The organism is Sulfurimonas sp. HSL-1716 (assembly GCF_039645975.1).
GTDB classification, from domain to species: domain Bacteria; phylum Campylobacterota; class Campylobacteria; order Campylobacterales; family Sulfurimonadaceae; genus Hydrocurvibacter; species Hydrocurvibacter sulfurireducens.
In genome coordinates this window covers 1,209,543-1,267,213 of the sequence record NZ_CP147918.1, presented here as the reverse complement: position 1 = coordinate 1,267,213, position 57,671 = coordinate 1,209,543, and the positions used below count along the sequence as shown (strand labels likewise).

Genomic DNA, 57,671 nt, shown 5'->3' with positions numbered 1-57,671 from the left:
GATAGTGGGGACTCTGCTCTCTACCTTGATCGCTATGGTCTTTGCTTTGCCCATCGCTATGGGAATTGCGGTTTTTTTGGCAGAAATTGCTCCAAAAAACCTTTCATATGTAGTCGGAATCGCCATTGAACTTCTTGCTGCCATTCCTAGTATCATATTCGGGATGTGGGGACTTTTTTATTTTGCTCCCATCATACAAAAAGTAGTAGGGGGATATCAGGTTTCCCTTTTAACGGCGGGGCTCGTACTTGGCGTTATGATACTTCCGTTTATGGCAGCCATCACCAGAGACAGTATGAGAACGACGCCGGACGTACTCAAAGAATCGGCCTACGCTCTAGGTGCCACGAAATTCGAAGTTATCAAAGACGTGATCTTTCCATACTCCAAAAAAGGTATCATCGGTTCCATAATTTTGGCTTTAGGACGTGCTTTGGGCGAGACGATGGCCGTGGCGTTTTTGATCGGTTCTGTATTTATGATGCCCAAAAAACTTAGCGACCCGACAATATCGATTCCTGTCGCTATGGCAAATAACTTCGGCGAAGCAACGGGTCTTACGCTTTCATCGCTTTTTTATCTTGCATTTTTACTTTTTATCATAAGTTTTGTGGTTATATCGGTTGCAAAATTTTACTTTTTAAGAAAGGCTGATTGATGCGTTTGACAATAAATAAGATCGTTTTGTTATTATCCACGATTTCTGCATTAATCGGTCTGGCGTTTTTAGGATGGATTCTTATAACGCTGATTATGAAAGGACTTTCCTCTTTTCATCTTTCACTGTTTTTTAAAGATTTGATAGACAAAGGACTGAGAAATCTGATCATCGGACAGTTTATCATAGCGGGGCTGGCTTCACTCATAGGTATCCCTATCGGAATGCTTGCAGGTATATATATTCAAGAGTACGGACGAGGCAAATTTGTCAGACTTATACGGGATCTCAGCGATATCATGATGAGTGCTCCCTCCATCGTTATCGGTGCTTTCGTATATGCCGTAGTAGTTGCTCCAACAGGCGGAACAAGCGGCTTTGCCGGAAGTATCGCTCTTGCGATCATGATGATTCCCATAGTCATCAACACGACGGACAATATGCTTTCTCTCGTTCCCAGAGAACTGCGTGAAGCAGGGATAGCCTTGGGTGCCAGCAAATACCGCGTGATCCTGGATATCATCATAAAAGCCGCAAAAGTAGGGATCATGACAGGTCTGCTTCTTGCTTTTGCGAGAATCATCGGTGAGACCGCGCCGCTTCTTTTTACAAGCGAAACAAGTAACTATTTCAGCCTGGATCTTACGGAATCTTATCCATCGCTTACGGTAAGTATTTATAATCTAGCAAACGATCCGACGCAGGCTAGCCGTGATCTGGCTTGGGCTGCATCATTCATACTTACGATGTTAGTTTTATTTATAAACCTTATCGGAAGATATATTACAAGACACAAAGGATAATATTTATGCCAATAATGAGTATAGAAGATTTTAGTTTTACATACGCTTCGGCGCAGACAAGATCACTAAACGGTATCAATCTTCCGATAATGAAAAACTCTATAACCGCGCTGATCGGTCCAAGCGGATGCGGAAAATCCACGCTGTTAAGATCTTTAAACAGAATCCATGACCTTTATCCCGGTAACGATTACGAGGGCAGGCTTATGCTGCTAAACGAAGCAACGGGTGAGATGGAAAATATTCTTAACATTAAAAAAGAGAACGAATTCATCGCTTTGCGCCAGCGTGTCGGGATGATCTTTCAAAAACCGACGCCGTTTCCTATGAGCATATTCGACAACGTCGCCTACGGTCTGCGTATCGCGGGGATCAAAAATAAAACTGAACTTGCCGACAGAGTAGAGGCAGCTTTAAAAGGCAGTGCGCTTTTCGGCGAGGTGAGCGACCGTCTGAACAAAAGCGCAATGGGACTTTCCGGCGGTCAGCAGCAGCGTCTGTGTATAGCAAGAGCGGTCGCGCTCAAACCCGAACTTCTGCTGTTTGACGAGCCGACGTCCGCGCTTGACCCCATCTCTACAGCAGCTATCGAAGAGCTGATCGTAGAACTTAAAAAAGATGTCAGCATTGCCATAGTCACGCATAATATGCAGCAGGCAAGCCGCATAAGCGACTATACCGCATTCATGTATCTCGGCGACCTGATAGAATACGGCGAGACGGAGAAAATATTTTTAAATCCTAAAGAGAAAAAAACAGAAGATTATATTACGGGGAGATTCGGATAATGTTAAAGACTTACAGCAACCAGTTAGATGATATAAACGAAAAGATCGCTACAATTGCCGAAAACATCTTGGAAGCCAACATGGCGATTCTTACGGGATTGCAGGAGTGCGATAAAGATATCTTGAGTAAAGCCAAGGAGAGCTTAAAAAACATGAGCTCAAAAACGATTGAGCTGGACAACACCATTGTCAAGATACTGGCGTTATACTCTCCAGAAGCAAGAGATCTGCGTCTCATCGTCTCGTTTTTTAAGATCACGAATGAACTTCTGCGTGCTTCTTCAAATACGAGAAGCTTTATATCGGGACTTAGCAATTACTGCAAAGAGCTTGACGAGACTACGGTAAAAGAGTTCGCGGTGCCTATGCAAAAATCGACCGTAGAGTGTCTGACGGCGGTAGTGAACATGATAAAAACCACATGTACCGACGAAACGCAGGAGCTTTTCAATAAAGTTCTTATCTCCGAAAGCAAGACGGACGATCTGTACGAACTTCTGCAGGACAACATCTTCAAACAGGCTCCAAATATCGAGGATTTCGGTAAATTTACCAAGATACTCAGCGCTTTGAGAAAAAGTGAAAAGATAGCCGACCGCGCTTTAGATGTAGGAAGCCTGCTTCTTTTTGCAAGGATCGGCGGTGAACTGGGGTTCGTCGAGTAAAAGATAGTTATATTTCCTTCTTTAATCTGTTTTTCACGGCACTTTATATATAATCTGCGATTATTATAAAATTGGGGCAGAGAAAAAATGGATATTAAAACTATCAGAAGTATGGAAAAGGTCACTGTTCAGACACAACCGAGCGGTTATGCAAGACTCGCACTTGCATTTTTATTTATAGCGTTAGTGTTTTTTTGGACAACTTTTTCACACAGCGGGAATCATGATAATCCATTTTTAGTTATCGGTGCGGTATTTGGCGCATATATGGCTATGAACATCGGTGCTAATGACGTTGCAAACAACGTGGGACCTGCGGTAGGCTCAAAAGCGCTCACGATGATGGGCGCCATTGTCATTGCGGCTATCTTTGAAGCGAGCGGTTCTTTTATAGCGGGCGGCGACGTTGTAAAAACGATACAAAAAGGGATAATCGATCCCGATCTGATCGCTAATCCGGATATCTTTATTTGGGCGATGAGCGCAGCGCTTTTAAGCGGTGCTTTGTGGCTGAACCTTGCGACGTATCTGGGTGCACCGGTCTCTACGACCCACTCGATAGTCGGCGGTGTTATGGGTGCGGGGATAGCTGCTGCGGGATTTAAGATAGTCTCATGGGGTACGATGGGAAGTATCGTCGCCAGTTGGATAATATCTCCTATTTTGGGAGGGATCATCGCCGCTCTGTTCCTGTTTTATATAAAGAAAAATATCGTTTATAAAGAAGATATGATACAAAGCGCAAAAAAGGTGGTGCCTCTTCTTATCTCAGTCATGGCGATGGCCTTTGTCACTTACTTGATGCTAAAAGGCGTCAAACATCTTATAAAAGTGAACTTTATTACTGCACTTGGTATAGGCGTCGTATCTTCGATCATAATGTTTTTTGTTGTCAAACCGCTTATCGTCAAAGCCGCGGACAAAGTGGAAAAAAACAGAACGGGCGTAAACACGCTCTTTACAATCCCTCTCATCTTTGCGGCGGCTCTTCTTAGTTTTGCACACGGCGCGAACGACGTGGCAAACGCCATCGGACCTTTGGCGGCGATCAACGATGCCGTCATGGGAGGCGCGATCAAAAAAGCCGTGGGTATTCCGTTTTGGGTTATGAGCGTGGGTGCTATCGGTATAGTCATAGGTCTTGCGCTTTACGGGCCAAAGCTTATCAAAACCGTCGGACATGAGATAACAGAGCTTGACCAGATGAGAGCATTCAGTATCGCTATGGCGGCTGCACTGACAGTGATCGTCGCTTCTCAGCTGGGTCTTCCCGTTTCATCCACGCATATAGCCGTCGGCGGTGTTTTTGGTGTCGGGTTCTTAAGAGAATATCTCGACCGCGGCGAATCCAAATTTTTAGAGAGCGTCAGAGAAAAGTTCAAATCCGATAAAAAAGCGCTTGATGAGATGCGCGAAGAGCTGAAAAAGCTTGACAAACTCCAAAATAAAAACCAGCAGGACTATGAAAGAATCGTAGAACTCTTCAAAAGCATCGACGAAAAAGAGGAGCAGGTTAAAATGGAGAAAAAAGAGTACAAAGGTGCTAAAAAGATCAAGTACGTAAAAAGAGATGCGGTTAAAAAAATCATTGCCGCCTGGATCATCACGGTTCCTGCAGCAGCAGTACTGAGTGCCGCCGTCTTCTTTATGATAAAAGGTATAATGAGCTAGATAAAACGGCTCGTTTGCTTTTAACTTTCTGTCTTCTTGTCTATAATATTCATCTATTGAAAAATAATGCAAAAATTGTTCCATATTTTACATCTGTTTTAGGTTCTTTTGTCTAAAATAGAGAAAATCAAGTCCGGAACAATATATATATGAGAATCGATAAATTTTTAAACAGCGTAAATATAACAAAACGCCGCTCCGTCGCTCAGGATATGATAGCAAACGGCGTCGTAAGCATCAACGGCAAAGTAGTGAAACCAAGCAAAGACGTATCTGTAGGCGATGTGATCGGTATAGCTTACTTAAACGGAGAAAAAAAATACAGCGTCGTGGGCATCCCAAGCGTCAAATCGACTCCCAAATCCGAACAAGACAAATACGTGAAGGAGATAGAGTGACCTATCAGGAATCGTTGAAGAAATTCGAGCTTCTTTTTGACCATAAGATGAATGATGAACAGATGCGTGATTTTTTGATAGGTCTGCGTCTGAATGAATCCACGAACGTAGATACGATAGCTGCTGCTGCGCATGTGATGAAAGCGCACTCTTTATGTCTGCCGGTACAAGAAGAATTAAAAGAGAAGATCATAGATATAGTGGGAACGGGAGGAGATAAGATAGGAAGTTTCAATATCTCTTCGACGGTCGCTTTGCTTGTCGCTTCTGCGGGTGCTTATGTCGCAAAACACGGCAGCCGTTCGGTTACTTCAAAATCGGGAAGTGCGGATATGTTCGAAAAATTGGGAGTCAGGCTCGATCTCAGCATAGACAACAGCGCAAGACTTCTGGAAGAGACTGGATTTACGTTTATGTTTGCACAGAACTATCATCCTGCCATGAAATTTATTATGCCCATTAGAAAAAGTATCCCCGACAAAACGATCTTCAATATTTTAGGACCTCTTACAAACCCTGCAGGCGTAAAAAAGACGCTGCTGGGCGTTTTTGACAAATCGTTTGTGAAAAAACTTGCCGACGCTTTAAAAATGAACGGATCGAGTGATGCGATGGTCGTATCTTCAAAAGAGAGAATGGATGAAATAAGCATCTCCGATATTACGTATGCGGCAAGATTGAAAAACGGCAGTATAGAAGAGTTTGTCATCGATCCTTTGACATACGGCATCAAAAGAGTGCCTTTAAGTGCGATTATGGGCGGTGACGGAGAGGAAAATGCAAAGATACTTACAAATATATTTGACAACCGTGCGACCGATGCACAAAGAGATATAGTGCTCATAAACGCAGCAGCCGCATTTGTCGTGGAGGGTATGGCAAGAGATCTTCAAGACGGTATCGATATAGCAAAAGAGGCTTTGCTCTCAGACCGTGCCAAAGTAAAATTACAACAGATTATAGAGGTATCGTCAAAGCTGTGAAAGAGTTTATATTAGAAAAAGAGAACCTATCAGAACTTACCAAAGAGGTGATGTCGCTTCTTCCCGGAGGAGGCGTCATTATTTTGCGCGGTGCGCTGGCAGCAGGAAAGACGACTTTTGTTTCTGCATTTGCTAAAGAGTTCGGCATAGAAGAGGCGGTCACCTCTCCTACGTTTTCTCTTCAGCAGTGTTACGGAGAGAATATTTTCCATTACGATATCTATAACCACGGTATAGAGCACTTCATGGCTTTGGGAATGCTTGAAGAACTGGAGCGAGAGGGGTATCATTTTGTAGAGTGGGGCGACAATACGCTCATAGAGATACTTCGTAGCGCCGAGATACCGTTTGTGGTGATAAGTATAGAAAAACTTGACGATAAAAGATTATATAGGGTAGACGATGCACACGTTAAGAGCTGAAAAACTGATAAAAAAGATAAAATCGCTGGAGATCGTAAAAGGTATCTCTTTAGAGGTAAAAAGCGGCGAAGTCGTCGGACTTTTAGGGCCTAACGGTGCAGGGAAGACCACGACGTTTTATATGATATGCGGACTTATTGAAAGTACCAGCGGCGATGTGTTCTTTGATGGAGAGAACCTTTCAAAACTTCCTCTTCATAAGCGGGCGGTAAAAGGGATAGGGTATCTTCCGCAGGAAGCTTCTATCTTTAAAGACTTAAGTGTCGAGGATAACCTTCTTGTTGCCGCACAGGCTTCCAACATGAGCAAAGAGGAGCAGGAAAGCCGTTTACTGGAACTTTTGGATATGTTCAATATCGAGCCTATCCGATACAGAAAAGGGATTAGCCTGAGCGGCGGAGAACGGCGCCGGGTGGAGATAGCCAGAGCCTTGGTGAACAAACCGAAATTTCTGCTTCTGGATGAACCTTTTGCGGGGGTCGATCCCATTGCGGTACTTGATATTCAAAACGTCATAAAACAGCTTGTCGAATACGGCATAGGCGTACTGATAACCGATCATAACGTCCGTGAGACGCTCGCGGTCTGCGACAGAGCGTATGTCATCAAATCAGGTACCCTGCTGGCAAGCGGTACCAGCGATGAGATAGGCAGGAATGCCGATGTAAGGACGCATTACCTAGGGGAGGATTTCAAGTTTTAGAACTTGAAATGAATGGCGGTATATGGCAACTTTAAGAGTCAGTCAAAGTGTCGAGACCAAGAATAAGCTCTCAAACACTCTGCGTAACTGGCTGCCGATACTGCACTCGAGTCTGAGCGAACTCGGTGAAGCCATGTCTCCCTTTGTCGAATCAAATCCCGTTGTCGAAGTAAGTTCGGGATTTGAGGAGAGTTTTGAAAGCAAGATACCAAAAAGAATAATATCGGGAAGCGTCACAAACTCAAGAACAGAGCAGATTGAGGCTCTGACGGTACAAACGAAATCTCTTTACGACGTGCTTGACGAACAGCTTGAAGCTCCGCTTTTTCCGACACCGATCTCTCAACGTATTGCGCAGTTCGTAGCTTCAAATCTCGATGAAAACGGATACTATGAGGGAGAAAGCGAAGAGTTCTGCAAAGAAAACGATATTTCGATAGATGAATTTGAACGCGTCAGAAGAAGATTTATCCATGTAGAACCGCTCGGTATAGGTGCAAAAAACCTTTCGGAGTCGTTTTTGTTTCAGCTGGAGAACTCCGAGATCAGCGACGAAGGGTATGAACTTGCCGTCAAGCTGATAGAGGATCTTCAAGAGATGCATACATATAGCGAAAATGAGCATTTCGAAGAGGCGATGAAGGTGATTGGAAGCTTTAAGAACCCTCCAGCCATCGAGTATCTTGAAGATTCGGCGCAAGTCATTCCCGATCTGATGATATTTTTTGATGAAGAGAGCGGTATCGAAGTAAAGCTCAACGATGCGTATTATCCGACCATTAACATCAATACCGAGTACGCCGTCGAACATGAGTTCATTTCCCAAAAGATAAAAGAGGCCAAAAGCCTCGTGGACGCCCTTGACATGAGAAAAGCTACGCTTTATAAAGTAGGGCTGATGATAGTGGAGTATCAGTACGAATTCTTTACGGGCGGAAACATCATGCCACTTACCCTAAAGACCCTGGCCGATGAGTTCGGGCACAATCCCTCGACCATTTCGCGTGCCATAGCTAACAAATACATAGCCTGCGACCGGGGGATCTTTGCTATGAAAGAGTTCTTTACCACTGCGATCGACGAGGATGTTTCAAACTCCGCTATCAAAGACTTTCTGCTTCAGATAGTCAAAGACGAGCCGCCGCAGAAACCTCTGAGCGATATGAAACTTCTTGAGATGATCCAAGAGAAATTCAAAGTCACGATGGTTCGCCGTACCATCGCAAAGTATAGAAAACAGCTTAATATCGCGGGTTCAAGTGAAAGAAAAAAACTTTACCATCTCAATGTCTGATGTAAAGCGGCTGCTAGATGCCGAAGTCTTAAAAAGAGATTCTCAAACAGAGATCTGTGCTGAGAGACTGGACCCGGTCATGGTCGCACGCCGCCATAATGACGAGATCGTCTCTCTCATCTGTGCGCTGTTTGCGTACGGAGGAGTAAAACAGATAGTCTCGTTCTTGGATTCGCTTGATTTTTCGCTGCTGGATGCGGATGTAGACGAGATAAAAGAGGCTCTAAAAAGCCATTATTATAGATTTCAAAAAAGCGAAGATGTCGCTGCACTTTTTATCGCCCTCAAACGACTAAAAGAGCAGAGCACTCTTGAAGATGTATTCGTGCGTGGATACGGCAGACAAAACAGTGTTATAGAGGGGATAGATGAAATTGTCAAAAAGATAAATTCGTTTTATCCTCATAGTTCCAAAGGATACGAATTTTTACTTTCCAGAGTAACGGCAAAAACAAAAGGCGCGGGAGCGTTAAAACGCTGGATGCTGTATCTCAGATGGATGGTGAGAGATGACAACATCGATATAGGACTTTGGAACAGGGTAGATAAAAAAGATCTGATAATCCCGCTTGACACGCATACTTTCAACGTATCGCGCAGGCTGGGACTCCTCAAGCGCAAAACATACGATCTGCAAGCGGCAATAGAGCTGACATGCAGGCTGCGGGAATTCGATGAAAGCGATCCTCTCAAGTATGATTTTGCCTTTTACCGCATAGGACAGGAAAAACTCTTAGAGGATGTTGGCATGGCTAAACTACAACCGTACTTAAGCGGAGAGTTAAACATCCATGATGTATAATCCAAAAATAAAGAGGAGGTCTATTATGAAATATCTAGTGTACGTCATTGCCATTGCACTGTTCTTGGGCGGTTGTTCATACAAAAACGGAGCCGTTTCTCTCAAATCATATGAATCCGATTATACGGGAACGGTTCAAAAAAACAAAAGAGGAATCTATATAGAAGCGCTAAAGGATATAAGAGCGGATAAACGTGATATCGGTTATGCCGAAGTAAAAGGTAAAAAAGACGTGACGTTTCGCAGCGACGTGGATTTTGTGCAAAAATACAGATACGGATTGGGGCGTGCGCTTGCAATGGCAGGATTTAACACGGATGTCTCTGGTAAAGATGCATCTTTAACAATAGAAGTCTATATAAAAAACATCAAGATAGTCTATGAAGACAAAACTTTTGATGAAAATCTCAAAGGCGAGATAGATTTGCAGGTCATCGTAAAAAAAGATGCAAAAACAACGACTTTGGACTTTAAAGAGAGAAAGGGAAAATGGATCGCACCGTCGTATGATTCAAGAGATATCGAGCCGTTTTTATACACTATGTTCGCACAGAGCATAAACGATATCGTCTCAAGACTGGCTGATTATTAGGAAATAATGGAAAATTTTATTCTTATCATACTCTGCATAGTTTTGGGCTATGCTATTCAAAAATCCAAGGTGTTTTCTGATAATGCCGCCATCACTTTAAACCAGTTTGTCATCTATATTTCGCTTCCGGCGATGGTGCTTTTGCAGGTTCCAAAACTCACTTTTTCGGTCGAGCTTGTTATCCCCGTAGTCATCGCATGGGCGGTTATGGGAACAACGGCTCTGCTGACTTTGTATGTAAGCAGATGGCTCGCTTTTAGCAAAGAGGTCACGGGTGCTTTGATGCTTGTCACAGTCCTTACGAACTCTTCATTTTTAGGTATTCCGCTCATAAGTGCATATATGGGGCAGGAGGCTCTGCCTTATGTCATGGTCTACGATCAGCTCGGGAGTTTTATCGCTCTTTCTGTCTACGGGACGTTCATAGCCTCATACTATTCGCATAAAAGCGAAGTAAGTTTCAAGATCATTGCCGCAAAGGTTTTTACTTTTCCGCCTTTTCTTGTTTTAATCATTGCGTTTTTACTGATGGGAACGAAATTTGACGCAAACATAACAAAGGTACTTTCCTCTTTGGCTAACACCATTGTCCCTGTTGCGCTTGTGGCCGTAGGACTGCAATTGAAACTACGCCTGACGCGCGATGAGTTAATACCTTTTAGCATATCGTTGATGATAAAATTGATCTTGGCTCCGCTTATCGCCATTTTAGTGGCAAAATCTTTTGGCTGGGACAATCAAGCCTCGCAGGTCGCTATCATGGAAGCGGGAATGGCACCGATGATAACGGCGGGAGCGATAGCATCCATGACCGGACTCGCACCGAAACTAAGCTCGGCAATAGTCGGGTACGGAATATTGTTCTCCTTCGTGACGGTGCATATCCTTTACGGGATCATCGGCTGAAGATAAACAATCCTCAGACGTGCTCTTGGCATTCACGGATGGTCATATCGGAGATATCGATGCATCCTTTTGTTTGAAGAACGTTTAGCATCTTTAGCGTCTCATCGTAGACCTTTTGGAAAATATTATTGTTCTTGAAGTACTTTCGTTTCTCTTTTTGGGCATAACGCCATGCGATGAAGATCGAAAGGGCAAATACCCCGTAGATCTCCAACTGCCACTCTTTAAGATTGAGCAGCACGATGAAATACTGAACCGAAAAGAGTACAAAGAACTCCACCGAGAAGATGATGATCAATGTCGAACTCTGCTCGAAATCCAGTGTGTATTTTTCCAGTTTTCGCAGCGTGTTCAGATTTTTGTTGATCGCTTGAGCCTCTTTGAGGAACGATTCGTCCATCTCACCCGGTAAAATATCTCGCAGATGGATATTTGAGAGATTGTATTCGACATTGATCTGCTTATATTCCTCCAGGATCGCAGGATTTTCTTCTATGATACGCAACACCTCCGATTCGCTGAGATCCTGTTTGCCAGCGATCTTTTGTACATCCTGAAAAATAAGATCATACAGACCGACGGTCTGTATCTCCGCAGCGGCTCGGCTCATACAGATCATCTCTATGCCTTTAGAGTCTCTGGCACCGCTTCGGGTTCAACACCGAAACTCGCAGTTTTATCTGCTGATGGCAAGAAGATCCCGATGAGACCTTTGAGTCCGACGGACATGATGATGTTAAAGAGAAAGAGCACCCATGCCAATAGCAGCATCGCTCCGCATATTCCGGCTAAGATCATGTAGGTGTTGTACTCTCCGTGAAAATACATATGGCGTCTGAGCATACCGTCAAGTCCCGCCATTCCCATGAATGCGCCCATACCGATACCGCCGATGAGATGCAGCCAGAAATGTGCGTTTGCCAGCTTCATACTCCACAGTTTTGCATTGTTCGTCACAAGCGGCCAAAGCACGTAGACCGCACTGTAAAGCGTCATATAAAGCCCCACGATGACTGCGACATGCACATGTGCGCCGATGATCCACTGCGTATTGTGAAGGACTCTGTTCATCGCCATGTCCGCTTGAATGATCCCTGCGGGAACGGCCAGACCGAATCCTACCAGACCGCCCAGCAGATATTTGAGCTCCATCGTCATTTTCAGCGGTCTTGCTTTCCACAGCGTAACAAGCGTAATAAAGAGTGCAAGTCCCTGCGTGAGCAGTTCAAACGCCGTGACCATCTCTCCCGAGACAAGTTTCATTATCTCCGGCTGCGCCTGATCTGCGAGCAGGTGATGAGACCAGACCATCCATGAGACGAGCAGTTCGAGCATAAGCGCGGCACGGGCGACGTTTTCCATAAAGAGTTTTTTCCCCGTGATAAGCGTAGCCAGCAGATACCAAGAGCCCGCTACATAGATGAGTACCAATCCGTCTGCTACGAGATCCAGACCCCACCAAAACCAGTTTTTGTAAAGAAGGGCATCCACCGATGCGACGTTGAGGCTGATCCCGTCCGCGTTTGCGATGAGATACACCAGTACGAGGATACCGGCACTCAGGATCACAAGCGCGTCAAGAAAAGTATCGACGGTTCCTCGAAAGATAGCAACGACGGGAAGCGAGAGCGCAGGCTCTTTGGTATAAGGCGGTTTACCCGTCAGTTTATGTACAAGGTTAAGCATACCGTCGATACCGAATCCGGAGATCAGAAGTTCTTTGGTCGTTTTGTTCTTGTGGATACCGACACGTGCGAAAATCGTTGCATAGATATTGTAAATAAATCCGAGTGTCCCTACCATGATGATAGCTACACCCGCGATAAAAGTGATGCCGCCTATGATCTTGAATTGTGTCGTGTCTGCGGGAAGCGGCCAATAAAGCGTATATAACGGCGCATAATGCCAGATGAACGCGGCGATCCATGCAAGTGCCGTACCCAGTGTGATAAGAACCCAGACCGCGTTTGCAAGCTTAACGCTGTAAAGCGGTTTTTTTGTCAGATAGGGTACCAGAAACATAAAAGCCGCAAAGACCAGCTGATAAGTAGAACCGAAGATGCCGACGATCGGATGAGCCGTCATGATGGCAAAATAGTGGTCGACAGAACCGTATACGGGAGGAATGTCGGGGATGACCGCGGCGGTGCGCATGATCATTCCCTCCAGTGCCGCAAGACCGTAAAATAAAAACGCTACCACTACCGCGCGAAGCGTCACTTTTTGCAGAGCATTAAGACTGTTTACGTCAAACCTGTTGTCCGCGCCGTTGATTAGATCATTCATGAAACTCATACTTTACCTCCGTCGACCATTGCGATTTTTTGCGTACACTGTACTTTTAAGACATCGGGAACGAACATGCCGTTACCCTTTGGACCAGAATACTCCGTAGACATAAGATCAAAAACACCCGATTCGTTGAACGTCCAGAGGATATCGTTTTTCGTTCCGGGATTGACCTGCATCTGTGTAACCATGGAGTGATCTTTTCTAAAAAGACCAAAACCGTAGACAAGATCTTTGCTTTTTACGTCAAAAAGTACTTTTTCGCCGCAGTTGACGACCATCTTCTCTTTTGGAAGGATGAAATGGTGATCTTTAACGGTGATGTGATAGCTCTTATCGGGCACGGTCTCGTTACGCGTGATATCTTCAGATACCCATGGTACGACATTGTAGGTGAAGATATGATGGCCCACACCTGCTGCGACTAAAAACGCTATATACGTATAAAACGATACGCGTATTAATGAATTGGCTTTATGCTTTCGCGTAAGGTTGTAGCCAAACCACGCTATGACCGAAATGATCAAGAGCGAATAGGCGGTATAAGCCACCTTGTGAAAAGCCAGTAACTCCATTGAATTGGCAAATGACATGTTTTTTCCTTTTAAAAAGTTTACGGACTAATTGTAATATTTGTTAAAGTGAAGCTGTATTGATATATATCAATGAATTGTATTTATTTTGACATAAAATTGATTAAAAAAAATACAATCAAATGATGCAAATTGGTTCTTTTGTAGAATAAATAGGCACTAAACAAAAGAATAATATCTTTTTGTCTTAATTTTTATTATATTTTTAGATTTAAAAAACAGCCTTTGCAAAGTATAAAAAATATACAGTTTTTAGCGTGAGGATTACGATTGTAGGTTTACTAAGAGTAAAATGGTTTTATAACTTTAAAACCGGACGGAGCGGGTATTAAAAAGTATTTATTAGGATAAAAGAGAACCCGCCAGATATCCGCTTGAAAAAGACCACTGCAGATTATATCCTCCGCATGGACCGTCTATGTCTATCACCTCTCCGCAGAAATACAGGCCTTTTACGAGTCTGCTTTGCATAGTGCGGGGATCTATCTCTTTGAGAGAGATTCCGCCTCTTGTGATCATTGCCGTTTTAAATCCCTCATGCCCGTTTACGGTCAGCGGTGTAGCAGCGAGTATCTTTATGAGTCGTGCGCGGTTTTTTCCTTCTGTTTTGTTAAATCTCATAGAAGGGTCTACATCTGCCAAGCGGCAGAGTTCATGGATGACCGAACTCGGCAGGATCGACAGAAGGTTTTGTTCTATGGTTGAATCAGGATCTTTTACGCTCTCATTTTTAAAATGACGGAGGATCTCATCCTCATTCATCCCTTTTGTAAAATTTGCGACGATAGGAACTTCGCCGAGTTTGCTCAAGATAGGCGTGATCTCGCGTGCAAAGTCAAGAACTACGGGTCCACGTATGCCGTTTTTTGTGAAGATAAGATCGCCTAGGGCTTTGAGGTTCTTATATTTTTTGAGATCGACGCGGAGTTCGACTTTTGCCAGAGTATCGGCTCTGCAGTTATTCGTCCATTTCTCTTTAGTGGTAAGTGGCATCATCGCGGGATAGAGCTCGGTCGTTTTATGTCCGAGCGACGAAGCAAGAGCGTAGCCGTCGCCCTCGGCTCCAAGTACGGGATATCCGAGTCCTCCCGTCGCGATTATGACGTTTGGCGAAAAGTATATATCGCTCCGGCTCTTTACACCTTTTATTTGTAAGTCTTCGCTGAGTATCTCGATAACTTTTTGCGAAGTTCTTACTTCTACATGCAGATGTTCTAGTTCATTTTGCAAAGCAAAAAGCACGGTCTGGGAATCATGTCCGACGGGAAAGACCCGAAATCCGTCAGGTGCATGGGTTTTGACACCGATATCGTTAAAAAACTCTATGAGCTCTTTGTGGCCGAAAAGATTGAGTGCATCTTGCATAAAACGTCCGTTGCGTCCGAACTTCGCCATAAAATCTTCGTTGCCGAGAGTATTGGTGAGATTGCATCTTCCTCCGCCGGTAGCTTTGAGCTTGCTTCCGAGTTTTGAGAGCTTTTCTAAGAGAAGAACCCTTTTTTTCTCTCTTGCAGCTTTTATGGCGGCTATCATTCCGGCAGCTCCCGAACCGATCACGATCACATCATATCTCTTCATTTACAACCTTTGCAAAATTGTATCCAATTTTATATTTCACGGCTCGAAAAAAATTTTGAAATTCTTTATTTTTTTAATATACAATTCAAAGCAGTTTGTATATAATCTGTACATCCTTACAAAAAATTGTCGATATTGTCTTTAGAAGTGCGAAGGAAGATATCAAAAGTATTTGTGCGGATTTCCTATTCAATTTTAGTTCATGGACTTGATGAAATCCATGTGCGAAAGTTGAATAAAAATATTTTATATTAAAGAATTATTTTGAAAAAGCATATTACAGAACAGACCGTCATCTTTTTTAGCGTTTTCAAATGGTTGATACTCTCTTCTGTAACAGGTGTTATGATCGGCTATTTGATGTCAATTTTCTTAAAAACCCTGCTGATAGCCGAACATACGCAGGGTACACTCCCTTTTCCCTACTATTTTACTCTTCCCGTAGGTCTTATGCTTACTATTTGGATCATCAGGACGTTTGATAAGAACGCTACGGGGCATGGAACCGAAAAGGTTATAGAGGCCGTGCATAAAGAGGACGGTTATATCAATGCCAAGGTTATTCCCGTCAAGCTGGTCGCCACGGTGCTCACCATCTTTTCAGGCGGTTCAGTCGGTAAAGAGGGGCCGGGTGCTCAAATTGGGGGCGGCGCTGCATCTTTTGTTGCGACCCTGCTTAAATTTTCTAAAAAAGACAGAAAAAAGATCGTTATCTGCGGGATCAGTGCCGGATTCGCCTCTGTTTTCGGTACGCCTATCGCTGGGGCTATCTTCGGTATAGAGGTGCTCATTGTCGGTGTAATCATGTATGATGTTCTTCTGCCCTCTTTTATCGCCGGATTCGCAGCGTTTACGACCGCACAGTTCTTCGGAGTCAAATATCCTTATTATGATATAAACTTCTACCGCTCTATCAATCTGGATCTGACTCTCATCGGTCAGGTTGTGATCGCGGGTATATTTTTCGGGATCGTCTCGGATACTTTTATTACCACGGTAAACAAAACGGAAGCTTTTATAGAAAAAATACCTTATAACCGTTATTTAAAAGCATTAGTGGCAGGTCTTGCCATGGTATTGATATCTTTTTTGATATCCGACAGATATCTCGGACTGGGCTTAAATATAATAAACAATGCTCTTGACCCTCATCTAATGGTATCAGGCGGTATCCACTGGTACGACTTTATCTTAAAGACATTCTTCACTGCCGTGACGCTCGGCGTCGGAGGAAGCGGAGGAATCATTACGCCTATCTTTTACGTAGGTGCTACAAGCGGTGTCGCATTCGGACATGTCATGGGGGACAACGTTGCTCTTTTTGCGGCGCTTGGGTTTGTCAGTGTACTTGCAGGAACGACGAACACACCTATAGCTTCCATCATCATGGCGGTCGAGCTTTTTGGTACGAACATGGCAAACTACGCGGCGCTCAGCGTGGTCATAGCCTTTTTGATCACGGGACACAGAAGTGTGTTCCAGTCTCAAAAACTTGCATTTAAAAAGGCCGATAACATAAACATAGAAGAGGGCGAGGATATAGAACACACCTCCATCAGTATCAATATGAAAGATATTGACAAGATAAAACATATCCGAAGCAGACTGCGCTACAAGCCTTTTGAGTGGAAAGTAAAATCAGATCCCAAAGATGAAGATAAAAACGAAGAATCGTGATATAAAAGAGTTTTTTCCTAAAGCCGCGGACGGACTTTCGTGATGCCGTCGTTTATGATAAACGAAGCGGTTCCGTTTGCGACTTTTGTATGTTTTAGCCTGATAGTACCCCAAACGGTAATATTCTCATAAGCATCTTCCATAAGGACTCCTTTGTCTTTTTTCGTCGTCACAAAGATAGTCTGGTTTGCAGGAGATGCAGGGACATGTATGCATGCCGCCTGATTGGGAAAGAACAGAAACTTGTTCACCGTTTCGCCGTCTATGTCGATGGGAACGATGTAGCCGGAGAGTTTTACCGTCTTGCCGTCTACGGCCTTGTTATTCCCGGCTTGTTTAAGCGCTTTTTGCATTTGTGCGTAAATAGCCTTTTCCTCTTTGCTTCCCTCTTTTACTTTTGAGACCTTCTGTTTATAAAAACTGACGATCTTAGCCTGATCAAAATTGGGATCGATAAGTTTTGACCAGTCGCTTAGTTCATATCCTGGCTCACTCGAACATGCACTAAGGATGACGATCAAAGAGGCAAGCAGGAATTTTTTTATCATATCTTCACCATCAGCCCGTCTTGAAGCGAGTTTTTGTAAGATCTAACGGCGGGGACCACACTGACGGCAACGGCGGAGACTATCATGACAAACAGCAAAGAGATCTCGTACATATCGGGCAGATAAGCGATCTGCAGGATTTCGTTCAAGAAGGAGTTGTTTATAAGTATCAGTGCCGCTAGAAGCATATTGCCGGCGATTATTCCGCTTGTGACGATGATAAAGGCTTCCATGGCAAAAAGAGAGAAGATCGCTTTGATGTTGGCTCCAAGACTTCTTAGTATCGCTATTTCGCGTCTTCTGTCGTTGAGTGTCGCGAGCATCGTGGATATCATCCCAAAAATCGCGGCTAAAAACACCATGCCCGATATCACACTTAGCATCTCCTGTATGTTCTTCATCAGTCTGTAAAGCTTAGAAAGCGCTTTTGCCGGGATGGCTGCTTTTAGATTTTCTCCCTTATAGTGTTCTATTTTGTCCGCCGTGTTTAAGATGTCGGTGCGGTTTTTTAAGCCTATGAGTATCCCGCTGATATGTTTGGGCTGTATGTGCATATTTTCAAGCTCTTTTGAAGAGATGTGCATATCTACGAAATGCCCGCTCTGCCACTCTATATGGATCGCTTCATCCGCTTTTAACTGAAAGAACACGCTTTGATCGTTAGGTGTGCCTGTGGGTTTTAGTATGCCGCATATATGAAAATCGCGGTTTTTATGCGCGTGTGCGTGTTTGCCGCTTGAGTGTGAGAGATGGATCGTCTCTCTTAGATGCAACCTTAACTCTTTTGCCACGTCACTGCCGACGACCACGTCGTAAAAATCTTTAAACTCGCCGCCTTTTGCAAATTCAAGCTCTTGTGACGAAGAGTATCTGTAGTATTTGAAGTAATCGTTCGTGGTGGATACGGCATCATAGCCTTTAAACGAGTCGCCGACAGAAAGAGGTACTGCCCATTTTACTTCGTCAAATTTCGAGATGGCCTGATACGAAGTGTAATCAACCTCTTTTAAAGGGTCTCCCAAGTGAAAGACAAGGTTTAATAGTATGTCCAAAGAGCCGTTGGGCGCGGCGACTATGAGATCGGTCTGGTTTATCGTGTTTAAAAAGTGTTCTTTTGAGGCTTTTGTCACCCTGTCTATACCCAAAAGAAGTACGACGCTAATAGCGATCGAGACGATGGAAAGAAAGACCGCCGTTTTTCTGTTGAGAATACTTTTAAAAGTGAGAAGCCATAATGTTTTCATTTTAGTGCCCTGTTGATATGGGAAAAATCATAGTGCGTTTTAAAGTAGGATGAAAGCGATCTGTCATGGCTTACAAAAAGAAGTGTAGAACCTTGTGCTTCCACCTGTGCAAAGAGCAGTTCCATAAACTTTTCTTTGCTGCTGCTATCAAGTGCGGAGGTAGGTTCGTCGGCAATGATGATCTTCGGGTTTCCGATAAGTGCGCGCGCGACGGCTACCCGCTGCTGTTCACCCACGCTCAGGTTCATAGCCGGGGTGTTGAGCAGTGCACTGGAGAGATTAAGCGCATCAAGCAGTCTTTTGATCTCGCCGTCGAGATCTTTTACATGCAGGTTTTTTTGTTTAGAAAATCCGCATGAGAGGGCGATGTTCTGCTTGACGTTCAGATAGGGCATAAGGTTGAATTGCTGAAAAACGGTTCCGTAGTTGTCGGCGCGAAATCTGTCTTTTTGCGATGCTTTTAGTTTTGAAAAATCGGTCTGAAGTATTTTTATATCACTGTGATCGGGTTCGATTATTCCGCACAAGACGTTTAAAAAAGTGGTTTTCCCGCTTCCGCTTTGTCCATGTATAAATATATGCTCGCCGCTCTTTATATGCAAGGGCATTATATCCAAGGTGTTTTTTTCATTTTGCGGATACTTAAATACACAAGATGCTATCTCTATAATATTGTTCAATCGCTTTTCTTCGTTTTGTGATACGCAAATTGTATCTAATTCGGGGTAAACACCGGTTTAGAAAAGTAATACCCTTGAAACATATCTATATCTGTGTTTTTGAGAATATCGTACACCTCTTTGCTGTGGACGAATTCTGCAACCACTTTGATGCCCATTTTATGGGAAAATGCGATTATTGCTTCTACCAGGGTAAGAGATTTGTTGTCGACATCCACTTTTTTAATCAGGCTCCCGTCTATCTTTATGATATCTGGCTGGCTTAAAAGGATCATCTCAAAATTCGAGAATCCGCTTCCAAAATCGTCAATGGCTATCTGTACGCCGTATTTTTTCACTTTATTGACAAACGAGAGCAGCAGCTGTGTATCTTCGACAAGCTCATTTTCCAAAATCTCGAACGTACACCGTTTTGCCACATCGGGATTATTTTGTAAAAACTTGTAAAGATCATGCATCAGCTCTTTATTTTTTATGTCATGGTATGCAAAGTTTATGGAAAACCGCTTTTGGCTGTTTTTTAACATCTCCAATGCTTTAAAGATGATGATCCTGGATAACTCATCATATCTTTTTGTCCGTACAGAGATATCTAGAAATTCCGTAGGTGATACGTAGATAAGATTTCCGTCTTTGTTTTGAACGAGACGCATCAAAACTTCATGTTTTATGATCTTTCCGCTCTTGTCGACGATAGGCTGAAAAAATGGGGTTATATTTTTGCTTTGGATCGCTTTTTTGATCTCATTGTTCCAGTAAATATAGCTTGAGAGGGTTTGGATGTTGTTTGTGATATTGGAGTAGGCGGAAAACTTGAGATAATTCTTTTTTGCGTATTGCAGAGCGCTGCCGGCTTGTTCAAGAAGCATATGGTCAGATGTTGCAAATCCGATGGTCACATGGATGTTTATAGTATCGTTTATGCTTTCCAGATAAAGATCATGATAGGCACAGTCGTCGATGATGGATTGTATATCGTCGTAGATATCCGTAATATCCATTTTGGCTTTATAGTCCAGCAGGGCGAACTCGTCGGATGTGACTCTGTACACCTCATAGCCTCTGGTTTTAGCGATCTTGCTTAAATACTCTGCCATTTCGATGAGTACTTTATCTCCGGATTTTATTCCGTACAAGTTATTGATCGAGTTAAAGTTGTCTATATCTATGAGGATCAGGTTCCCGATGCCCATATTTTTAATATTCTCCACTAAAGACGTTCTGTTGTTTAAATTGGTAAGAGAGTCTGTTTGCAAAGAAGAGATCTTTTTATCGTCCATATAACTTTTCCGGTTAAAAAATGGTTTACATGATAACAAAATTATTTGGTTATCCGGCTTTGCGCAAAGAGTACAAATAACGTAAATAAGAAAATAACCGAAAATAACGGGCAATTAAAGTTCTTTAAAGATAAATATTGCGATGATATATAAGGGTATGTTTACTCTATATCCCCGTTAATAGAGGAGTTGAAGATATTTATGAAAAAAAATTTAAAGATGTTTGATTTATGAGAAAAGATAGAAAAAGCCTGACGGTGAAATATATCCTTTTCGTTTTTTTAGCAAATCAGTTTTTGATAACCGATCTTTCAGCATTAACACTCGGAGTAGTGCCTCAGCAGAGCCCTTTTAAGCTCATGAAGGTATGGCTTCCCGTTGCCAGATATCTTGAGCAAAAAACGGGTGAAAAAGTCATCTTGAAGATCGAACGCTCGATACCTGTATTTGAAAAAGTTTTATATGAGGGCGGATACGATCTGGCGTATATGAGCCCGTATCATTACATTCAAGCCAATAAAAAACAGAGCTATAAAGCGGTAATAAGGGATTCAAAAGATATCGTCGGCATCTTGGTAGTTAATAAAAAGAGCAAGATAAAAGATGTTTGGATGGTAGATGAAAAAACGTTTCTCTTTCCGACTTCCGATGCTTTTGCTTCTACCTTGCTTACCAAATACGAGCTGCTCAAAAACTATAATATCGACGTAGACGCTCAAGGAAAATTCCGTTATGTTAATTCTCACGATTCCGTTTACAAAGGTGTGGCCCGCGGTGTCGGTGATGTCGGCGGCGGAATAGAGAGAACTTTTAACAATCTGGGCGATAAAGAGACCAAAAACTCTTTAAAGATATTGTATAGGACAAAGAAATATCCGAGCCATCCTTTTGCCTGCAAGCCTTCGATGTCCAAAAAAGTAAGAAAAAAGTTTGTATCGGCACTGCTTGGCATGCCCAAAAAGCTTCTGGATTCGCTTAGTATGAAAAAAATGATAAAAACGGATGATGCCGAGTATGACGTCGTAAGAGACGTGATCAAAAAATTAAGATTAGAGAAAAATTGATATGAAATTGTCTTTTAAATACAGGTTCATCCTCTCTTTTGTAACGATAGAAGCGATATTTATCTCATTGATCGTTTCTTTTAACTTTTCGACGTTGGATTATCTTTCGAAATCTTTGATCAAAGACAAGATAGAAGCTTCCAGCCGGCTCTTTACAGAACTGGTCAAAACACCGCTCGTAGTATATGATCTTGCGACCCTTGATAATGCGGTTGAAAGTTTTGCTGAAATTAAAGATATCGTTGCGGTCAAAATCTTTGATGGTCAAGGCAGACTCATCTCACATCTGCATGATGATATCCCGACGTATAAACATATTTTTAGAAACAATATCTCAAATATAGAAATAGACGACAGAACATTCAGACTTGATAACCTGCCGATCAAAATAAACGAGAAGAATATCGGCACCGCAAAGATCATATTTGAAGTCACGGACAGTATAGAAGCCATAGAAAACAACAGAAACCTAACCTTTTTTCTTGTTTTTATAGAGATATTGCTGAGCATGATCATCGCCTATGTGGTAGGGCACAGATTGACCCGCTCGTTAAATATATTGACCGCATCCGCAGAAAAGATAGCTCAGGACGATCAGATCATCATTCCCAACGTCGGAAGAAAAGGGGATGAGATATATATCCTCTCCAACACTCTGCATATCATGCAGCAACGCATAGCCGAGAGAAACGGCAATCTTAAGGAACTGCTAAACAAAGTGCAAGACTCCTCCGCATTGCTGCAAAAAGAGAGAGATTTTCATATGGCGCTGCTCGATCATGCCGGCAGTATAATCATCGTAATGAACACTAAGGGTGAGATAGTCCTCAGCAACAAAGCCGTACAGGATTTGACGGGATATACGCAAAAAGAGATTGAAGGAAAAGTAGCTTGGGAGATGTTCATACCACAAGATATCCGTCCGAAGGTCAAAGAGGTGTTCAATAACCTTGTCGCAGGTGATTTTCCCAACTCGCATGAGAACGTCTGGATCGTAAAAGACGGCGCACATGTACCTTTTGCATGGTCGAACTCCTGTCTTACGGATGAAAACGGAGATATAGAGTATATCATAGCCGTAGGTATAGATATGACCGAAAGAAATAAAAGAGAACAGACCATCAAAGCACTTTTGAACTCTCCTGTCGTTTCCATCATTCTTATAACCATTAACGAGACCATCGTGGAGATAAATGAAATAGCGGCTAAACGCCTAAAGAACACGGTGGAAAGCTTGAAAGGGAAAAAACTCTTTGATTATACTTCGGATAAGAGTTCGCTTATAAGAGGAGAATATATTAATAAACTTATTGTGACCAAAAAGCCTGTTATGTATGAGGAAAAATTAGAAGAAAATACTTTTAAAAACCATCTCTATCCGATATTTGACAATGACGGGAACCTAGAACAGATATCTATCTTCTCGCACGATGTTACGATAGTTAAAAAGGCGCAAAAAGAGCTGGACAAATATATCAAACTCGTCGATGAGAACGTTCTTATATCCCATACGGATGTAAAAGGGATCACCACAAGCGTAAGTAAAGCGTTTTGCAAGATAACAGGCTACTCGGCTAAAGAACTGATAGGAAAAGAGTACAACATCATAAGACATCCGGATATGCCCGCTTCCATATATGAAAATATGTGGAGCACCATTCAACAGGGCAAAGTCTGGCGCGGTGAGATAAAAAATAAAAGCAAAGACGGTATGGCTTACTGGGTCGAGACAAATATATATCCCGATTTTGACGAAGAGGGCGATATCATAGGGTATAACGCGATCCGTCAGGATATTACGAATAAAAAGCTGATAGAAGAGCTGTCTATTACGGACCCTTTGACAAAACTTTACAACAGACGCTATTTCGATGATATCTTCGATAAAGAGATAAAAAGGGTAAAAAGAGATAAAAAAATATTTTGTCTGCTCTTTTTGGATGTGGACAGCTTCAAGATGTATAACGATACGTACGGGCACCAAATGGGAGACGATGTGCTTATCAGCATCGGCAGGGTGTTAAAAGAGGATATGAGAAGGTCGGGCGATTATGCGTTTAGAATAGGCGGTGAAGAGTTTGGCGCGATATACAGCGTCGAGGACGAAAAGAGCGTATATGATATTGCCGAAAAGATACGCGGATCGATAGAGAGTGAAAACATCGAGCATAAGGCAAATACGGCTGCACCGCATGTGACCGTTTCAATAGGGGTCGTCTTTATAGATTTCGGTAAAAATAAAAACACCGTCAGTGACAAAACAGCCTTTTACAAGCATGTCGACGAGCTGCTTTACAGAGCGAAAGCAAAAGGAAAGAACAACGTAGTAATAGAGGAGATGATCTAATCTCCTTTTGTATTTTTTAACCCTAAAGAGTTTGAAAAATGCAGCAGAAACAGCCAGGCTCCGTTGCTCAAAAAAAGGAAAAGAGCAGCAAGAAGTATGGAGGCTTCGATCGGCGAAAAGCGCATGATCTCCCGGAGCGCCGGTATAAAGATGATGCTCGCGAGGATGAGTGCCACGCCACCGAACATAAAGATCATCCAAGGATTGTGCTCTCTTGCATACGATTTTACCGTATATGTCAGTGTACGGTTTGCCAATATCAAGAAAAAGAGCGTTAAGACAAAAGAGATGAAGATGCTCATGCGGATAGCCGCATCGTTCCACTGCATCTGCTGAAGCAAAGCATCTCCCGCCATCAGTATAAATGCGATACCGCCTCCCTGCATCAGAGCATGTTTTACGTTTTTTATTGAGAAAGGGCTTTCACCGATCCTTCGCGGAGGACGTTTCATGATATCGGCGGCGGCGGGTTCGGATTCAAAGACGATAGAGCAGGCGGGGTCGATGAGAAGCTGTAGCAATACGATATGTGCGGGCATCAAAAGGATGGGCCATTGAAGCAGTGCCGGCAAAAGAGTGAGCATGATGATAGGCAGGTGCACGGCAAACGCGAAGCGCGTGGCTTTTGTTATGTTGTCGTAGATGCGTCTTCCTTGTGCAACGGCGTCGGTAATGCTTGCAAAGCTGTCGTCGAGCAGGACAAGCGATGCCGATTCTCTGGCGACGTCCGTGCCTCTTTGTCCCATGGCGATGCCTACGTTTGAGGCTTTAAGTGCAGGTGCATCGTTGACGCCGTCACCCGTCATTGCGACTATTTCGCCAGAATCTTGGAGTACCTGCACAAGTCTGAGTTTATGTTCGGGCCGCATGCGTGCGCAGATCGCAGTTTCTTTCAAGCGCTCTTTTAAAGTATCGTCATCAAGAGTCTCTATCTCGTCGCCCAGAATGATCCCGCTATCTTTAGATAAACCGGCTTGCGCGGCTATTGCTCCTGCTGTCATGGGGTGATCGCCAGTGAGCATAAGTACTTTTATGCCGGCGTCTTGACATGTCTTAACGGCTTTTGGCACCTCTTCGCGTAACGGGTCGATAAAGCCGATGAGACCTAAAAAAGTGAAATCGAAATCATGCTGGCTTTTGGGCCAGTTTTGGTCTTGATCTTTTTTTCGCCACTCTCCGCGGGCCACTCCAAGCACACGAAGCCCGCGCTGCGCCATCGCTTCTACTCTTTGTTCGATATCTTCGAGCTCATCCTTTGGCAGGTGGCACAGATCAGCCACGGCTTCGGGTGCGCCTTTTGTCGCAAGCATATAAAGCGAAGGATCTGAAGTTGAGAGTACGCGTGTCATTGCAAGTATTTCGGCACAGAGCTCATACTCAAAATCGGGGATGCTGTTGTCATGGATATGTTCGGTGCCGCTTAGAAGTTCGCGTCCAAAAGAGTGGATAGCCTTTTCCATAGGATCAAAAGGATTGGCAGGAGTAGCGAGCATCGCGAATTCCACCAGAGAGTGAAACTTTTCTTCGAGCTTTTTTTGCGAAGAGGAGATGAAAGATGCATCGTCAACGGAGAGTTCCGCCACCTGCATAGAGTTTTGTGTCAATGTTCCCGTCTTATCCGCTGCAAGAACCGTGATGGTGCCTAAAGCTTCGACGGCGGCGATATCACGGGTAAGTACGTTTATCTTAGAGATGCGCCAAGCGCCAAGCGCCAGAAAGACCGTGAGTATGACGGTTATCTCTTCTGGAAGTATCGCCATCGCCAAAGTGATGCCCGAAAGGATGCTCTGTAAAAACGAATGCTGGTTTAAAAGCCAGTTGACAAGTACCAAAACAAATACCGTCGCAAAAGCGATCATTACGAGATTTTTAACGATGATACGCGAGGATATCTGTAGACCGGAAGCCGTATCGTATGTGGTTAAAAGAGATTTGCCTATCTGTCCTACGGCCGTATCGTTTCCCGTCAGTTCTGCGATCGCCGTTGCACAGCCTTTTGTTATGACGGTGCTTGCAAAGATCTTTGACGTTTTACTCTCACCGTCCGTATCCGCCGTTTTGCCAAGAGGTATGGACTCTCCGGTAAGAAGCGACTCATCTACAAAGATCTGTCCTTCAACAAGCCTGCCGTCAGCCGCAATGCGATCCCCTTCATGCAGTACGAGCAGGTCGCCGGGAACGACCTTCTGACCTGCAATGCGTATCTCTTTGCCGTCGCGTATCACTAACGCTCTGGGTGCCGAAAGATCTCGCAGAGACTCCAAAGCGCGTTCGGTCTTATGCGCTTGTATGAGGGTAATGCCTATAACCACGAACACAAAAACGAGTAAAAATAGAGCTTCGGCAAGATCGCCTAGAAGAAGATAGATGCCGCCCGCACTCAGCAGCATCAAGAACATAGGCTCGCCCAGTACGCCGATGATAATGGAGAGTAGACTTTTAGGACTGCTTTGGGCAGAAATATTGGGACCGTATTTTTTTAAGCGCAATTCGGCTTCGGCCGAACTAAGCCCGATATTTTTGACCTTTTCGCTCATACGTCCTTCCTTGTATGTCAAGAGTACAAGTGTAACTCTATTTTTCTTAAAGTTTATCGATTCCTTTGCCGTTTTTGGATACAATCCATTTTAAAATAAACTATATGACATATACAAGAAGGATGCGGTATGGAGTGTGAATTTCCGAGTATAAACTCAAGCCAAGAGGATATAAGAGAGATTTTTTCAAATGTAAAAAATATCGCCGTCATCGGTCTTTCACCCGATGCAGGTAAAGACAGCCACCGTGTCGCGGCATATCTGCAAAATTGCGGATACAAGATAATTCCCGTTTATCCAAAGGGCGAGACTATTCTCGGCGAAACGGTATACAGATCTTTAAAAGAGATACCTTTTGCAGTCGATATGGTCGATATTTTCCGTAAAGCCGATGCTCTTGGCGCCATAGCAGACGCCTGCATCGAGCGCGGCGACGTCAAGGTTTTCTGGTCGCAGATCGGTATAGTAAATAATGCCGCGGCTAAAAAAGCGCAGGATGCCGGTATGAAAGTAGTTCAAAATCAATGTGCGATGGTAGACCACCGCAATCTATAGGAAAAGAGTTTGTTAGATATAAATAAAATATACGAAGCAAGAGAACGTATAAGGGATGTCGTAGTAAATACGCCGTTCTCATATGCTCCGTACTTAAGTGAAGCATCGGGCTGTGAGGTCTACTTGAAAAAAGAAAATCTTCAAGTCACGGGCGCGTTTAAGATACGCGGTGCATACAACAAGATAGCCTCTTTGAGCGATGAACAAAGAGCAAGCGGGGTCGTGGCTTCGAGTGCGGGAAATCATGCTCAGGGCGTGGCGTTTTCGGCTCAAAAATTCGGTATCAAAGCGACTATCGTTATGCCGGATTCGACGCCTCTTACAAAAATAAACGGGGTCAAACATTACGGTGCGCAGGTCATTCTTGCGGGATCGAATTACGATGAAGCATATGCTTATGCTCTTAAATACGGAGCGGAGAACTCCTTAGTGTTCGTCCATCCTTTTGAAGACGATGAAGTGATGGCGGGACAGGGAACCGTCGCTTTGGAGATCCTGGAACAGGCAAAAGAGCTGGATGCCGTTTTGATTCCCGTCGGCGGCGGCGGGCTTATCTCGGGTATGGCAAAGGCTTTTAAAGCATTAAATCCGGATATTCAAGTCATCGGAGTAAGCGCAAAAGGCGCGCCCGCACTGAAAAACTCTTATGAGTTGGGGCGTCCGGTGGATTCTATTTCTGTAAGAACCATTGCCGATGGTATTGCAGTAAGGGATTGTTCTGCCGTTACCCTCGGATACATCATGGAGAGTGTGGACAAGTTTATAACCGTGGACGACGAAGAGATCGCAAGCGCGATTTTGTACCTTTTGGAACGTCAAAAACTGGTTGTCGAAGGTGCCGGAGCCGTTGGCGTGGCGGCACTTTTGCATAACGAGCTTCCCGAGTTGAAAGACAAAAAAGTAGCGGTCGTGTTAAGCGGCGGAAATATGGACGTCACGCTGCTTTCGGTCATCATCGAAAAGGGTCTCATAAAATCAAGCCGCAAGATGAAGCTGACGGTGACTCTTGTCGATAAACCGGGTTCACTGATGAGACTGACGGAGATACTCAAAGAGCTCAATGCCAATATCGTGCATATCTCTTATGACAGGACATCCATCTCACTTGATTACGGGGATGCAAACGTGACCATCCATCTTGAAACGAAGGGTGAAGAGCATCAAGAGCAGATCATATCCGTCTTGCAAAAAGAGGGATATCTGAGCAGATATATAAACTAAAACCCATATGATAGCCATAGATCTGGGTTCGAACACTCTTAGATGTATCACTTACGATTGTGATACAAAAGAGTGGGGCGAAGAGTATGAAGCCATTGTCAAAACTGCAGAAAACCTGCATGTAAACAAAACTATCAATGAAAATGCCCTAAAAAGGGTCATAGACGCCATTAAAAAGGCTCAAGACAAGCTTGATTTTGCATCTCATGAGGTATGCGCGGTAACGACCGAAGCGATGCGCCAGGCGCTCAATTCGGATGCCGTTTTAAAAGAGATATATGTTAAAACGGGATTGAAATTTGAGATCATAGACGGCGATAAAGAAGCAAGATATACGACAAAAGCCGTGAAAAACAGACTCGACATCCTGGCTTTGCCCTCGTCATCGTTTGCACTTGTAGATATAGGCGGCGGTTCGACGGAGATAATTTTTTACGACAACGGAATCATTACCTCCAAAAGCTTTAATATAGGGATAGTCACGCTTACGGATATCTCGGGGAACACACTGGAGATACAAAGCAATCTTGAAAAGCTTTTGATCCCCGTAAAAGAGTATATAAACTCTTATTATAAAATGCATAAAAAGCCCGATATTTTTGTTCAGACGGCGGGTACGCCGACCACCATCGCAGGGTACCTGCAAGGGATGAATTACAACTCTTACGATCCGACAAAAATAAACGGCTACAAGCTCGATGTACAGGGCTGTAAAAAGGTGATGAACGAACTTCTTGATATGGAGGATGCAAAAAGATCTTTTTACGTCGGAGTAGGACGAGAGGACCTCATAATCTCGGGGATAATCATAGTTGAAAAGCTCTACGAAGCTCTGGGGTATGAAAGCTCCGTCGTGATCGATGACGGGCTTAGAGAGGGGATAGCACTTTCCTCTTGCGAAAAAGTGTGATAAATAAACACTTAAAATAGATAAAATTAAGCAAATTTAACCTAATATATAGCTCTTTATCTATATAATTAGCGAATTTTTAAAAAGGAGACGATATGCAGATTAGTGGCGCACAGATGGTCATTGAAGCATTGATCGCTGAAGAAGTTGATACAATATTCGGTTATCCGGGTGGCGCGATCATGAACGTCTATGATGAGATATACAAACAAAACTCTTTTAAACATATTTTGACTCGTCATGAACAAGCTGCCGTCCATGCGGCAGAAGGTTATTCAAAGGCCAGCGGTAAAGTCGGTGTGGCGATGATCACAAGCGGACCTGGATTTACCAATGCCGTCACGGGTCTTGCGGATGCGTATATGGACTCCGTTCCTTTAGTCGTTATCAGCGGACAGGTTCCTATGAGCCTTATCGGTACGGATGCATTTCAAGAGATCGATGCGGTCGGGATCAGCCGTTCTTGTACAAAACACAACTATCTTGTTACCGATGCCGCTGATCTGCCTCGCGTCTTAAAAGAGGCTTTTTATATCGCACGTACAGGCCGTCCGGGTCCTGTTCATGTCGATATTCCAAAAGACGTAACCGCGCAGATAGCAAAGTTCGATTATTCAAAAGAGGTCGATATCGAGACCTATAAGCCGACAACCAAAGGCAATACCAGACAGATAAAAAAAGCTGTCGATGCGATAAAAAATGCGAAACGTCCGCTGTTTTATTTGGGCGGTGGTATCATAAATTCGAATGCTTCTGAAGAGGTTAGAAAGCTGGTTAAAAACACCGGAATTCCCGCTGTTGAGACATTTATGGCACGCGGTACGCTCAAGTACGACGATCCTCTTTTGATCTCGATGCTGGGTATGCACGGAAGCTATGCGGCAAATATGGCTATGAGCGAAACAGATCTGGTCATCGGTTTGGGGGCAAGATTTGACGACCGCGTTACGGGAAAACTGAGCGAGTTTGCAAAAGGTGCGAAGATCATCCATGTGGATATCGATCCTGCGAGTATATCCAAACTTGTCAATGCCGATTTTCCGATAGTAGGAGATATCAAGCATGTTGTTAAAAGTATGCTCGATATTGCCAAGACGACCATAGACAAAGAGCGTTATACTCCTTGGCTGGATACGATTGCGAACTTTAACAAGCTTCATCCTCTTTCGTTTAAAGAGGACAGCGAAGACTTGAAACCGCAATGGGTCATTAAAAGAGTAGGCGAGACGCTCGGTGATAACGCAAATATTTCGACGGATGTCGGGCAGCATCAGATGTGGACGGCTCAGTTTTATCCGTTTTCACGCCCGCGTCAGTTCATAAGCTCCGGCGGTCTTGGGACAATGGGATTCGGCTTTCCTGCGGCAGTAGGTGTTAAAGCTGCCGATCCGAAGCGGATAAGTGTCAATTTTACGGGTGACGGTTCGATACTTATGAACATTCAGGAACTGATGACTGCAGTTGAGCAGAAACTGCCGGTCATCAATATCATCCTCAATAACAACTATCTTGGGATGGTTCGCCAATGGCAGACGCTTTTTTACAATAAACGCCACTCCGAGACGGATCTCTCCATGCAGCCGGATTTCGTAAAGCTTGCGGAGGCTTTTGGCGGAGTAGGCTACAGAGTAAGTACGAAAGAGGAGTTCGATGCGGCACTCAAAGATGCGATTGAGAAGAACGTGGTCGCTTTTATCGACGTAAAAGTCCACAGATTGGAGAACGTTATGCCGATGGTCCCATCGGGCGGTTCACTGTTTAATATGATGTTAGAGTATAAGGAGAAGTAAATGGAAGCAGCAGAAAGACGTGTAATCTCGGTTATCGTGATAAACGAAGCCAGCGTGCTGTCTCGTATTACAGACCTTTTCTCGGGACGCGGTTATAACATTACGTCTCTCACAGTAGCGCCGATACCAGAGAGCAGATACTCCCGTCTTACGATAGTTACCTCGGGTTCGGTACGCGTGATAGAACAGATCACAAAACAGCTTCATAAGCTCATACCGGTTTTAAAGGTTATCGAACACGCCGATCTGGTAGAAAAAGAGATGGCGCTCGTTAAATTCCCGATCACGGAAAATCTGGCAGATATATCCGCTCTTTGTTCGGCCTATAACGGAAACATAGTCAACGTAAGCGAAGAGGTGATCATTACAATGGTCGCAGACGAGCCAAAAAGAGTCGATTACTTTTTGTCTGCCATCAAACGTTTTCATCCAAAAGAGATAGTCAGAAGCGGTGCAGTCGCACTAGAGCGTTGATATGTTGCTGTCTGACATAGCCGAGGCTCTTGCTTGCAAACACAGCGGAGAAGATGTCGAGATAACATCCATGAACAATCTTACGGATGCCATGATCGGTCAGCTAAGCTTCGCCGAACATAAAAAATACGCGACCGATCTAAAGAACTCCAATGCTTCGGCATTTTTGATACCTTCCTCTTTGATCGGGAGTCTGCCGCAAAACTCTTCATATATCGTTTGCGACAACGTTTCTCTTCAAATGGCGTACGCCACAAAACTTTTTGCTCCCAAAAAGATAGATTTCAACGCACCCGATCCTGTTTTCGGCGAAGGAAGCTATGTCGATAAGAGAGCCAATGTCGAAAACGGAGTGGTCATCGGCAAAAACTGCACGATAATGGCAGGCGTGTATCTCGGCTCTCATGTACAAGTGGGCGACAATACGACGCTTTATGCCAATACCACGGTATATCGCGACTGTCGTATAGGGAGTGACTGTATTATCCACAGCGGAGCTGTCGTAGGTGCGGACGGATTCGGGTTTTCACATACCGCCGCGGGCGAGCATGTCAAGATATACCAAAACGGAAACGTGATCATCGAAGACGATGTGGAGATCGGCGCAAACTGTGCCATAGACAGAGCGGTATTTGGTTCTACGCGTATAAAAAAAGGTGTAAAGCTGGATAATTTCATCCATATAGGGCATAACTGCGAGATCGGCGAATACAGCCTTTTTGTGGCGCAATCGGGTGTAGGCGGCTCCACAAAACTCGGACGCAATTGTGTTGTAAGCGGACAGAGCGCATTTACGGATCATCTGGATATCGCGCCTTTTTCTACTTTTACCGCAAGAAGCGGGATAACAAAATCGATAAAAGAGCCCAAAGGTGTCTGGAGCGGATATCCTCTTATGCCTCACAAGGAGTGGATGAAGCTTCAAAGCAAGATAGCAAAACTGATAAAAGAGTAACAAATGGATATAAAAGAGATAGCAAAACTTATAGGTATCGATTACAATGGAGCATCATTTGAAGTTACAGGTATAAATACTTTAAAAGATGCAACTTCTTCACAAATCTCATTTGTGACAAATTCAAAATATTTTAAAGATGTCGAAAATTCTCAAGCGGGAGCGATCATAGTCGATAAAGCGACTGTAGATAGCGTTCCGCGCCATGCCATCGCTTTGATAGTAGACGAACCCTATCTTATGATGGCAAAAATCACAAAATACTTCGCACCGGATATCGAAGATGAAGATGCACCAAAAGCAGTAATAGGCGAGGGCACGAAAGTTTCTCCCAAAGCCGAGATAGCAAACGGTGCCGTTGTGGGTAAAAACTGTACTATAATGGCAAACGTCTATATCGGAAGCGGCTGTATCGTCGGTGATAACACCATCTTGTACCCTGGTGTCGTCGTGTACCGCGATTGTAAAATAGGCAGCGACTGCATCATCCATGCCAATACGACTATCGGAAGCGACGGATTCGGTTTTGCGACGAACAAAAGAGGCGAGCACACAAAGATATACCAAAACGGTAATGTCGTGATAGAAAACGATGTGGAGATAGGTAGTTCTACTACCATAGACAGAGCGGCTTTTACTACGACGCTTATCAAAAAAGGGGTTCGTATAGACAATCTTGTCCAGATCGGACATAACAGTGAGATAGGCGAGTACAGCGTCCTTGTCTCGCAAACGGGAATAGCCGGATCTTCAAAACTCGGACGAAATGTGGTCATGGGCGGTCAGAGTGCAACTTCGGGGCATTTGGAGATAGCGCCTTTTACTACCCTTGCAGCAAGAAGCGGAGTGAGCAAATCCATAAAAGAGAGCGGAAAGACGTTTGCAGGCTTTCCTTTGATGGATCATAAAATGTGGTTGAAACTTCAAGGAAAATTGGCTAGACTTATAAAATAAAACTATAAAAAGGTGCTAATATGTCTCAAAACACGATAGAAACGACGATACACTTACACGGTACGAACAAAGGCGTAATATCCGTATCCAAGATAGAGGAACCTTACGGTGCAGGCAGCGGTACTGTTGCAAGCATAGGAATATCCTTGGCAGGCATAGCGAGCGAACCGGATTGGAAGGTTCATATCCCTTTAGAAAATTTAAATGAAGTTATAGAAGCACTTACGAAGTTAAAGTAGATGCGAAACTTCTTACACGCACATCTTTGCATGTAAGAAAAAAAAGATTATCGGAGAGTCTTTACGAACTCTTCGATGCGTTTGATACCCTCTCTTATACTCTCGATATCCGTGGCAAAACTAAATCTGAAATACCCCTCGCTGCCAAAGCCGACGCCCGGAACGACTGCAACACCTGTTTTTTCCAAAAGATCTTTTGAAAACTGCAGGGAATTATTGCTTACCTCTTTGATATTTACGAAAAGGTAAAAGGCACCTGCGGGTGATAATACCGAAAGTCCCTCGATTGCATTAAACAGTTTTACTGCTTCGTCACGGCGTTTTTTGAACTCGATTCTCATCATCTCTATATCTTTGTCCGCACTTCCGTCAAGACCGGTGATGGCGGCTTTTTGAGTGATTGAGTTGATATTTGACGTACTTTGGCTTTGAAGTGTTTTAGTCGCTTTTACGATATCTTCACGATATGCGGCCATATAACCAAAACGCCATCCCGTCATTGCAACGGATTTACTCAGACCGTTGATCGTTATCGTACGTTTGAACATATCTTCACTTACCGCCGCAGATGAAGTGAACTCTCCGTCGTAGATCAGTTTTTCATACATCTCGTCACTTGCTACGATGATATCGGTTCCTTCTAATATTTTGCCAAGAGCACTTAGTTCCTCTCTTGTGTAAACCGAACCTGTCGGGTTTGAAGGAGAGGTAATGACGATCATTTTTGTTTTTGGCGTGATAGCATCTTTAAGCTGCTGGGGAGTCATCTTAAAGCCCGAAGTATCGTCTGTCATGATCTCGATAGGAGTTCCCCCGCAGTACTTTACAAGTTCGGGATACGTAACCCAGTACGGAGCAGGAATGATCACTTCGTCTCCCTCTTCTACGATTGCGGAGAAAAGGTTAAAAAGAGAGTGTTTTGCACCGTTGTTTACAATCACTTGAGAGGGTTTGTATGTCAGAGAATTTTCTCTTTGAAGCTTGTCTATGATCGCTTGTTTGAGGGCAGGTATACCGTCGACTGCGGTATATTTGGTAAAACCGTCGTTTATAGCTTTTATAGCTGTGTTTTTTATGACCTGCGGAGTATCGAAGTCCGGTTCGCCGGCAGAAAAACTCAAAATATCTTTTCCCTGCGCTTTTAGCTCCTGTGCAAGGTTGGATACGGCGATAGTGATAGACTCAGATAGGGCATTTATACGTTTAGTAAGCATGGTTATACCTTAGGTGAAATAAATTGTGAAATTATACCAAAAATATTTAGTCTGTTGAGAGGAACTTTAATATAATCGTGAAAAGAAAAGAAAAGGATTTTATCTGCCTTACAGTTGTAAAATATCAATTTTTCATAGACTTGATAAATGCTTCGTATATCTTTTCCAGTTCTATATCTTTTTCCAGAAGGTTTTTGTCGTCTTCCATAATGATATGCTCGAGTATTGCAACACGTTTAAGCAGATACTCAAACATCTCTTTGTTGATATCGGGGAGCATATTGTGCATAAAAGGATCTTTACAGCGTCCCTTTTCTATGGTGTGGGCAGGAATACCTATGGCAGTAGAGCAGGCAGGCACGTTTCGTACCACAACGGAGTTTGCTCCTATCTTTGAATGCTCGCCTACGGTGATGTTTCCCAGTACTTTTGCCCCTGCACCAATAACGACATTGTTTTTTATCGTAGGGTGGCGCTTGCCGGGTTCCAGGCTGACTCCGCCTAGCGTGACGCCCTGATAGATGAGTACGTTGTCTTCGATGATCGTCGTTTCGCCGATGACGACACCGAATCCATGATCTATAAAGACATGTTTTCCGATGGTTGCGGCAGGATGGATGTCTATATTGGTGAGGATCTGGTTGATACCCATCAGCATACGGGCTATTTTCTTAAATCCTTTTTTATGAAGTCTGTTCGCCAGCCGATACCAGGCAATCGCCCAAACTCCGGGATAACTAAATAAAAAATTCACATATGACGTCAGTGCAGGATCGTTCTTATAAGCATTTACAAAATCTTCTCTTATTTCACTAAATAGTCCCAAGCAAATACCTCTACTTTGTTGTTCTTAGATAACCGTTTTGATACATATATATCTCTAATTTTTGAAGTGTATCATTTTTTTCTTCTTCTGTAATAAAGTTACTTTGTAACAGATTGGTTTTAAGTTTTATTAATAATTCACGGGCATTGTATCCCATATCGTCTAATATATCCATAACGCTGATCGAATCTTCGATATTATTGAGCGTAAAGCCCTCCTCGTTTATCTGTACGCTGCATTCGCTGGGATGAGAAAAAAGATTGTGGTTCATACCGAGTGTTTCCTGATAAGCCCCGACATTGAAGAATCCCAAAAAGTATTCTTCGGTGTCAAGATCCACATCATGCAGATAAAGCGGCTTTTTCGGATCGAAACCTATCTCTCCGTCGCTGTCGCAGGTGATATCCCAAAGCGAGGCCGGACGTATCGCTTTTTGATCGAGTCTGTCCAGCGGCATCACGGGAAAGCTCTGTCCCAGTCCCCAATAGTCGGGAAGACTTTGAAATATCGAACTGTTGATAAGATATCTCTCCTGCAGTCTTTCTTGCAATCTTTTTATCTCTTGATTAGGGCTTTCTTGAGAGATATAAAGCGCTTTTTTGATGATATTGTGTGCCAATATCTCTGCATTGGACCTGTCTTGCAGGTCTATATATCCGAGATCAAAAAGAGTCAAAAGAGATTCGATATGATCAAGCGCATCATGGATATATTCCATAGCATTTTTCGGATTTAAAAGATCGTACAGTTCTCTCAGTTCTTCGATCAGCGGAGGATTTTTCTCTTTAATCTTGACATGTTTCATCTGGTAGTCTTGTGTAAAAAGTTCAAGGACTGGAGTGACCAGCACGGCATGAGAAGCTACTATGAAACGGCCCGATTCTGTGTATATATTGGGATGTTCGACGGATTTGGAGTTGCTTACTTCGCGAAGCAGGAACACAACGTCGTTTGCAAACTCTTCGATCGAGTAGTTTTTTGCAGATTCACTCTTGTGCTGAGAATACTCTACGGCAAGACCTCCCCCGATATTGATGCTGTCAAGCTCATCCGCTCCCATTTTTTTAAGTTCGGCGTAGATGTTTCCGGCTTCTCTGAGCGCTCTTTTTAAAGGAGAGATATCAGACATCTGCGAACCGATATGAAAATGCAGCATCTTAAAATGTGCCATCTTGTCAAAATCGCGCAGAAGCTGCATCGCTTCAAGTATCTCCGTAGATGTCAGACCGAATTTTGCATCCATTCCGCCGCTTTTTGCCCATGTTCCGCTTCCCGAAGAGTGCAGACGAAGACGGATGCCTATGTTTGGCATCGTAAGGTTGCATGAGGCCGCAACGTCAAGGATGGTTTCAAGTTCTCCCAGCCCCTCTATGGTTATGGTGATGTTGTGTCCGCTGTGAGCAGCGATGAAACCCAGTTCGATAAGCTCGGTGTCTTTGAAGCCGTTTACGGTGATAGGGTATCCAAGCGGCGTATAACTCATAGCCAAAAAGAGTTCGGCTTTAGAACCCGCTTCCAGTCCGTATCCTCTGTCTTTTCCGCTTTGAGTTATGGCTTCTACGACATTTGGAAACTGATTTACTTTCAACGGAAAAACGGCATTGAATTTTCCGTTGTAGTTATTTTCTCCGATCGCATTTGAAAAGGAGTTGAAAAGGGTATCTATCTGTTTTTTGATAAGATGTTCAAAACGCAGTATCAAAGGTCCTCTGAGTCCCGATGCTCTTACTTTTTGCGTAATGTCGATAATCGACGGTTTACAGCCGTGATTTATGCAGACTTCGCCGTTTTTGACTATAAAATTGTCATTTCCCCAAATATCGATGCCGTAGTTTCTCACGTTTTCTCCCTCAAAAAACATCTAAGTCATATCTCCGAGATCGGTATGATCCGTTCAGTTTTTTCCTGCAAATCTTTTATCCAGATTTTACTCTCTTTTAGTTCATTTTCACCAATAATCGCACAAAATCTTGCATTTGCCTTATCCGCATTTTTCAGATGAGCTTTTAAATTTCTTGCTTTATACAAAACAGAGGCTTTATCCGTCTTTCTTTTTGCCTGTGCAAGCGAGATGACCAATTCGACGGCATCGTCGTCCATTGCACCGAAATAATACCCTTCACGCTCCTCTTCAGGCATCTTAATAAGCTCTAAAAGACGTTCTATCCCTATGGCAAAACCCACGGCTGGAGTCGCTTTTCCGTCTAAAAACTCTACGAGCCTGTCGTATCTTCCGCCGCCTGCTATGGCACTTTGCGCTCCTATGTTATCGCTCACGAACTCAAATGCGGTCTTTGAGTAGTAATCAAGACCGCGCACGAGATGCGTATCCACTTCAAAGTCGATATTGTTTGATATCAGTATGCTCTTAAGCTTCTCAAAATCATCGTTACAGCCCGAACAGAGGCTGTTTATGAGTTTTGGTGCATTGATGTAGAGAACCTGGCATTTTTCGTTTTTGCAGTCCAAAACGCGGATGGGATTCGTACCTTTTCTTCTGAGACAGTCTTCGCAGATCTCATCATGATGCGATTCTAGGAACTCTACCAGACCGTCGCGGTATGCAGGCATGCAGCTGCTGTCTCCAAGAGAGTTCAGCTTGAGTCTGTACCCGATGCCCAGTTTATTTAGAATGTCTGCGATCATCATGATCATCGTAGCATCTTCGTAGACGCTCTCCTCGCCGAAACTTTCCACTCCAAACTGGTGAAACTCCCTGAGACGTCCTTTTTGGGGACGTTCATAACGAAACATAGGACCGTGATAGAAAAACTTGTATGTTCCGCCGGCTTTGTCGAACTTGTTTTGTACGAACGCGCGGACGACCCCTGCGGTACCTTCCGGACGAAGACAGACGTCGTTGTCTCCTTTGTCCGTGAACTGGTACATCTCTTTGCCGACGATATCGCTGGATTCGCCTACCGAGCGTTTAAAAAGAGCCGTCTCTTCAAGCAGCGGCGTTTCCATATAGCTAAATCCGTAATTTTTTGCTATTTTCGTGGCTACTTTTAAAAAATACTCGAACCTTGCCGAGTCAATTATATCGTTCATCCCTCTAAGTGACTGTATCATCTAGTTTTTTCCCTCTATAAATTTTACGATCTCGTCAGTTATCTCTTCTATATGCAGCGACGCGTCTATCTCTAAAAGCTCGATATCCAGTGCTTTTGCCGCTTTTATGAGCGAATCTTGAATACTCAGCAGATAGTCTATGCCGCGTTTTTCTATTTTGTCATGCTCTTTTTGAGAGAGCCTGTATGCCAGTTCATCCCGTGAGAGCTTTAGAACAACCGCCTTTTTTGGAAATATTTCGTTGCAGGCAAAACGGTTTAGTTCTACCAGCTTTTCTATCTCGAAATGTCCGACGACATCGGCATAGGCTATTCCCGAGATTACGCTTCTGTCGCTGATGATCGTTTTGTCAAGATTTGGCTCTACTACCTCTGCTATATGCTCTGCTCGGTCCGCCAAAAAGATCAAAAGCTCCGAAACAGGGTTCTTGATTTCGGAAAACAAAACGATCTCGCGAAGCTTGATGCCGAGTCTTGTGGCTCCGGGTTCTTTTGTTATGAGAGCATCCGGATATCTTTCGCCCAGTGCTTTGATCTGTGTGCTTTTTCCGGCGGTATCGATACCCTCTATTGCAATGTACATGACGTCATGCTCCCTATGATTTTTTGAACCTCTTTGGGGAGCAGATGCTCTGTTTTGCCGTTAAATTTCAGAAGGTTTCTGACAATGGAGGAGCTTATAAAAGCGTGCTGAAGCTTAGGCATCAGATACACGGTCTCTATGCTCTTGTCCAAAGAGTTGTTCAGATATCCCAGCTGAAGTTCGAATTCAAAATCGCTGACGGCTCTCAATCCGCGGATAAGGACCGTTGCATCAAGACTTTTTGCAAGTTCGACCGTCAGATTGTCAAATCCTACCACACGTACGTTTTTCAGCTCTTTTGTGGCCTCTTTTGCCATTACTATGCGTTCATCAAGCGTAAACATGGGTTTTTTTTCTTTTGAATCTGCTACGGCGACTATGACTTCGTCAAAAAGTTTCAAAGCTCTTTCTATGATGTCGAAATGTCCGTTGGTGATAGGGTCGAACGTCCCCGGATATAGTGCTATTTTATGCATCGTTTTCCCACCGTTTGTATAAGTTGTTTTCAATTCCCAAAAGGTCGAACCACTTGCCGATCATAAAGTTTTCCATCTCTTCAAGTGTCGCCTGTTCGCTGTAATAGGCCATCACAGGAGGGGCAATGATAATACCGAGTGTCGAAAGTTTGTGCATGTTTTCCAAAGCTATGGGCGAAAAGGGCATCTCTCTTGGAGCAAGAAGCAGGTTCTTTTTCTCTTTTATCATAACCGCGGCGGCTCTGGTAGTCAGGTTATCCGCGATGCCGCAGGAGATTTTTGCAAGCGTATTCATACTGCACGGAATGATCATCATGGCATCGACCTTAAAGCTGCCGCTTGCTATGCTTGCGGCTATCTCTTTATCGTCATGAATAGTGATGTTGTGCTCTTTATCCAAAACTACTTTTGCATGATCGGAGATAATAAGATGTTTTTCTATACCCTCAGGCAGAAGCTTTAACGCTTTTAAACCAAGGTTCGCGCCGCTTGCGCCGCTGATGGATATGACGACTTTTTTCATTGGATCTCGACTCTCTTTCTTCCGATGACCTTTGCCATCAGTTTTTTCCCGTTTGCTTTTCGAATTGCAATTATATCGCCTTCTTTTCCGTCTTGTACGGCAACGGCGTTGAATGTTATGCTTAAACCGCCGTCATGTATAGTTGCGACGACGGTTTCGTCTCTTTTAACGAGACTCAGCTTCTCGATATCGTTCTCGGTCAATATAAAATCGGATTTTAGTGAAAATTTGCTTTGATATTTATGATTTTTAATATCCGTTACCGGATCGTTTCTAAAACTTGTAAATTTTACGGTCTTTATTTTTGTGTTTTTATATGTCAGTTCTTCGTGGCGGTCTATTTTTTTTGTCGTGATGATGACGTCGATCGTCGCATCGAGGATATAATCGAAAAAAATCATTTTATGTTCGGGTGTCACTATGGAAACAGTGGAGTAGTTCTTGTGCAGGGTCTGGCTTTGCAGAGACAAAGAGTATATCTTCGGCAGTGCCGTTATGTAGGAGCGGGGATATACTTTTAGGGATTTTATCCGCAGATCCGGATATTTTGACAAGAACTCTTTTCTCAGGCTATTGGTAATGTCTTGCATATTTACGGGAGATTTTTGTCTGAAATTTACATATCTGACATCTTTGTTCTTTAAAACGTAGCCGTTTTTTTTGAATATCTTCATCACCTCTTTTGCGTTGACTCTCAGCATCTGTTTCGTTTCATCGTAGGAAAAGAGCAAAAAATCCTTATCTATGTTTTTGATGATGTCAGAAGCGTAGATATCTCTGCCTTTTGTCTCATAGTTCTCCTGCAGGGTGTAGGAGTAAAGAGAAGACAGAAACAGAAAAAATAAAAATATATATCTAAAAAGCAATATTCGTCAGCCTTTGTTGTTGTATCTGAAGTATTTTAACATAATCATAGGAAACCCAAAGTATAGCAGATGTGACAAACAATAATATTGATAAAAGCTATGAAATTAAAAGTTTTCAAGGATAATAAGATATACTAAAATCGTTAGCTGTCCTGTTGCATGTAAATGAAAAACGGAAGGTGTGAAAATGAAAAACGGTAAACAAAGCAGTGAATTCAGTGCTAAAATAGAAGAGATCTTGAACGAAAACCTTTTCGATCAGGAAGATGCTGTCAAAACGCTGACAAAGACCCTCATGCAGGCGAATATGCTAAAGAGTAAAAACAGGGTGAGAGCCCTTTTTACTTTTATCGGATTGGCAAACAGCGGCAAGCACTATATGTCACAGCTGCTTTTGCAGGCCGACAGCGAAATAGAACACATCAAAACGTTTAACATGGACCAGTACAGCGGTAATTTTGCCGCAGGGATGGAACAGCTCAACTCGCCGCTCATAGAATCGGAAGTCACTTCGTTCGTGAAAGAACATCCCAAATGCATACTTTTCTTTGAAGATATCGAAAAAGCCGATCTTCAAGTTCAGCTCTCGCTATATACGCTTTTCGCGAGTGATGAAAAGAGCAGCGAAGATTTTTCCCATGTGATCGTCATCATGACGACGACGCGTCTTGGTCTGCTTATACAGCGTCAAGATCTGCGCGAGTTGATGAAAAGCGATCCTCTTCAGGCACATACCTTCTTGATGGAGAGGTTAAGCCGTGAATACATGATGGTAAACGGCGTAAAAGAGGAAGCATTCGACAAAAAACTGCTCTCTCTTCTCAATGAACACACCGTCATACCGTTTAACCGCTTGAGCCTCACTACGCTGATCAAGATAGGGGCAAGAACCATGCATCAAACTTCGCAGAGTTTTATAAAAGAGAGCGGGATCGAGATCGAATATACGAATGTCGATAAGTTTGTTTCACTTCTTACTTTGTCTCTTGCTCCCTATATCAATGCCAGACATATCATAAAAAAACTGCCCGAAGTACTGTTTGACAAGATCTACGATGCGTTAAAAATGGATACCAATGTCAAACAGATAGAGTTCAAAGTATCGGACGAATCGATCCTGTTTTTGGACGAAGCTTTGCAAAACCAGAACGCTCTTTTGAAAAAAATAAGCAAACAGCATAAGAGGATCACGCTCGAATGGGAGCTTAAATACAGCAAAGGTATCGTCGAAGGCTTTATAAAGAACGCATTTTTCAGCGAAGAGAAACTCACGACGCTGAGCGAGGATGTCTTGCATGTCTCGGATATCCGATTTGAGGATGTCGCGGGACAGCAGAGGGTGAAAAACGAACTTTTAGAAGTTCTTGCACTTTTAAAAGAGCCCGAGAGGCTGAAACATTTCGATATGCCGCCTCCTAAAGGGATGTTTTTATACGGTCCGCAGGGGATGGGAAAAAAACTGCTCGCACGCGCCTTTGCCTATGAGAGCGATATGCCCTATATCGTTATAAGCGGTGCCGATCTTTTCGATGCTTCAAAGATACATAAGGTATATGCTCAGGCCTACGGGTCGGCTCCTTCTATCGTCATACTCGAAGATATAGACGTACAGGGATTCTTAAGCGGTGTTATCTCAAGAATGAATATCACTCCTTTGGTCGAAGAACTTGATGCGCTCACTCAAAGCTTCGATTCACCCGTTTTTACCATTGCGACGCTCAGTGACATCGCCAACATCCCTGATGAACTGAACAAAGCGGGGCGTATCGACATACGCATAGAAGTGCCTAAGCTCGATATCGAAGCGCGCAGATTTTTCATACAGGAGGTGTTGAAAAAACCTCATGACGAAGCCATAGACATTGAGAGGGTCGTGCGCTACATCTCCGGTCTGGGAGGAAACGAACTAAAAAGGATAGGGCAGGAAGCCGCACTTCATGCCGCCAGAAAAGGCCTAAAAGAGCTGAGCGAAGAGATATTGCTCGAACAGATAAACATCATAAAATACGGTACGAAGCTGGAAAATAAACAGATACGCGATATAGAAACGTCTATGGCTAAAACGGCCTATCATGAAGCGGGTCATGCGGTACTTTCCTATGTTCTTCTACCTAACGTCAAAATAGAGCAGGTGACCGTAGCGCCGCGCAGCGAAGCGTTGGGATTCGTCTCTTATCATAACGACGATTATATCGACGCTACCTCAAAAGAGGAGCTTTTCAATGATGTCTGCGTACTGCTTGCAGGCAGAGTGGCAAAGATGGAAAAATTCGGCGAATCGGGGATGGAAACGGGTGCTATCAGCGACTTGGAAGTTGCAAGTATGCAGGTTTATGCGGCCATAGCGCTTTTTGGCATGGATGAAAAGCTCGGATACATAAATATAAGCGGCATCGAATCGGTCTATGACAAAAAACTGCTTTCTAAAAAGATAGAAGACCGTATGCTTGTGTGGATAGACGACGCGAAAAAGAAAACGCAAAAAGAGGTCAAAAGACTTTGGCCGGCCATCGAAGCTGTCGCCAAAGAGCTGATAGCAAAAGAGGTGGTTGATGGCGAAGAGCTAAAAGAGATCATAAACAAAAAAATAAAAAATAAGTGAACCAAAACAGGAGGAAAATGCCGATGATGCAACAGGAAAGAAAACAGATCATACAGCATGCGCTCGGGTACGATATTCACGACATACATACCTATTCCGGGTATAAGGGCGATCTGATTGTAAAGATCACGACAAGCGATAAAAATGCGGTGGCGGAGATCAGAAAGTTCGCCATCTCTCTTGGAGTGGAAGAGGTCGTCGTCAGACAAAATCCTTCAATTCAGGAGTTCGAGATATATTGCGTCACGGTCGATGAGAACGTGTACCATCTAAAAGAGGATGAAGAACACGAAGACAGAGATCATAATAACTACGTGGAAGATTCATGGACAAAATCCGCACTTGATTGAAATATCCCGTGTTAATTTTACGATCATCACATATACAAGGAAAGAATTTTGATTGAATGATTAAGAAAGAAAATATACTCTTGCAGTGGTACCACCGGCCGGAATCGAACCGGCACTCTTGCGAACCGGATTTTGAATCCGGCGTGTCTACCAATTTCACCACGGTGGCAACAAGAGTGAAATAATATATATATTTAACTTAAAAACAGTGTAAATGAATGAAATTTAAATTAAATATTTTGTTTGACGATTTATGAGTAATTGATTTATATAATTTATGGAACTTAATTTGCTTAGCAGATCATTAAGTAGAAACACACGAGACATGGAGGTGTGATGTGCGAATAACGCAAAGTATGTATTATCAAAACCTAAATCCGGACAGAAGCGGCATCGCCCAAAAACTTTTTGACGTCAACAAGCAGATATCTTCGGGTTCTAAAATCCAGTATGCCTATGAATCACCTACTACGTTTGTAGATACATTAAGACTGGACGACGAAATAAAAACATTCGATCAAGTCATATCGAGCGTGAATAGCGGTTCAAAATTCTCTCAACAAACCGACTCCACGATAGGCGAATTTACAAAAACTCTCGATCAGTTTAAGACAAAACTTATTCAGGCAGCTTCAAGTGCGAACTCCGACGAGAGTATGCAGGCTCTTGCATCGGAACTGCGCGGTATAGAAAGCCACCTGAGAGATCTGGCGAACACCTCTGTAAACGGACAGTATATTTTTTCCGGTTCGCTGGTAGATCAAAAGCCCATTGATCAAAACGGGGATTATCACGGAAACGGTGACTCTATGACATCCTTTTTAGGTTCAAATGTCCGTCAGGCGTATAACATCTCGGGATCCGATCTCTTTTTAGGCGAAGAGAGCACGACACAAAGAAAGATCACAACAAATGTCAAACATCTAAACCAGACACTGCTTTATCCCGACGTCATGGTAGACCCTACAGAGCCCAGAAGTTCGGCAACAGAGCAATATATCACAGAAAGCGATACCATAAGGGATCTTGTCGGAGATAACGACAATGTCGTCGATACGGTAAATTCACAAAACCATTTTTATATCAGCGGAACCAAGCATGACGGGTCAACTTTCAAAACGACGATAGATATGAAGGATGACGAGACCGTAGGAGATCTGATCGACAAGATAGGTAAAGCGTTTGGAAATACGTCCGCAAATCAAGTGGTAAATGTGAGTTTGAATGCTTACGGACAGATCGAGATACAAGACAATCTTCCGGGAAGTTCGAAACTCGACTTTCATATGGTTGCAAACGTGGATCCGGCGGGAGCCGTTACGAACTTAGATACTTTAAACTCCAACGGCACAAGAGTGGTGGAGTTCACGAAAAGCGAGATATCGGGATATCAGACAACTGTTGGACAGCAAAGAAACCCATACAATCCCGATAGTTTCATACTAAATATGGATATGAGAACAAAGACTAGCGATCTCGTATCTCCGTCCACTCTTTTAACGGACGTTTTCAGATCCGATATCAGCTCGATTTCGTTTGGCGGAACTAAAACCGACGGTTCTGCAAATGCCGATACTTTTAACGTCACTGCGACTTCGACTGTTCAGGATCTGGTTACTGCGCTAAAAACGTCGTATCAGGTCGCACCGGATGATTTAGATGTATCCATTGTCAACGGGCGCATAAATTTTTCTACGACATCGGGTCAAAACAACATAGATATGCAGCTTACGGCCAATGATGCGGCTTCAAACCCTTTAAAAGCCTTGTCGTCAAACGCCAGTATTGATTACGATAATGCCAAGTTCACGAAGTCGGGAAGCCATCTGTTGTCAAATGTTCCGCAGATCGTAAAAGCGGACAACTCGTATGCCACGGATCAGACAAAACTCTCTGACGTCGCTGCATACTCCCCGTTTGTCGATGCGGGAAGCGCGCTTACGCAGCAGCTTAAGCTTGACGGTATAGATATCAACGGTAATCCGTTCAATGCTCAGATCGATCTTGCCGAAGGCGGCTCTACTTTTTCACTTGACGGAGGAGCTACGAACTATACTATATATAACATGGACACTCCAAGAACGGCAGTCAACGGCAATGACATGACCTATAAACAATTAACCGACGTTATAAATATGATCGTTAGCAACAACCTTCCTGCGATCACCGCTCCTGCCACTACGAATACCGATGCGGAATATGACGCGGCTATAACGTCGTCGTTGAACAGTTCGGTAGTCACGCTCGATAATAAAGGGCAGATAAACTTCGAGCAGACCAGTGCAAATACGACGAAAGCGGATATCTCCCTGTATGATGCCAATAGTACCGATTTTACAAAAGGCGGTTCGGCTTTGGAGTTCAATGCAAACAGTTCTTTGACCATCAGTGATCCTAAGACCGATTTTTTCGCTCAGATCGACGAGGTTATCAAATCGGTCGAACAAAAAAAGATGAGAGCGGATACCCAAACGGGAGATCTTAGAAATGTCGGTATACAAAACGCTATACAAATGATCGACGATCTAAACAGCCATATGTCCAAAGAACAGGCAAAATCGGGTGTGCAGTCACAATCACTGCAAACTGCTGCCGACCGCACACAGATGCTAAAACTCAGTTCTACCAGTATGCGTTCGGATGTGATCGATACCGATATAGCAGATGCAACATTGACACTGAATCAATTGCAGTTGAATTATCAGGCTATATATTCATCCCTATCGAAAGTATCCAAGCTTTCTTTAGTCAATTATCTTTAGCAAACTGCCATAAAAGTAGCTTTGATGCTGCTTTTTTTGCTATACTCCATTTTATTTTAAGTTGTAGGACCTATCATTGCGAAATGCATTTTTTATTATATTTTTTGGTATTTTGATCTATCTTGGCGTATCGACGGCTATAGCCGACGGTTCTGTCATAGGGAGATTTGGGGCTGCTTTTGCCCTGTTTAATCACAAATATTTCGGGTATCTTTCGTATGTATATCCGTTTTTACTTCTTTATCCTCTTTATGTGCAGTTCAGATATCCGTCATTTACCGCTAGACGCTTAGAGGTCGCATTGGCGTCCGTATTGCTTTTTTTCTCTTTTATAATACTGCAGGGGATTTTGGCTACAGGTGAGTTAAGAGGTAAGTTCGGCGCTGATTTTGTAGAGTTTTTATCTCCTTTTATCGGTTTGTTCGGCGTTTGGGTATTTTGGTTCATATCCACCTCTGTCGGGGTGACGATCTTTTTTGAAAAAAGCTTTCATGAATTCATCTCTCCTCTTTTAAACAGGGTTGAAAACTTCAAAAGTGCTTTGCAGGAAAGAAAAGAGAAAAAAGAGAATCAAAAACAGGCTGAAAAATATATAGTGGATCAGGAAGAAGACACATATGCGCAGATCGAAGAGGAAGATATCGACGAGCTGGACAAGCCTGCTTATCTAAGAGCTTCCGCAGATATCGAAGATGCTCCTTTTGAGATAAAGCTGATAAAAAAAGAAAACGAGACAAACGGCGGTGAAGAGGATGAAGATGAGGACGAGATCGAAATAAAAAAAGCCGACGATCTTAAAGGCGACGAGACAACGATAGTTTCGATCGCAAAAAAGGTCAAAGAGCAGAAAAACAATACCGTTATCGTCGATGAACTTGAAGAGAATGCAAAACTTCTTGAGAGCATTGAAAAGGGAAGAGTGGAAAAACCGAAAAACTTTAAATTGCCTTCTGTAAACTTCTTACAAAAACCTCCCGCAAAAGCCAATACGGTCGATGAGGCCGAACTTGACGATAAAATAAAAGACCTCATAGAAAAGCTTGCACATTTTAACATTGAAGGCGATGTTATCCGTACATATGCAGGTCCTGTTGTTTCTACTTTCGAGTTCAAACCCGCTGCAAACGTAAAAGTCTCAAAAATATTAAATCTGCAAGACGATCTTGCCATGGCTCTTCGCGCTCAGACCATACGTATCCAAGCACCGATACCGGGAAAAGACGTGGTAGGGATAGAGATACCCAATCATACGGTTGAAACCATCTACCTGAGAGAACTTATTGAGAGTGATCTGTTTCAAAATGCCAAATCACCGCTCAGCATTGTTTTAGGCAAAGATATTGTCGGCAAGCCGTTTATAACAGATCTTAAAAAGCTTCCGCATCTTCTTATCGCGGGAACTACGGGAAGCGGTAAGAGTGTGGGTATCAATGCGATGATACTCAGCCTTCTTTACAAGAATTCGCCTGATCATCTTCGTCTTTTGATGGTCGATCCGAAGATGTTGGAGTTTTCTATATATAATGATATTCCGCATCTGCTTACTCCCGTTATTACCAAAGCCAAACAGGCGGTCGTAGCGCTCAATAATATGGTTGTAGAGATGGAACGCCGTTATGAGATGATGAGCGATACGAGAACCAAAAATATAGAAAATTACAACGAAAAGATGAAAAAAGAGGGCGGAAAAGAGCTGCCCTACATTGTCGTTATCATCGATGAACTCGCAGATCTGATGATGACAAGCGGTAAAGACGTGGAACAATCAATCGCAAGGCTTGCGCAGATGGCAAGGGCTGCGGGTATTCACCTTGTAGTGGCAACGCAACGTCCGTCGGTCGATGTCGTAACGGGACTCATAAAAGCAAACCTTCCATCCCGTATCAGCTATAGGGTAGGACAGAAAGTGGACAGCAAAATCATTCTTGATCAGCAGGGTGCAGAATCGCTTCTAGGGCGCGGAGATATGCTCTTTACACCTCCAGGGGCGACGGGTCTTGTACGTCTTCACGCCCCTTGGAGTACGGAAGAAGAGATAGAAAACATCGTAGAGTTCATAAAATCTCAACGTGAACCGGATTATGATAAAAGTTTTTTACTTGAAGACAACGATGCGAACAAAAGTGCTTCTGATGAAGTTTACGAAGAGTTGGATCCGCTCTATGAAGAAGCGAGAAATATAATCTTGGCTGAGAGAAAAACCTCTATCTCGTATCTGCAGAGAAGACTTCAAATAGGCTATAACAGATCGGCCCGCGTTATTGAACAATTGGAACAAAATGGAATCCTCTCGGAACCGAATTCTAAAGGTATCAGAGAGATACTCTAGTTTTATGTTACTAAAATAAACATTTTTTTGCGAACATAAAGATTGAGTGTTTAGATTTGTAACATAGCAGATTCGCTGTTTACTTTTTTGGCTATAATCTTCGAAATAAAATTAAATGCAGGAGTCATAATGGCTTTTATAGAAGATTATAAAGCTCACGTTGCTGAGCGTGCAGAGTTGGGTGTCCCTCCACTTCCACTTTCAGCTGAACAAACAGCCGAGTTGATAGAGATGATTAAAAAAGGAGAGGGTGATACAGCTTTTAATGTCGATCTCTTGACGAATCGTGTCTCTCCGGGTGTCGATGACGCTGCTTATGTTAAAGCGGCATTTTTAAACGACGTAGCACAGGAAAACGTCAAGGTTGCCTCAATAGCGCCGCAGCAGGCTGTCGAGATCCTTGGCATGATGCTTGGCGGATACAACGTAAAACCGATCATCGATGCTCTTACATCAAGCAACAGTGCCGTTGTTAAAGCTGCAGTAGAAGCTTTAAAACACACACTGCTTGTTTATGATGCATTTAACGATGTTGCAGAGTTACACAAAAACGGTAACGCTGCTGCGACCGAGGTTATGACTTCATGGGCAAACGCTGAATGGTTTACTTCTAAACCGGCTCTTGCAGAAGAGATCACTGTTACGGTTTACAAAGTTCCCGGTGAGACAAATACGGATGACCTTTCTCCTGCATCTGAAGCATTCACTCGTTCAGACATTCCTCTTCACGCAAACTCTATGCTTGCAGCGAAGATGGAAAACCCGATCGAGACGATCAAACAACTTAAAGAAAAAGGTCATTCGGTAGCATACGTCGGTGATGTTGTCGGTACAGGTTCAAGCCGTAAATCCGGTGTTAACTCTGTTCAATGGCATATGGGTGACGATATCCCGGGTGTACCTAACAAACGTACCGGAGGTGTCGTCCTTGGCGGTATCATCGCTCCTATCTTTTTTGCTACTTGTGAAGATTCGGGTGCATTACCGTTAGAGTTAGACGTAACCGGTATGGAAACAGGTGACGTTGTTACTATCTACCCATATAAAGGTGAAGCACATAAAAACGGTGCATGCATCGCAACATTTAAATTAAACCCGAATACTATTACCGATGAAGTTCGTGCAGGCGGACGTATCCCGCTTATCATCGGCCGTGGTCTTACTACTAAAGCACGTGAAGCTCTTGGTATGGGTACAGATGATATCTTCTTACGTCCTGAGCAACCGGCTGACAACGGCAAAGGTTTTACGTTAGCTCAAAAAATGGTTGGTAAAGCTTGCGGTATGGAGGGTGTTAAACCCGGTATGTACTGTGAGCCTGTAACATCTACTGTGGGTAGCCAGGATACTACAGGTCCTATGACTCGCGATGAGATCAAAGAACTTGCATCTTTAGGATTCTCTGCTGATCTTGTAATGCAGTCTTTCTGTCACACTGCGGCATATCCAAAACCGTCAGACGTTCAGATGCACCATACCCTACCGGATTTCATCTCTACTCGCGGCGGTATTGCACTGCGTCCCGGTGATGGGGTTATCCACTCTTGGTTAAACAGAATGGTTCTTCCTGATACTGTCGGTACCGGTGCAGACAGCCATACACGTTTTCCTATCGGAATCAGCTTTCCTGGTGGTTCTGGAATCGTTGCGTTTGCCGGTGTTACAGGATCTATGCCGCTTACAATGCCTGAGTCTGTTCTTGTGCGTTTCAGCGGTGAACTACAGCCGGGTATCACGCTTCGTGACCTTGTAAACGCTATTCCTCACCAAGCGATCAAAGAGGGACTTTTAACAGTTGAGAAAAAAGGTAAGAAAAACATTTTTGCCGGTCGTATCTTAGAGATCGAAGGTCTGCCTGATCTTAAATGTGAGCAGGCTTTTGAGCTTTCAGACGCTTCTGCTGAAAGAAGTGCGGCGGCTTGTACGGTAAAACTTAACAAAGAACCGGTGATCGAGTACATCAAATCAAACATCGTTCTTTTAGAACAGATGATCGAAGCGGGTTATGAAGACAAACGTACGATCGCTAGAAGAATCGAAAAGATGAATGAGTGGCTGGCAAATCCTGAACTTATGGAAGCTGACAGTGATGCCGAGTACGCAGCGGTTATCGATATCGATCTTAACAAGATCACTGAGCCGATCCTTGCTTGTCCGAACGATCCGGATGATGTCGCAACACTGACCGAGATCCTTGCAGATCCGAAACGACCGCATATCATTAACGAAGTGTTCGTCGGTTCTTGTATGACAAATATCGGTCACTACCGCGCTCTTGGCGAGGTTTTAAGAGGCGAGGGCGCCGTTCCTACACGTCTATGGGTCTGTCCTCCGACGAGAATGGATGAAAAACAACTGACTGAAGAGGGATACTACGCTGTTTACGGTTCTGCAGGAGCAAGAACGGAAACTCCTGGATGTTCACTGTGTATGGGAAATCAGGCGCGCGTCGGTGACGGTGCAGTCGTATTCTCTACTTCTACACGTAACTTTGACAATCGTTTAGGTAAAGATGCAAAAGTGTATCTCGGTTCTGCTGAACTTGCAGCCGTTTGTGCGATGCTTGGATACCTGCCGACAAAAGAGGAATACTTGAACATAGTACCTCAAAAGATCGGCGGTAAAGAGGATAATATCTATAAATATCTAAACTTCAATCTTATCAGAGACTATAAGCTCTAATTAGGGCTTTGCGTGCAGAGTTACCTGCACGCAAAAAAAATTCCTTATTCGTAGATTACATCAAAATCGGCCGGTATCTTCGCTTTAAATTCTTTATCGTCTATATCTTTGTTCTCGACCTGATCGCTAAATATTATCGTGACTTTGTTTTCTAGTTCATCGAAATATGTGATAGAGAGGATTTTTTCGCCTTTTATACGTATATGCAGCTTCATATTCTCATAGTCTGCCGTGTAATGTTCGTTATCGATCTTTTTTGCATGTTTTAACATCTCGAAGAACGCTATGGTATTGCCGACCTTTTTTAAGATTACCTGCTCTATTTCCGGCTCTATTATTATGAGATCTTCATTGTTGATATAGATCTCTTTTTTGATCGGTTCTACATAGTTCCACATCGCCATATTGGGTCTTTTGGCTTTTATATCGCCGCTGTATCTTATGGTCGTGTTCTTATCGTCCACTACCGTTTGTACGAAATGTGCGGAAAAAGTATTGAGGTTGTCCGCGAATCCGAAAAGATTTGCATATAAAAGTGATAAAGCGATCGTTTTTTTCATATCTCTCCAATTTTTTTTGCATAATTATAACCAATGAGGTGTTTAATAAGTCAATGCCGTATATCAAAGAGAATGACGAGTTTGAGATATTTAGCGGATTTTCTTTGGCTATTTGTTTTTTTATATTACTATTTCACGACATAGTTTTAAAACCGTTCTATTTGAAAGCGTGTTTTGGGCTATTTAGCGAAAATATATCTTTCGTGCGATATAATTGAAAAATTTCAAAACAAGGTTTCAAATGCTACAAGCATTCATGGGTAAGATACTTGGTACTAAAAATGACAGAGAGCTGAAAAAGTATAAAAAGCGTGTCAATAAAATAAACAGTTTAGAACAATATTATAAAAATATGAGTGACGATGAGCTTAAAAGCTCGTTTGCCGAATTGAAAAGATCTGTTATAGAAGATAATAAAAGTTTAGATGATGTTTTGGAACACTCCTTTGCGATAACGAGAGAAGCAGCCGTTAGAGCACTGAACATGAGACACTACGATGTCCAGCTGGTAGGTGGAATGGCCCTGCATGAGGGCAGAATTGCCGAGATGAAGACGGGTGAGGGTAAAACGCTCGTAGCGACGCTTCCGATCATTTTAAATGCGATGACGGGCAGAGGCGTGCATCTTGTGACGGTAAATGATTACCTCGCAAAACGCGATGCAACGGAGATGGGTCCGCTTTACGAATTTTTGGGTTACAGTGTAGGTACCGTCTTAGAGACTATGCCCGATCCCGAAGAGAAACGCAGACAGTATGAAGCCGATATTACATACGGAACGAACAACGAGTTCGGATTTGATTATCTGCGCGATAATATGAGCTATTTAAAAGAGCATATGGTTCAGCGCGGGCACCATTTTGTTATAGTCGATGAAGTCGATTCGATCCTCATAGATGAAGCCAGAACGCCGCTCATCATTTCAGGCCCCGTAAACAGAACCTTGGATGCATACAAAAAAGCAAACGAAGTCGCTCTAAAAATGACAAGAGAGGATCATTTTACGGTAGATGAAAAAGACAGGGTCATACTTATCACCGAAGAGGGGATCACCAAAGCCGAAGAGCTTTTCGGCGTGGAAAACCTTTACGGTGTGGAAAACTCTACTCTTTCGCACCACCTTGATCAGGCCTTAAAAGCAAATTATCTCTTTGAAGTCGATGTCGATTACGTCGTTAATGACGGTGAGATCGTCATAGTCGATGAGTTCACGGGACGTCTTAGCGAAGGACGCAGATTCTCAGAAGGTCTGCATCAGGCGTTAGAGGCGAAAGAGGGCGTAGAGATCAAAGAGGAAACACAAACTTTGGCCGATATTACGTTTCAAAACTACTTCAGGATGTACGATAAGCTCTCGGGAATGACGGGTACGGCACAAACGGAAGCTACGGAATTTGCTCAGATCTACAATCTCGATGTCGTCTCTATCCCGACAAACATTCCCGTAGAGCGTCAAGACCTCAATGACCTTATCTATAAAACGGAAACCGAAAAGTTTAATGCGGTCATAGAAAAAGTCAAAGAACTTTCAAAAAACGGACAGCCCGTCCTTATCGGTACTGCATCGATCGAAAAATCGGAAAAACTGCATGAACTCTTGAAAAAAGAGAAGATAGCCCATACCGTGTTAAATGCAAAAAACCACGCGCAAGAGGGCGAAATCATTAAATTCGCAGGAGAAAAGGGCGCGATTACCATCGCTACGAACATGGCGGGGCGCGGTGTCGATATCAAGGTGAACGACGAAGTAAAAAGCCTTGGAGGTTTGTATATCATCGGTACGGAAAGACATGAGAACCGCCGTATAGATAATCAGCTCAGAGGCCGTTCAGGACGTCAGGGTGATCCGGGAACGACACAGTTTTATCTTTCTCTTGAAGATAATCTTCTGCGTATCTTCGGTTCGGACAAGATCAAATCCATTATGGAAAGACTCGGTGTCGAAGACGGCGAGTATATTGAATCGAAAATGGTCACGCGTGCCGTTGAAAAAGCGCAGAAAAAAGTCGAAAACCTTCACTATGAGGGACGTAAACAGATCGTTGAGTATGATGATGTCGCGAATGAACAACGAAAGATCATTTATAAGTTCAGAAATGAGCTTTTAAATCCAGAGTATGATATATCCAAGAAGGTAGATTTGATAAGAGAGGAGTATATCACGAGCCTGCTTTTAGGCTGCGATATCTTCAACGGCGGTTCATCCGATGATTTCAATCTTGAAAAACTTTCTCTTGTGTTAAAAGAGGAGATAAACTTTGACCTGCAGACAGACACTTTAAAAGATCTGGAGTACGATGAGTTATACACCGCTGTATATGACGCCGTTAAAAAATCATATGACGATAAAATGAGCGTTATAGACGAAGAATTGAAAGGCGATATCGAAAGAGAGTTCTACTTGAAGACTCTCGATACCGCATGGAGAGAACATCTCTATACGATGGATAATATGAAAACGGGTATCCGTCTTCGCGCATACAATCAAAAAGACCCGCTGGTCGAGTACAAGAAGGAGAGTTTTAATCTCTTTAGCGAGCTGGTGGAAAATATGAAATACAATACTATAAAAACGCTTCATATTATTCAATTTCAATTAAGATCGCCTGAAGAAGAAGCGGCAGAATTTGCCCGCCGTCAAGAGATCGAAAGAAAACAGGAAGAGACACAGATGATGCTTAATCTGCATGACGACGACGATCTAAACGGAGAAAAAAAGATAGCGAGAAACGATCCTTGTCCTTGTGGAAGCGGTAAAAAATATAAGCAATGCTGCGGCAAAAGCGGTCCAAAAAAAGGTGTATTTGCTTCTTGAATAAAAACATAGTCCCGTATCTTGTAAAACGCTTTTTGCGTTTTGACAAAGAGCAGCCGTTTATCTTTTTATCAGCGCTTCTTGCCTTTTTGGGGATAACCCTCGGCGTCATGGTTTTGATCATCGCCATGGCACTTATGAACGGTTTTGATAAAGAGTTTAAAAACAAGCTCACCGTTATGAACTATCCTCTTACGATACTTCCGAAATTTTACGGTTCCGTGGATGAATATCTTTTGACCACGCTTGTAAACGATTTTCCGAAATTGAAGTTCAGTCCCTATGTTATGTCCTCGGTCCTTACGAGAAACGGTCCGAAACTTGAAGGAGGGTATATCTTCGGAGTCGATTTTAAAGCCGAGGCGAAAGTCAACAGCATATTGAACAAAGCGATAAAAGATTACAACTACCCAAAATTCAGCGTCGTCATCGGAAAGTCGTTAAAAGACGAGTTTCAGATACATAAAGAGGACAAGCTGATGTATATCTTTACTGAAGTCGAACCGGGTGGACTCTCGATCACGCCGAAAGTAAAAAGGTTTAAAGTAAAGGAGTTCTTTGATTCGGGACTGATAGCATACGATAAAGCTTACAGCTATACCGATATGACCTCTTTGCAAAGGGTCCTTGGTATCCCTTCAAACCAGTATGACGGTATCCATGTCTTTTCCGACAATCCGCATAAAGATATCCTCAGGATCAAAAAAATGCTTCCCGATTCGGTTGTCGTCAAAGGATGGTGGCAGGATAACGTAAATTTCTTTGCCGCTTTGGAGATGGAAAAAAGCTCACTTTTCATTGTTTTGATGCTTTTGATCCTGATTGCATCTATCAATATCATATCCTCCCTGCTTATGACTGTTATGAACAGACGTGCGGAAATCGCGCTGCTGCTCTCTTTAGGAGCATCGAAAGCCCAGATAAAAAAGATATTCTTGTATCTTGGCATCGTTATCGGAATAGGCGGTATCTTAGCGGGTATAGTTTTGGGGCTGAGCGGTATCTGGATACTCAGCAATTTTGATATCGTTCATCTTCCAAAAGACGTGTATCCGACAACGACGCTTCCTCTTGATCTTAGTACAATCGATTTTTCGCTGATCGTTTTCGGTGCATTTTTCATTGTAATCCTTTCCTCTTATTATCCGGCGAAAAAAGCAAGTGAAGTGGATATTCTTACGGTTCTTAGAAACGAATAAAACTATTGCGGAGAGAGCAGCTCCATAGGTAGCAGAAGCGTCCTTTTTATTATATTTAAGGGCGCGATCACTATATCTTTTGCTATCGTGGTGCTCACTTTTGGATCATACATATTCCCCGTGACTTTTAATGATGTCGATATACTGTCTTTGTCAAAGAGAATGTATCCTACCAAAGGTATCTTCGAGGCTTTTGAACCCAGATCTGTTTTCAGGTTTAGATCAAGATCAAGATTTTCGGTATTGAGGTTTAAAGTGCCTTTTCCGTAGATCTTGATCTCTTTTGAGTTCAAGGAGATATCGCTAAGATCATAAATGCCTTTTTTTGATGTGAAGCCTACATACATGTTCTCGACGTTCAGACCGTCTTTGGAGTAATCCGGCAGATTGAACGTCACCAGAGAGGGAACAGTGTTTATAAATGCAAACACGTTGTTTAAGACTTTGTAGTCTTTCAAGATCGTTTTTTTAACCTCGATTATCCCGGAAAAGTTATCAAATGCCCCGTTAAAAGTAAAAGAGAGATCACCGTTATAAAAATTTGACGTTGAAAAGAGTTCGTTCATAAACTTGTCATTAAAATGCGAACCGTAGAGGTAAAATATGCCGTATCTGCTCAGATTGAATCCCGCACTGCCGTTTTTATATTTCAGCTGAGCCGTTATTCCGGAGTTGAGATATTGCAGTTCCAGATGGTCTGCGAGCATCTTTTTGTTATCTTTCAAGTAGAGATAGCTTTTATCGGCTTCAAGCGTAACCAGAGGCGTTTTTGTGCTGTTCGTTTCCATTTTGCGGTTATTGCTGAGTCTTATGATTTCGGGTATATTAAATCCTATTGCACTTGATTTTATCTTTATATCTTTTTTTATTTTTATATCAAGATCGTTGTTTACGTTTATTTCCGTGCCATCGGGCTTGTATACGCCGTTAAAATAATAATTTTCAACAGGAACATTGTTTTTTACGAGAATTTTGTAGGGGTATTTTATTTTGCCGCTAAACGTAAAATCACCCGTTTTGCCTGAAAAGAGCTCGATGTTTCCTTCGGTTATATTGTAGTCTTTGAGGTACGGCACGTTCATATATATCTTGCCGATGTCATTACATTTTAAAGACCACTGCTCATCGGTGTTTAAACTAAACTCCAAACCGTATTTGTCCAAAAACATTTTTGTTTCTTTATCGTTCTTTAG

At 43.2% G+C, this 57,671-nt stretch carries 50 protein-coding genes and 1 tRNA gene (2 of these 51 cut by a window edge); 31 read left to right on the top strand and 20 right to left on the bottom strand.

Annotation, left to right across the window (positions count from 1 at the left end):
- The 13 genes from pstC to WCY03_RS06445 all read left to right on the top strand — a co-directional run.
- Window positions 1-658 carry the 3' portion of a phosphate ABC transporter permease subunit PstC gene (pstC, locus tag WCY03_RS06505; protein ID WP_345991326.1) on the top strand. 305 nt of this gene lie to the left of the window's left edge, so only the last 658 of its 963 coding nucleotides appear in the window; its start codon lies off the left edge, out of view; the stop codon is at window positions 656-658.
- On the top strand, window positions 658-1,461 hold the full coding sequence (pstA, locus tag WCY03_RS06500; protein ID WP_345991324.1) for a phosphate ABC transporter permease PstA: 804 nt from the start codon (window positions 658-660) through the stop codon (window positions 1,459-1,461). Before pstC ends, pstA begins: the two co-directional genes overlap by 1 nt.
- Window positions 1,462-1,466: 5 nt before the next feature.
- On the top strand, window positions 1,467-2,249 hold the full coding sequence (gene pstB, locus WCY03_RS06495) for a phosphate ABC transporter ATP-binding protein PstB (protein WP_345991322.1): 783 nt from the start codon (window positions 1,467-1,469) through the stop codon (window positions 2,247-2,249).
- Window positions 2,249-2,914, top strand: coding sequence for a PhoU family transcriptional regulator (locus tag WCY03_RS06490; RefSeq protein ID WP_345991320.1), 666 nt, complete (start codon window positions 2,249-2,251; stop codon window positions 2,912-2,914). The genes pstB and WCY03_RS06490 overlap by 1 nt, the downstream gene beginning before the upstream one ends.
- A gap of 87 nt (window positions 2,915-3,001) precedes the next feature.
- Window positions 3,002-4,585 (top strand): inorganic phosphate transporter, encoded by a 1,584-nt coding sequence (locus tag WCY03_RS06485; protein ID WP_345991318.1) that lies wholly within the window; start codon window positions 3,002-3,004, stop codon window positions 4,583-4,585.
- Between the two features lie 149 nt (window positions 4,586-4,734).
- Complete coding sequence (locus WCY03_RS06480; RefSeq protein WP_345991316.1) at window positions 4,735-4,983, top strand: RNA-binding S4 domain-containing protein; 249 nt, start codon at window positions 4,735-4,737, stop codon at window positions 4,981-4,983.
- Window positions 4,980-5,966 carry an anthranilate phosphoribosyltransferase gene (gene trpD, locus WCY03_RS06475; protein WP_345991314.1) on the top strand — a complete coding sequence of 329 codons (987 nt, stop codon included), beginning with the start codon at window positions 4,980-4,982 and terminating at the stop codon, window positions 5,964-5,966. Before WCY03_RS06480 ends, trpD begins: the two co-directional genes overlap by 4 nt.
- Window positions 5,963-6,388, top strand: coding sequence for a tRNA (adenosine(37)-N6)-threonylcarbamoyltransferase complex ATPase subunit type 1 TsaE (gene tsaE, locus WCY03_RS06470; protein WP_345991312.1), 426 nt, complete (start codon window positions 5,963-5,965; stop codon window positions 6,386-6,388). Before trpD ends, tsaE begins: the two co-directional genes overlap by 4 nt.
- A complete protein-coding gene (lptB, locus tag WCY03_RS06465; protein WP_345991310.1) occupies window positions 6,369-7,091 on the top strand; it encodes an LPS export ABC transporter ATP-binding protein in 723 nt (240 codons plus the stop codon). The genes tsaE and lptB overlap by 20 nt, the downstream gene beginning before the upstream one ends.
- A 22-nt stretch (window positions 7,092-7,113) precedes the next feature.
- On the top strand, window positions 7,114-8,385 hold the full coding sequence (locus tag WCY03_RS06460) for an RNA polymerase factor sigma-54 (protein ID WP_345991307.1): 1,272 nt from the start codon (window positions 7,114-7,116) through the stop codon (window positions 8,383-8,385).
- The gene (locus WCY03_RS06455) at window positions 8,351-9,187 is read left to right on the top strand and encodes a TIGR02757 family protein (protein WP_345991306.1); all 837 of its coding nucleotides are present in this window, start codon (window positions 8,351-8,353) and stop codon (window positions 9,185-9,187) included. Before WCY03_RS06460 ends, WCY03_RS06455 begins: the two co-directional genes overlap by 35 nt.
- A gap of 25 nt (window positions 9,188-9,212) precedes the next feature.
- Window positions 9,213-9,779: a YajG family lipoprotein gene (locus tag WCY03_RS06450; protein ID WP_345991304.1), complete on the top strand. Its 567-nt coding sequence runs from the start codon at window positions 9,213-9,215 to the stop codon at window positions 9,777-9,779.
- A 6-nt stretch (window positions 9,780-9,785) separates the two neighbouring features.
- Window positions 9,786-10,685: an AEC family transporter gene (locus WCY03_RS06445; protein WP_345991301.1), complete on the top strand. Its 900-nt coding sequence runs from the start codon at window positions 9,786-9,788 to the stop codon at window positions 10,683-10,685.
- Window positions 10,686-10,698: 13 nt separating this feature from the next.
- Here WCY03_RS06445 and WCY03_RS06440 read toward each other — a convergent pair whose 3' ends face one another.
- From WCY03_RS06440 to WCY03_RS06425, 4 genes are all read right to left on the bottom strand, one after another.
- Window positions 10,699-11,304 (bottom strand): hypothetical protein, encoded by a 606-nt coding sequence (locus WCY03_RS06440; RefSeq protein ID WP_345991298.1) that lies wholly within the window; start codon window positions 11,302-11,304, stop codon window positions 10,699-10,701.
- 2 nt (window positions 11,305-11,306) lie between these two features.
- A complete protein-coding gene (locus WCY03_RS06435) occupies window positions 11,307-12,980 on the bottom strand; it encodes a cbb3-type cytochrome c oxidase subunit I (protein WP_345991297.1) in 1,674 nt (557 codons plus the stop codon).
- Window positions 12,977-13,567, bottom strand: a complete 591-nt coding sequence (locus tag WCY03_RS06430; RefSeq protein ID WP_345991294.1) for a hypothetical protein — start codon at window positions 13,565-13,567, stop codon at window positions 12,977-12,979. The genes WCY03_RS06435 and WCY03_RS06430 overlap by 4 nt, the downstream gene beginning before the upstream one ends.
- A 342-nt stretch (window positions 13,568-13,909) precedes the next feature.
- On the bottom strand, window positions 13,910-15,145 hold the full coding sequence (locus WCY03_RS06425) for an NAD(P)/FAD-dependent oxidoreductase (protein WP_345991292.1): 1,236 nt from the start codon (window positions 15,143-15,145) through the stop codon (window positions 13,910-13,912).
- A 264-nt stretch (window positions 15,146-15,409) separates the two neighbouring features.
- Between WCY03_RS06425 and WCY03_RS06420 the strand changes: the two genes are divergently transcribed.
- Window positions 15,410-16,822 carry a chloride channel protein gene (locus tag WCY03_RS06420; RefSeq protein WP_345991290.1) on the top strand — a complete coding sequence of 471 codons (1,413 nt, stop codon included), beginning with the start codon at window positions 15,410-15,412 and terminating at the stop codon, window positions 16,820-16,822.
- Window positions 16,823-16,839: 17 nt separating this feature from the next.
- Here the strand turns inward: WCY03_RS06420 and WCY03_RS06415 are convergent, their stop codons facing one another.
- Genes WCY03_RS06415 through WCY03_RS06400 form a run of 4 tightly spaced genes read right to left on the bottom strand, consistent with a single transcriptional unit; the run spans window position 16,840 to window position 20,574 of the window.
- A complete protein-coding gene (locus tag WCY03_RS06415) occupies window positions 16,840-17,370 on the bottom strand; it encodes a DUF3299 domain-containing protein (protein ID WP_345991288.1) in 531 nt (176 codons plus the stop codon).
- Window positions 17,367-18,614: an FtsX-like permease family protein gene (locus WCY03_RS06410; protein WP_345991286.1), complete on the bottom strand. Its 1,248-nt coding sequence runs from the start codon at window positions 18,612-18,614 to the stop codon at window positions 17,367-17,369. The genes WCY03_RS06415 and WCY03_RS06410 overlap by 4 nt, the downstream gene beginning before the upstream one ends.
- On the bottom strand, window positions 18,611-19,294 hold the full coding sequence (locus tag WCY03_RS06405; protein ID WP_345991283.1) for an ATP-binding cassette domain-containing protein: 684 nt from the start codon (window positions 19,292-19,294) through the stop codon (window positions 18,611-18,613). Before WCY03_RS06405 ends, WCY03_RS06410 begins: the two co-directional genes overlap by 4 nt.
- Window positions 19,295-19,329: 35 nt before the next feature.
- Window positions 19,330-20,574, bottom strand: coding sequence for a GGDEF and EAL domain-containing protein (locus tag WCY03_RS06400; RefSeq protein ID WP_345991281.1), 1,245 nt, complete (start codon window positions 20,572-20,574; stop codon window positions 19,330-19,332).
- Window positions 20,575-20,804: 230 nt separating this feature from the next.
- Here WCY03_RS06400 and WCY03_RS06395 point away from each other — a divergent pair, with 230 nt between their 5' ends.
- Both WCY03_RS06395 and WCY03_RS06390 read left to right on the top strand, forming a co-directional pair.
- Window positions 20,805-21,638 (top strand): phosphate/phosphite/phosphonate ABC transporter substrate-binding protein, encoded by an 834-nt coding sequence (locus WCY03_RS06395; RefSeq protein WP_345991279.1) that lies wholly within the window; start codon window positions 20,805-20,807, stop codon window positions 21,636-21,638.
- Window position 21,639: 1 nt separating this feature from the next.
- Window positions 21,640-23,985, top strand: coding sequence for a PAS domain S-box protein (locus WCY03_RS06390; RefSeq protein WP_345991277.1), 2,346 nt, complete (start codon window positions 21,640-21,642; stop codon window positions 23,983-23,985).
- Here the strand turns inward: WCY03_RS06390 and WCY03_RS06385 are convergent.
- Entirely contained in the window at window positions 23,982-26,522 is a 2,541-nt protein-coding gene (locus tag WCY03_RS06385) for a cation-translocating P-type ATPase (RefSeq protein WP_345991275.1), read from the bottom strand. The two genes, WCY03_RS06390 and WCY03_RS06385, sit on opposite strands and share 4 nt — an antisense overlap.
- 129 nt (window positions 26,523-26,651) lie before the next feature.
- On the opposite strand from WCY03_RS06385, the gene WCY03_RS06380 reads away from it, so the two are divergent.
- The 8 genes from WCY03_RS06380 (at window position 26,652) to WCY03_RS06345 (ending at window position 33,620) form a co-directional block, all read left to right on the top strand.
- On the top strand, window positions 26,652-27,077 hold the full coding sequence (locus WCY03_RS06380; protein ID WP_345991273.1) for a CoA-binding protein: 426 nt from the start codon (window positions 26,652-26,654) through the stop codon (window positions 27,075-27,077).
- 9 nt (window positions 27,078-27,086) lie between these two features.
- Window positions 27,087-28,298, top strand: a complete 1,212-nt coding sequence (gene ilvA / locus WCY03_RS06375; RefSeq protein WP_345991271.1) for a threonine ammonia-lyase — start codon at window positions 27,087-27,089, stop codon at window positions 28,296-28,298.
- 7 nt (window positions 28,299-28,305) lie between these two features.
- Window positions 28,306-29,208: a phosphatase gene (locus WCY03_RS06370; RefSeq protein WP_345991269.1), complete on the top strand. Its 903-nt coding sequence runs from the start codon at window positions 28,306-28,308 to the stop codon at window positions 29,206-29,208.
- Between the two features lie 95 nt (window positions 29,209-29,303).
- Window positions 29,304-30,998: an acetolactate synthase large subunit gene (locus WCY03_RS06365; RefSeq protein WP_345991267.1), complete on the top strand. Its 1,695-nt coding sequence runs from the start codon at window positions 29,304-29,306 to the stop codon at window positions 30,996-30,998.
- Window positions 30,999-31,472, top strand: a complete 474-nt coding sequence (gene ilvN / locus WCY03_RS06360; RefSeq protein WP_345991266.1) for an acetolactate synthase small subunit — start codon at window positions 30,999-31,001, stop codon at window positions 31,470-31,472. It begins immediately after the preceding gene.
- A 1-nt stretch (window position 31,473) separates the two neighbouring features.
- Entirely contained in the window at window positions 31,474-32,427 is a 954-nt protein-coding gene (lpxD, locus tag WCY03_RS06355) for a UDP-3-O-(3-hydroxymyristoyl)glucosamine N-acyltransferase (protein ID WP_345991264.1), read from the top strand.
- Window positions 32,428-32,430: 3 nt separating this feature from the next.
- Window positions 32,431-33,381, top strand: a complete 951-nt coding sequence (gene lpxD / locus WCY03_RS06350) for a UDP-3-O-(3-hydroxymyristoyl)glucosamine N-acyltransferase (protein WP_345991262.1) — start codon at window positions 32,431-32,433, stop codon at window positions 33,379-33,381.
- Between the two features lie 20 nt (window positions 33,382-33,401).
- Window positions 33,402-33,620: a hypothetical protein gene (locus WCY03_RS06345; RefSeq protein ID WP_345991260.1), complete on the top strand. Its 219-nt coding sequence runs from the start codon at window positions 33,402-33,404 to the stop codon at window positions 33,618-33,620.
- Between the two features lie 47 nt (window positions 33,621-33,667).
- On the opposite strand, the gene WCY03_RS06340 is transcribed toward WCY03_RS06345, so the two are convergent.
- The 8 genes from WCY03_RS06340 to flgA form a co-directional block, all read right to left on the bottom strand.
- Entirely contained in the window at window positions 33,668-34,834 is a 1,167-nt protein-coding gene (locus WCY03_RS06340) for a pyridoxal phosphate-dependent aminotransferase (RefSeq protein WP_345991259.1), read from the bottom strand.
- Between the two features lie 124 nt (window positions 34,835-34,958).
- Complete coding sequence (cysE, locus tag WCY03_RS06335; protein WP_345991257.1) at window positions 34,959-35,660, bottom strand: serine O-acetyltransferase; 702 nt, start codon at window positions 35,658-35,660, stop codon at window positions 34,959-34,961.
- Window positions 35,661-35,670: 10 nt separating this feature from the next.
- On the bottom strand, window positions 35,671-37,521 hold the full coding sequence (gene speA / locus WCY03_RS06330; RefSeq protein ID WP_345991255.1) for a biosynthetic arginine decarboxylase: 1,851 nt from the start codon (window positions 37,519-37,521) through the stop codon (window positions 35,671-35,673).
- Between the two features lie 5 nt (window positions 37,522-37,526).
- Window positions 37,527-38,732, bottom strand: coding sequence for a histidine--tRNA ligase (gene hisS / locus WCY03_RS06325; RefSeq protein ID WP_345991253.1), 1,206 nt, complete (start codon window positions 38,730-38,732; stop codon window positions 37,527-37,529).
- Window positions 38,733-39,314 carry a dTMP kinase gene (gene tmk / locus WCY03_RS06320; RefSeq protein WP_345991250.1) on the bottom strand — a complete coding sequence of 194 codons (582 nt, stop codon included), beginning with the start codon at window positions 39,312-39,314 and terminating at the stop codon, window positions 38,733-38,735.
- The gene (gene coaD / locus WCY03_RS06315; RefSeq protein WP_345991249.1) at window positions 39,299-39,790 is read right to left on the bottom strand and encodes a pantetheine-phosphate adenylyltransferase; all 492 of its coding nucleotides are present in this window, start codon (window positions 39,788-39,790) and stop codon (window positions 39,299-39,301) included. Before coaD ends, tmk begins: the two co-directional genes overlap by 16 nt.
- Window positions 39,783-40,313 carry a UbiX family flavin prenyltransferase gene (locus WCY03_RS06310; RefSeq protein ID WP_345991247.1) on the bottom strand — a complete coding sequence of 177 codons (531 nt, stop codon included), beginning with the start codon at window positions 40,311-40,313 and terminating at the stop codon, window positions 39,783-39,785. Before WCY03_RS06310 ends, coaD begins: the two co-directional genes overlap by 8 nt.
- Window positions 40,310-41,179 carry a flagellar basal body P-ring formation chaperone FlgA gene (flgA, locus tag WCY03_RS06305; RefSeq protein ID WP_345991246.1) on the bottom strand — a complete coding sequence of 290 codons (870 nt, stop codon included), beginning with the start codon at window positions 41,177-41,179 and terminating at the stop codon, window positions 40,310-40,312. The genes WCY03_RS06310 and flgA overlap by 4 nt, the downstream gene beginning before the upstream one ends.
- A 187-nt stretch (window positions 41,180-41,366) precedes the next feature.
- Here flgA and WCY03_RS06300 point away from each other — a divergent pair, with 187 nt between their 5' ends.
- Both WCY03_RS06300 and WCY03_RS06295 read left to right on the top strand, forming a co-directional pair.
- Window positions 41,367-43,781: an AAA family ATPase gene (locus WCY03_RS06300; RefSeq protein ID WP_345991244.1), complete on the top strand. Its 2,415-nt coding sequence runs from the start codon at window positions 41,367-41,369 to the stop codon at window positions 43,779-43,781.
- 17 nt (window positions 43,782-43,798) lie between these two features.
- Entirely contained in the window at window positions 43,799-44,131 is a 333-nt protein-coding gene (locus WCY03_RS06295; RefSeq protein ID WP_345991242.1) for a hypothetical protein, read from the top strand.
- Between the two features lie 86 nt (window positions 44,132-44,217).
- Here the strand turns inward: WCY03_RS06295 and WCY03_RS06290 are convergent.
- Window positions 44,218-44,300, bottom strand: a tRNA-Leu gene (locus WCY03_RS06290).
- A 169-nt stretch (window positions 44,301-44,469) separates the two neighbouring features.
- Here WCY03_RS06290 and flgL point away from each other — a divergent pair.
- The 3 genes from flgL (at window position 44,470) to acnB (ending at window position 51,904) form a co-directional block, all read left to right on the top strand.
- Window positions 44,470-46,893, top strand: coding sequence for a flagellar hook-associated protein FlgL (flgL, locus tag WCY03_RS06285; RefSeq protein ID WP_345991241.1), 2,424 nt, complete (start codon window positions 44,470-44,472; stop codon window positions 46,891-46,893).
- A gap of 76 nt (window positions 46,894-46,969) precedes the next feature.
- Complete coding sequence (locus tag WCY03_RS06280; protein WP_345991239.1) at window positions 46,970-49,222, top strand: DNA translocase FtsK 4TM domain-containing protein; 2,253 nt, start codon at window positions 46,970-46,972, stop codon at window positions 49,220-49,222.
- Between the two features lie 129 nt (window positions 49,223-49,351).
- A complete protein-coding gene (gene acnB, locus WCY03_RS06275; RefSeq protein ID WP_345991237.1) occupies window positions 49,352-51,904 on the top strand; it encodes a bifunctional aconitate hydratase 2/2-methylisocitrate dehydratase in 2,553 nt (850 codons plus the stop codon).
- Between the two features lie 44 nt (window positions 51,905-51,948).
- On the opposite strand, the gene lolA is transcribed toward acnB, so the two are convergent.
- Complete coding sequence (gene lolA, locus WCY03_RS06270; RefSeq protein WP_345991235.1) at window positions 51,949-52,464, bottom strand: LolA-like outer membrane lipoprotein chaperone; 516 nt, start codon at window positions 52,462-52,464, stop codon at window positions 51,949-51,951.
- A 241-nt stretch (window positions 52,465-52,705) separates the two neighbouring features.
- On the opposite strand from lolA, the gene secA reads away from it, so the two are divergent.
- Window positions 52,706-55,279: a preprotein translocase subunit SecA gene (secA, locus tag WCY03_RS06265; protein WP_345991233.1), complete on the top strand. Its 2,574-nt coding sequence runs from the start codon at window positions 52,706-52,708 to the stop codon at window positions 55,277-55,279.
- The gene (locus WCY03_RS06260; protein ID WP_345991231.1) at window positions 55,276-56,478 is read left to right on the top strand and encodes an ABC transporter permease; all 1,203 of its coding nucleotides are present in this window, start codon (window positions 55,276-55,278) and stop codon (window positions 56,476-56,478) included. Before secA ends, WCY03_RS06260 begins: the two co-directional genes overlap by 4 nt.
- A gap of 2 nt (window positions 56,479-56,480) precedes the next feature.
- On the opposite strand, the gene WCY03_RS06255 is transcribed toward WCY03_RS06260, so the two are convergent.
- Window positions 56,481-57,671: the final stretch of an AsmA-like C-terminal domain-containing protein gene (locus WCY03_RS06255; RefSeq protein WP_345991229.1), read on the bottom strand. The gene runs 1,833 nt beyond the window's last position; only the last 1,191 of its 3,024 coding nucleotides appear in the window; its start codon lies off the right edge, out of view — the gene reads right to left on this strand; its stop codon occupies window positions 56,481-56,483.

Coding starts and splice junctions, on each gene's coding strand:
- WCY03_RS06390 (WP_345991277.1), top strand. CDS start 21,640: ATGAAATTGTCTTTTAAATACAGGTTCATCCTCTCTTTTGTAACGATA.
- WCY03_RS06400 (WP_345991281.1), bottom strand. CDS start 20,574: ATGGACGATAAAAAGATCTCTTCTTTGCAAACAGACTCTCTTACCAAT.
- WCY03_RS06460 (WP_345991307.1), top strand. CDS start 7,114: ATGGCAACTTTAAGAGTCAGTCAAAGTGTCGAGACCAAGAATAAGCTC.
- speA (WP_345991255.1), bottom strand. CDS start 37,521: ATGTTTTTTGAGGGAGAAAACGTGAGAAACTACGGCATCGATATTTGG.
- WCY03_RS06395 (WP_345991279.1), top strand. CDS start 20,805: ATGAGAAAAGATAGAAAAAGCCTGACGGTGAAATATATCCTTTTCGTT.
- WCY03_RS06385 (WP_345991275.1), bottom strand. CDS start 26,522: ATGAGCGAAAAGGTCAAAAATATCGGGCTTAGTTCGGCCGAAGCCGAA.
- lolA (WP_345991235.1), bottom strand. CDS start 52,464: ATGAAAAAAACGATCGCTTTATCACTTTTATATGCAAATCTTTTCGGA.
- WCY03_RS06370 (WP_345991269.1), top strand. CDS start 28,306: ATGATAGCCATAGATCTGGGTTCGAACACTCTTAGATGTATCACTTAC.
- WCY03_RS06425 (WP_345991292.1), bottom strand. CDS start 15,145: ATGAAGAGATATGATGTGATCGTGATCGGTTCGGGAGCTGCCGGAATG.
- pstB (WP_345991322.1), top strand. CDS start 1,467: ATGCCAATAATGAGTATAGAAGATTTTAGTTTTACATACGCTTCGGCG.
- acnB (WP_345991237.1), top strand. CDS start 49,352: ATGGCTTTTATAGAAGATTATAAAGCTCACGTTGCTGAGCGTGCAGAG.
- WCY03_RS06485 (WP_345991318.1), top strand. CDS start 3,002: ATGGATATTAAAACTATCAGAAGTATGGAAAAGGTCACTGTTCAGACA.
- coaD (WP_345991249.1), bottom strand. CDS start 39,790: ATGCATAAAATAGCACTATATCCGGGGACGTTCGACCCTATCACCAAC.
- lpxD (WP_345991264.1), top strand. CDS start 31,474: ATGTTGCTGTCTGACATAGCCGAGGCTCTTGCTTGCAAACACAGCGGA.
- WCY03_RS06365 (WP_345991267.1), top strand. CDS start 29,304: ATGCAGATTAGTGGCGCACAGATGGTCATTGAAGCATTGATCGCTGAA.
- WCY03_RS06430 (WP_345991294.1), bottom strand. CDS start 13,567: ATGTCATTTGCCAATTCAATGGAGTTACTGGCTTTTCACAAGGTGGCT.
- secA (WP_345991233.1), top strand. CDS start 52,706: ATGCTACAAGCATTCATGGGTAAGATACTTGGTACTAAAAATGACAGA.
- WCY03_RS06300 (WP_345991244.1), top strand. CDS start 41,367: ATGAAAAACGGTAAACAAAGCAGTGAATTCAGTGCTAAAATAGAAGAG.
- WCY03_RS06410 (WP_345991286.1), bottom strand. CDS start 18,614: ATGAAAACATTATGGCTTCTCACTTTTAAAAGTATTCTCAACAGAAAA.
- tmk (WP_345991250.1), bottom strand. CDS start 39,314: ATGTACATTGCAATAGAGGGTATCGATACCGCCGGAAAAAGCACACAG.
- WCY03_RS06415 (WP_345991288.1), bottom strand. CDS start 17,370: ATGATAAAAAAATTCCTGCTTGCCTCTTTGATCGTCATCCTTAGTGCA.
- ilvN (WP_345991266.1), top strand. CDS start 30,999: ATGGAAGCAGCAGAAAGACGTGTAATCTCGGTTATCGTGATAAACGAA.
- WCY03_RS06380 (WP_345991273.1), top strand. CDS start 26,652: ATGGAGTGTGAATTTCCGAGTATAAACTCAAGCCAAGAGGATATAAGA.
- hisS (WP_345991253.1), bottom strand. CDS start 38,732: ATGATACAGTCACTTAGAGGGATGAACGATATAATTGACTCGGCAAGG.
- WCY03_RS06345 (WP_345991260.1), top strand. CDS start 33,402: ATGTCTCAAAACACGATAGAAACGACGATACACTTACACGGTACGAAC.
- pstA (WP_345991324.1), top strand. CDS start 658: ATGCGTTTGACAATAAATAAGATCGTTTTGTTATTATCCACGATTTCT.
- lpxD (WP_345991262.1), top strand. CDS start 32,431: ATGGATATAAAAGAGATAGCAAAACTTATAGGTATCGATTACAATGGA.
- lptB (WP_345991310.1), top strand. CDS start 6,369: ATGCACACGTTAAGAGCTGAAAAACTGATAAAAAAGATAAAATCGCTG.
- WCY03_RS06340 (WP_345991259.1), bottom strand. CDS start 34,834: ATGCTTACTAAACGTATAAATGCCCTATCTGAGTCTATCACTATCGCC.
- WCY03_RS06445 (WP_345991301.1), top strand. CDS start 9,786: ATGGAAAATTTTATTCTTATCATACTCTGCATAGTTTTGGGCTATGCT.
- WCY03_RS06310 (WP_345991247.1), bottom strand. CDS start 40,313: ATGAAAAAAGTCGTCATATCCATCAGCGGCGCAAGCGGCGCGAACCTT.
- WCY03_RS06440 (WP_345991298.1), bottom strand. CDS start 11,304: ATGATCTGTATGAGCCGAGCCGCTGCGGAGATACAGACCGTCGGTCTG.
- WCY03_RS06450 (WP_345991304.1), top strand. CDS start 9,213: ATGAAATATCTAGTGTACGTCATTGCCATTGCACTGTTCTTGGGCGGT.
- WCY03_RS06295 (WP_345991242.1), top strand. CDS start 43,799: ATGCCGATGATGCAACAGGAAAGAAAACAGATCATACAGCATGCGCTC.
- WCY03_RS06480 (WP_345991316.1), top strand. CDS start 4,735: ATGAGAATCGATAAATTTTTAAACAGCGTAAATATAACAAAACGCCGC.
- WCY03_RS06490 (WP_345991320.1), top strand. CDS start 2,249: ATGTTAAAGACTTACAGCAACCAGTTAGATGATATAAACGAAAAGATC.
- WCY03_RS06435 (WP_345991297.1), bottom strand. CDS start 12,980: ATGAGTTTCATGAATGATCTAATCAACGGCGCGGACAACAGGTTTGAC.